The organism is Nocardia sp. NBC_01327 (assembly GCF_035958815.1).
Taxonomy (GTDB): Bacteria; Actinomycetota; Actinomycetes; order Mycobacteriales; family Mycobacteriaceae; genus Nocardia.
In genome coordinates, this window is sequence record NZ_CP108383.1 from 4,021,418 (window position 1) to 4,075,070 (window position 53,653).

General features: G+C 66.1%; 65 protein-coding genes and 1 pseudogene (2 of these 66 cut by a window edge). 31 read left to right on the forward strand and 35 right to left on the reverse strand.

The window, feature by feature from the left end; genetic code table 11:
* On the reverse strand, nucleotides 1-339 hold the 5' portion of the coding sequence (gene ku, locus OG326_RS18205) for a non-homologous end joining protein Ku (RefSeq protein WP_327145835.1). It extends 561 nt beyond the left edge of the window; the window shows 339 of its 900 coding nt (coding positions 1-339); its start codon is at nucleotides 337-339; the stop codon falls past the left edge of the window.
* Nucleotides 340-537: 198 nt separating this feature from the next.
* Here ku and OG326_RS18210 point away from each other — a divergent pair, with 198 nt between their 5' ends.
* Complete coding sequence (locus tag OG326_RS18210; RefSeq protein ID WP_327145836.1) at nucleotides 538-972, forward strand: VOC family protein; 435 nt, start codon at nucleotides 538-540, stop codon at nucleotides 970-972.
* Nucleotides 973-1,057: 85 nt separating this feature from the next.
* On the opposite strand, the gene OG326_RS18215 is transcribed toward OG326_RS18210, so the two are convergent.
* On the reverse strand, nucleotides 1,058-2,047 hold the full coding sequence (locus OG326_RS18215) for a DUF1214 domain-containing protein (RefSeq protein WP_327145837.1): 990 nt from the start codon (nucleotides 2,045-2,047) through the stop codon (nucleotides 1,058-1,060).
* Nucleotides 2,048-2,458: a DUF1254 domain-containing protein gene (locus OG326_RS18220; RefSeq protein ID WP_327145838.1), complete on the reverse strand. Its 411-nt coding sequence runs from the start codon at nucleotides 2,456-2,458 to the stop codon at nucleotides 2,048-2,050.
* 376 nt (nucleotides 2,459-2,834) lie between these two features.
* On the opposite strand from OG326_RS18220, the gene OG326_RS18225 reads away from it, so the two are divergent.
* Nucleotides 2,835-3,965, forward strand: coding sequence for an FAD-binding protein (locus tag OG326_RS18225; RefSeq protein WP_327145839.1), 1,131 nt, complete (start codon nucleotides 2,835-2,837; stop codon nucleotides 3,963-3,965).
* Between the two features lie 274 nt (nucleotides 3,966-4,239).
* Here the strand turns inward: OG326_RS18225 and OG326_RS18230 are convergent, their stop codons facing one another.
* Nucleotides 4,240-4,419: a hypothetical protein gene (locus OG326_RS18230; RefSeq protein ID WP_327145840.1), complete on the reverse strand. Its 180-nt coding sequence runs from the start codon at nucleotides 4,417-4,419 to the stop codon at nucleotides 4,240-4,242.
* Between the two features lie 42 nt (nucleotides 4,420-4,461).
* The gene (locus OG326_RS18235) at nucleotides 4,462-5,496 is read right to left on the reverse strand and encodes a TY-Chap domain-containing protein (RefSeq protein WP_327145841.1); all 1,035 of its coding nucleotides are present in this window, start codon (nucleotides 5,494-5,496) and stop codon (nucleotides 4,462-4,464) included.
* Between the two features lie 135 nt (nucleotides 5,497-5,631).
* Here OG326_RS18235 and OG326_RS18240 point away from each other — a divergent pair, with 135 nt between their 5' ends.
* Complete coding sequence (locus OG326_RS18240; protein ID WP_327145842.1) at nucleotides 5,632-5,844, forward strand: hypothetical protein; 213 nt, start codon at nucleotides 5,632-5,634, stop codon at nucleotides 5,842-5,844.
* A 45-nt stretch (nucleotides 5,845-5,889) separates the two neighbouring features.
* Here the strand turns inward: OG326_RS18240 and OG326_RS18245 are convergent, their stop codons facing one another.
* Complete coding sequence (locus OG326_RS18245; RefSeq protein WP_327145843.1) at nucleotides 5,890-6,153, reverse strand: DUF6959 family protein; 264 nt, start codon at nucleotides 6,151-6,153, stop codon at nucleotides 5,890-5,892.
* A gap of 172 nt (nucleotides 6,154-6,325) precedes the next feature.
* Here OG326_RS18245 and OG326_RS18250 point away from each other — a divergent pair, with 172 nt between their 5' ends.
* Both OG326_RS18250 and OG326_RS18255 read left to right on the forward strand, forming a co-directional pair.
* Nucleotides 6,326-6,652: a hypothetical protein gene (locus tag OG326_RS18250; RefSeq protein WP_327145844.1), complete on the forward strand. Its 327-nt coding sequence runs from the start codon at nucleotides 6,326-6,328 to the stop codon at nucleotides 6,650-6,652.
* Nucleotides 6,652-7,233: a carboxymuconolactone decarboxylase family protein gene (locus OG326_RS18255; protein WP_327145845.1), complete on the forward strand. Its 582-nt coding sequence runs from the start codon at nucleotides 6,652-6,654 to the stop codon at nucleotides 7,231-7,233. The genes OG326_RS18250 and OG326_RS18255 overlap by 1 nt, the downstream gene beginning before the upstream one ends.
* 212 nt (nucleotides 7,234-7,445) lie before the next feature.
* On the opposite strand, the gene OG326_RS18260 is transcribed toward OG326_RS18255, so the two are convergent.
* Nucleotides 7,446-7,865 (reverse strand): VOC family protein, encoded by a 420-nt coding sequence (locus OG326_RS18260; RefSeq protein WP_327145846.1) that lies wholly within the window; start codon nucleotides 7,863-7,865, stop codon nucleotides 7,446-7,448.
* Between the two features lie 335 nt (nucleotides 7,866-8,200).
* Here OG326_RS18260 and OG326_RS18265 point away from each other — a divergent pair, with 335 nt between their 5' ends.
* Nucleotides 8,201-8,536 (forward strand): histone-like nucleoid-structuring protein Lsr2, encoded by a 336-nt coding sequence (locus OG326_RS18265; RefSeq protein WP_327145847.1) that lies wholly within the window; start codon nucleotides 8,201-8,203, stop codon nucleotides 8,534-8,536.
* A gap of 113 nt (nucleotides 8,537-8,649) precedes the next feature.
* Here OG326_RS18265 and OG326_RS18270 read toward each other — a convergent pair whose 3' ends face one another.
* Entirely contained in the window at nucleotides 8,650-9,033 is a 384-nt protein-coding gene (locus OG326_RS18270) for a hypothetical protein (protein ID WP_327145848.1), read from the reverse strand.
* A 171-nt stretch (nucleotides 9,034-9,204) separates the two neighbouring features.
* Between OG326_RS18270 and OG326_RS18275 the strand changes: the two genes are divergently transcribed.
* Together OG326_RS18275 and OG326_RS18280 are read left to right on the forward strand one after the other, a co-directional pair.
* Nucleotides 9,205-10,104, forward strand: coding sequence for a hypothetical protein (locus OG326_RS18275; RefSeq protein ID WP_327145849.1), 900 nt, complete (start codon nucleotides 9,205-9,207; stop codon nucleotides 10,102-10,104).
* A gap of 153 nt (nucleotides 10,105-10,257) precedes the next feature.
* Entirely contained in the window at nucleotides 10,258-11,673 is a 1,416-nt protein-coding gene (locus OG326_RS18280) for a DoxX family protein (RefSeq protein WP_442791040.1), read from the forward strand.
* 3 nt (nucleotides 11,674-11,676) lie between these two features.
* Here the strand turns inward: OG326_RS18280 and OG326_RS18285 are convergent, their stop codons facing one another.
* From OG326_RS18285 to OG326_RS18310, 6 genes are all read right to left on the reverse strand, one after another.
* Nucleotides 11,677-13,242, reverse strand: a complete 1,566-nt coding sequence (locus OG326_RS18285) for an MFS transporter (protein WP_327145851.1) — start codon at nucleotides 13,240-13,242, stop codon at nucleotides 11,677-11,679.
* 1 nt (nucleotide 13,243) lies between these two features.
* Complete coding sequence (locus OG326_RS18290; RefSeq protein ID WP_327145852.1) at nucleotides 13,244-13,750, reverse strand: hypothetical protein; 507 nt, start codon at nucleotides 13,748-13,750, stop codon at nucleotides 13,244-13,246.
* 182 nt (nucleotides 13,751-13,932) lie between these two features.
* On the reverse strand, nucleotides 13,933-14,937 hold the full coding sequence (locus OG326_RS18295) for an LGFP repeat-containing protein (protein WP_327145853.1): 1,005 nt from the start codon (nucleotides 14,935-14,937) through the stop codon (nucleotides 13,933-13,935).
* Between the two features lie 31 nt (nucleotides 14,938-14,968).
* Entirely contained in the window at nucleotides 14,969-15,229 is a 261-nt protein-coding gene (locus OG326_RS18300) for a hypothetical protein (protein ID WP_297614267.1), read from the reverse strand.
* A 38-nt stretch (nucleotides 15,230-15,267) separates the two neighbouring features.
* Nucleotides 15,268-15,774 carry a PRC-barrel domain-containing protein gene (locus tag OG326_RS18305; protein WP_327145854.1) on the reverse strand — a complete coding sequence of 169 codons (507 nt, stop codon included), beginning with the start codon at nucleotides 15,772-15,774 and terminating at the stop codon, nucleotides 15,268-15,270.
* A gap of 74 nt (nucleotides 15,775-15,848) precedes the next feature.
* Nucleotides 15,849-16,859 carry an LLM class flavin-dependent oxidoreductase gene (locus OG326_RS18310; protein ID WP_327145855.1) on the reverse strand — a complete coding sequence of 337 codons (1,011 nt, stop codon included), beginning with the start codon at nucleotides 16,857-16,859 and terminating at the stop codon, nucleotides 15,849-15,851.
* 252 nt (nucleotides 16,860-17,111) lie between these two features.
* Here OG326_RS18310 and OG326_RS18315 point away from each other — a divergent pair, with 252 nt between their 5' ends.
* On the forward strand, nucleotides 17,112-18,347 hold the full coding sequence (locus OG326_RS18315) for an MFS transporter (RefSeq protein ID WP_327145856.1): 1,236 nt from the start codon (nucleotides 17,112-17,114) through the stop codon (nucleotides 18,345-18,347).
* 26 nt (nucleotides 18,348-18,373) lie between these two features.
* Here the strand turns inward: OG326_RS18315 and OG326_RS18320 are convergent, their stop codons facing one another.
* The 4 genes from OG326_RS18320 to OG326_RS18335 are packed head-to-tail and all read right to left on the reverse strand — an operon-like array spanning nucleotide 18,374 to nucleotide 22,786.
* A complete protein-coding gene (locus OG326_RS18320) occupies nucleotides 18,374-19,000 on the reverse strand; it encodes a TetR/AcrR family transcriptional regulator (RefSeq protein WP_327145857.1) in 627 nt (208 codons plus the stop codon).
* A gap of 22 nt (nucleotides 19,001-19,022) precedes the next feature.
* Nucleotides 19,023-20,537 carry a flavin-containing monooxygenase gene (locus OG326_RS18325; protein ID WP_327145858.1) on the reverse strand — a complete coding sequence of 505 codons (1,515 nt, stop codon included), beginning with the start codon at nucleotides 20,535-20,537 and terminating at the stop codon, nucleotides 19,023-19,025.
* Nucleotides 20,534-21,391 carry an SDR family NAD(P)-dependent oxidoreductase gene (locus tag OG326_RS18330; protein WP_327145859.1) on the reverse strand — a complete coding sequence of 286 codons (858 nt, stop codon included), beginning with the start codon at nucleotides 21,389-21,391 and terminating at the stop codon, nucleotides 20,534-20,536. Before OG326_RS18330 ends, OG326_RS18325 begins: the two co-directional genes overlap by 4 nt.
* A 48-nt stretch (nucleotides 21,392-21,439) precedes the next feature.
* The gene (locus tag OG326_RS18335) at nucleotides 21,440-22,786 is read right to left on the reverse strand and encodes a cytochrome P450 (protein ID WP_327145860.1); all 1,347 of its coding nucleotides are present in this window, start codon (nucleotides 22,784-22,786) and stop codon (nucleotides 21,440-21,442) included.
* A gap of 101 nt (nucleotides 22,787-22,887) precedes the next feature.
* Here OG326_RS18335 and OG326_RS18340 point away from each other — a divergent pair, with 101 nt between their 5' ends.
* Complete coding sequence (locus OG326_RS18340) at nucleotides 22,888-23,742, forward strand: SDR family oxidoreductase (protein ID WP_327145861.1); 855 nt, start codon at nucleotides 22,888-22,890, stop codon at nucleotides 23,740-23,742.
* A gap of 37 nt (nucleotides 23,743-23,779) precedes the next feature.
* The gene (locus OG326_RS18345; protein ID WP_327145862.1) at nucleotides 23,780-24,682 is read left to right on the forward strand and encodes a LysR family transcriptional regulator; all 903 of its coding nucleotides are present in this window, start codon (nucleotides 23,780-23,782) and stop codon (nucleotides 24,680-24,682) included.
* A gap of 37 nt (nucleotides 24,683-24,719) precedes the next feature.
* Here the strand turns inward: OG326_RS18345 and OG326_RS18350 are convergent, their stop codons facing one another.
* The 3 genes and pseudogenes from OG326_RS18350 to OG326_RS18360 form a co-directional block, all read right to left on the reverse strand.
* Complete coding sequence (locus OG326_RS18350) at nucleotides 24,720-24,890, reverse strand: DUF6374 family protein (protein ID WP_327145863.1); 171 nt, start codon at nucleotides 24,888-24,890, stop codon at nucleotides 24,720-24,722.
* A gap of 373 nt (nucleotides 24,891-25,263) precedes the next feature.
* Complete coding sequence (locus OG326_RS18355) at nucleotides 25,264-26,784, reverse strand: FAD-dependent oxidoreductase (RefSeq protein WP_327145864.1); 1,521 nt, start codon at nucleotides 26,782-26,784, stop codon at nucleotides 25,264-25,266.
* A 113-nt stretch (nucleotides 26,785-26,897) separates the two neighbouring features.
* A pseudogene (locus OG326_RS18360) lies at nucleotides 26,898-27,116 on the reverse strand (hypothetical protein); the annotation flags it as partial.
* Nucleotides 27,117-27,307: 191 nt separating this feature from the next.
* Here OG326_RS18360 and OG326_RS18365 point away from each other — a divergent pair.
* Both OG326_RS18365 and OG326_RS18370 read left to right on the forward strand, forming a co-directional pair.
* Nucleotides 27,308-27,778, forward strand: a complete 471-nt coding sequence (locus OG326_RS18365) for a hypothetical protein (RefSeq protein WP_327145865.1) — start codon at nucleotides 27,308-27,310, stop codon at nucleotides 27,776-27,778.
* A 76-nt stretch (nucleotides 27,779-27,854) separates the two neighbouring features.
* Nucleotides 27,855-28,421, forward strand: coding sequence for a type 1 glutamine amidotransferase domain-containing protein (locus tag OG326_RS18370; protein ID WP_327145866.1), 567 nt, complete (start codon nucleotides 27,855-27,857; stop codon nucleotides 28,419-28,421).
* Nucleotides 28,422-28,507: 86 nt separating this feature from the next.
* Here the strand turns inward: OG326_RS18370 and OG326_RS18375 are convergent, their stop codons facing one another.
* Complete coding sequence (locus OG326_RS18375; RefSeq protein ID WP_327145867.1) at nucleotides 28,508-28,990, reverse strand: Dps family protein; 483 nt, start codon at nucleotides 28,988-28,990, stop codon at nucleotides 28,508-28,510.
* Nucleotides 28,991-29,165: 175 nt separating this feature from the next.
* On the opposite strand from OG326_RS18375, the gene OG326_RS18380 reads away from it, so the two are divergent.
* The 4 genes from OG326_RS18380 (at nucleotide 29,166) to OG326_RS18395 (ending at nucleotide 32,023) form a co-directional block, all read left to right on the forward strand.
* Nucleotides 29,166-29,816 carry a PAS and ANTAR domain-containing protein gene (locus OG326_RS18380; RefSeq protein ID WP_327146516.1) on the forward strand — a complete coding sequence of 217 codons (651 nt, stop codon included), beginning with the start codon at nucleotides 29,166-29,168 and terminating at the stop codon, nucleotides 29,814-29,816.
* A gap of 104 nt (nucleotides 29,817-29,920) precedes the next feature.
* A complete protein-coding gene (locus tag OG326_RS18385) occupies nucleotides 29,921-30,163 on the forward strand; it encodes a hypothetical protein (RefSeq protein WP_327145868.1) in 243 nt (80 codons plus the stop codon).
* Between the two features lie 38 nt (nucleotides 30,164-30,201).
* Nucleotides 30,202-30,396 carry a hypothetical protein gene (locus OG326_RS18390; protein WP_327145869.1) on the forward strand — a complete coding sequence of 65 codons (195 nt, stop codon included), beginning with the start codon at nucleotides 30,202-30,204 and terminating at the stop codon, nucleotides 30,394-30,396.
* 142 nt (nucleotides 30,397-30,538) lie between these two features.
* On the forward strand, nucleotides 30,539-32,023 hold the full coding sequence (locus tag OG326_RS18395; RefSeq protein ID WP_327145870.1) for an MFS transporter: 1,485 nt from the start codon (nucleotides 30,539-30,541) through the stop codon (nucleotides 32,021-32,023).
* 29 nt (nucleotides 32,024-32,052) lie between these two features.
* Here OG326_RS18395 and OG326_RS18400 read toward each other — a convergent pair whose 3' ends face one another.
* Nucleotides 32,053-32,325, reverse strand: a complete 273-nt coding sequence (locus tag OG326_RS18400; protein ID WP_327146517.1) for a GlsB/YeaQ/YmgE family stress response membrane protein — start codon at nucleotides 32,323-32,325, stop codon at nucleotides 32,053-32,055.
* Nucleotides 32,326-32,574: 249 nt separating this feature from the next.
* Nucleotides 32,575-33,405 carry a helix-turn-helix transcriptional regulator gene (locus OG326_RS18405; RefSeq protein WP_327145871.1) on the reverse strand — a complete coding sequence of 277 codons (831 nt, stop codon included), beginning with the start codon at nucleotides 33,403-33,405 and terminating at the stop codon, nucleotides 32,575-32,577.
* A 103-nt stretch (nucleotides 33,406-33,508) separates the two neighbouring features.
* Here OG326_RS18405 and OG326_RS18410 point away from each other — a divergent pair, with 103 nt between their 5' ends.
* Complete coding sequence (locus tag OG326_RS18410) at nucleotides 33,509-34,177, forward strand: alpha/beta fold hydrolase (protein WP_327145872.1); 669 nt, start codon at nucleotides 33,509-33,511, stop codon at nucleotides 34,175-34,177.
* A gap of 27 nt (nucleotides 34,178-34,204) precedes the next feature.
* Here OG326_RS18410 and OG326_RS18415 read toward each other — a convergent pair whose 3' ends face one another.
* The gene (locus OG326_RS18415; RefSeq protein ID WP_327145873.1) at nucleotides 34,205-35,929 is read right to left on the reverse strand and encodes a thiamine pyrophosphate-dependent enzyme; all 1,725 of its coding nucleotides are present in this window, start codon (nucleotides 35,927-35,929) and stop codon (nucleotides 34,205-34,207) included.
* Between the two features lie 18 nt (nucleotides 35,930-35,947).
* On the reverse strand, nucleotides 35,948-36,778 hold the full coding sequence (locus OG326_RS18420; RefSeq protein ID WP_327145874.1) for an RNA polymerase sigma factor SigF: 831 nt from the start codon (nucleotides 36,776-36,778) through the stop codon (nucleotides 35,948-35,950).
* A 187-nt stretch (nucleotides 36,779-36,965) separates the two neighbouring features.
* On the opposite strand from OG326_RS18420, the gene OG326_RS18425 reads away from it, so the two are divergent.
* Complete coding sequence (locus OG326_RS18425; RefSeq protein ID WP_327145875.1) at nucleotides 36,966-37,373, forward strand: ATP-binding protein; 408 nt, start codon at nucleotides 36,966-36,968, stop codon at nucleotides 37,371-37,373.
* A 10-nt stretch (nucleotides 37,374-37,383) separates the two neighbouring features.
* On the opposite strand, the gene OG326_RS18430 is transcribed toward OG326_RS18425, so the two are convergent.
* The 3 genes from OG326_RS18430 to OG326_RS18440 form a co-directional block, all read right to left on the reverse strand.
* Complete coding sequence (locus OG326_RS18430) at nucleotides 37,384-37,731, reverse strand: STAS domain-containing protein (protein WP_327145876.1); 348 nt, start codon at nucleotides 37,729-37,731, stop codon at nucleotides 37,384-37,386.
* Between the two features lie 157 nt (nucleotides 37,732-37,888).
* Entirely contained in the window at nucleotides 37,889-38,824 is a 936-nt protein-coding gene (locus OG326_RS18435; protein WP_327145877.1) for a sensor histidine kinase, read from the reverse strand.
* A complete protein-coding gene (locus tag OG326_RS18440; RefSeq protein WP_327145878.1) occupies nucleotides 38,821-39,111 on the reverse strand; it encodes an STAS domain-containing protein in 291 nt (96 codons plus the stop codon). Before OG326_RS18440 ends, OG326_RS18435 begins: the two co-directional genes overlap by 4 nt.
* Before the next feature lie 301 nt (nucleotides 39,112-39,412).
* Between OG326_RS18440 and OG326_RS18445 the strand changes: the two genes are divergently transcribed.
* The 4 genes from OG326_RS18445 (at nucleotide 39,413) to OG326_RS18460 (ending at nucleotide 43,780) form a co-directional block, all read left to right on the forward strand.
* The gene (locus OG326_RS18445; RefSeq protein WP_327146518.1) at nucleotides 39,413-40,624 is read left to right on the forward strand and encodes an AI-2E family transporter; all 1,212 of its coding nucleotides are present in this window, start codon (nucleotides 39,413-39,415) and stop codon (nucleotides 40,622-40,624) included.
* Between the two features lie 79 nt (nucleotides 40,625-40,703).
* On the forward strand, nucleotides 40,704-41,648 hold the full coding sequence (locus OG326_RS18450) for a YihY/virulence factor BrkB family protein (RefSeq protein WP_327145879.1): 945 nt from the start codon (nucleotides 40,704-40,706) through the stop codon (nucleotides 41,646-41,648).
* Nucleotides 41,649-41,751: 103 nt separating this feature from the next.
* Entirely contained in the window at nucleotides 41,752-42,177 is a 426-nt protein-coding gene (locus tag OG326_RS18455) for an anti-sigma factor (RefSeq protein WP_327145880.1), read from the forward strand.
* A 58-nt stretch (nucleotides 42,178-42,235) separates the two neighbouring features.
* Nucleotides 42,236-43,780, forward strand: coding sequence for a bifunctional phosphatase PAP2/diacylglycerol kinase family protein (locus OG326_RS18460; RefSeq protein WP_327145881.1), 1,545 nt, complete (start codon nucleotides 42,236-42,238; stop codon nucleotides 43,778-43,780).
* Here the strand turns inward: OG326_RS18460 and OG326_RS18465 are convergent.
* The 3 genes from OG326_RS18465 to OG326_RS18475 are packed head-to-tail and all read right to left on the reverse strand — an operon-like array spanning nucleotide 43,769 to nucleotide 45,413.
* The gene (locus OG326_RS18465; protein ID WP_327145882.1) at nucleotides 43,769-44,539 is read right to left on the reverse strand and encodes an RNA polymerase sigma factor SigF; all 771 of its coding nucleotides are present in this window, start codon (nucleotides 44,537-44,539) and stop codon (nucleotides 43,769-43,771) included. The genes OG326_RS18460 and OG326_RS18465 overlap by 12 nt on opposite strands.
* The gene (locus tag OG326_RS18470; protein WP_327145883.1) at nucleotides 44,532-45,059 is read right to left on the reverse strand and encodes an ATP-binding protein; all 528 of its coding nucleotides are present in this window, start codon (nucleotides 45,057-45,059) and stop codon (nucleotides 44,532-44,534) included. The genes OG326_RS18465 and OG326_RS18470 overlap by 8 nt, the downstream gene beginning before the upstream one ends.
* A 48-nt stretch (nucleotides 45,060-45,107) precedes the next feature.
* On the reverse strand, nucleotides 45,108-45,413 hold the full coding sequence (locus tag OG326_RS18475) for a hypothetical protein (RefSeq protein ID WP_327145884.1): 306 nt from the start codon (nucleotides 45,411-45,413) through the stop codon (nucleotides 45,108-45,110).
* A gap of 214 nt (nucleotides 45,414-45,627) precedes the next feature.
* Between OG326_RS18475 and OG326_RS18480 the strand changes: the two genes are divergently transcribed.
* Nucleotides 45,628-46,431, forward strand: a complete 804-nt coding sequence (locus OG326_RS18480; protein WP_327145885.1) for a DoxX family membrane protein — start codon at nucleotides 45,628-45,630, stop codon at nucleotides 46,429-46,431.
* 4 nt (nucleotides 46,432-46,435) lie between these two features.
* A complete protein-coding gene (locus OG326_RS18485) occupies nucleotides 46,436-46,684 on the forward strand; it encodes a hypothetical protein (protein ID WP_327145886.1) in 249 nt (82 codons plus the stop codon).
* On the opposite strand, the gene OG326_RS18490 is transcribed toward OG326_RS18485, so the two are convergent.
* On the reverse strand, nucleotides 46,681-47,178 hold the full coding sequence (locus OG326_RS18490) for a flavin reductase family protein (RefSeq protein WP_327145887.1): 498 nt from the start codon (nucleotides 47,176-47,178) through the stop codon (nucleotides 46,681-46,683). The genes OG326_RS18485 and OG326_RS18490 overlap by 4 nt on opposite strands.
* A gap of 120 nt (nucleotides 47,179-47,298) precedes the next feature.
* Between OG326_RS18490 and mbp1 the strand changes: the two genes are divergently transcribed.
* The 4 genes from mbp1 to OG326_RS18510 all read left to right on the forward strand — a co-directional run bounded on the left by mbp1 (nucleotide 47,299) and on the right by OG326_RS18510 (nucleotide 51,024).
* On the forward strand, nucleotides 47,299-47,544 hold the full coding sequence (gene mbp1, locus OG326_RS18495) for a microaggregate-binding protein 1 (protein WP_327145888.1): 246 nt from the start codon (nucleotides 47,299-47,301) through the stop codon (nucleotides 47,542-47,544).
* A 143-nt stretch (nucleotides 47,545-47,687) separates the two neighbouring features.
* Nucleotides 47,688-48,983, forward strand: coding sequence for a PP2C family protein-serine/threonine phosphatase (locus OG326_RS18500; RefSeq protein WP_327145889.1), 1,296 nt, complete (start codon nucleotides 47,688-47,690; stop codon nucleotides 48,981-48,983).
* A complete protein-coding gene (locus tag OG326_RS18505; protein WP_327145890.1) occupies nucleotides 48,980-50,590 on the forward strand; it encodes a sensor histidine kinase in 1,611 nt (536 codons plus the stop codon). Before OG326_RS18500 ends, OG326_RS18505 begins: the two co-directional genes overlap by 4 nt.
* On the forward strand, nucleotides 50,587-51,024 hold the full coding sequence (locus OG326_RS18510) for a response regulator (RefSeq protein WP_327145891.1): 438 nt from the start codon (nucleotides 50,587-50,589) through the stop codon (nucleotides 51,022-51,024). The genes OG326_RS18505 and OG326_RS18510 overlap by 4 nt, the downstream gene beginning before the upstream one ends.
* A gap of 45 nt (nucleotides 51,025-51,069) precedes the next feature.
* Here OG326_RS18510 and OG326_RS18515 read toward each other — a convergent pair whose 3' ends face one another.
* Entirely contained in the window at nucleotides 51,070-51,915 is an 846-nt protein-coding gene (locus tag OG326_RS18515) for an RNA polymerase sigma factor SigF (protein ID WP_327145892.1), read from the reverse strand.
* A 171-nt stretch (nucleotides 51,916-52,086) separates the two neighbouring features.
* Between OG326_RS18515 and OG326_RS18520 the strand changes: the two genes are divergently transcribed.
* Together OG326_RS18520 and OG326_RS18525 are read left to right on the forward strand one after the other, a co-directional pair.
* Nucleotides 52,087-52,524, forward strand: coding sequence for an anti-sigma factor (locus tag OG326_RS18520; protein WP_327145893.1), 438 nt, complete (start codon nucleotides 52,087-52,089; stop codon nucleotides 52,522-52,524).
* A gap of 36 nt (nucleotides 52,525-52,560) precedes the next feature.
* On the forward strand, nucleotides 52,561-53,502 hold the full coding sequence (locus OG326_RS18525) for a sensor histidine kinase (RefSeq protein WP_327145894.1): 942 nt from the start codon (nucleotides 52,561-52,563) through the stop codon (nucleotides 53,500-53,502).
* Nucleotides 53,503-53,530: 28 nt separating this feature from the next.
* Here OG326_RS18525 and OG326_RS18530 read toward each other — a convergent pair whose 3' ends face one another.
* Nucleotides 53,531-53,653: the 3' end of an STAS domain-containing protein gene (locus OG326_RS18530; RefSeq protein ID WP_327145895.1), read on the reverse strand. It continues 225 nt past the right edge of the window; the window shows 123 of its 348 coding nt (coding positions 226-348); its start codon lies off the right edge, out of view; the stop codon is at nucleotides 53,531-53,533.

The window sequence follows — 53,653 nt, forward strand, 5'->3', positions numbered from 1 at the left end:
TTCCAGGAAGTAACTCTTATCGAAGAAGATCGGATCGATCTGTTCGGCGGGCACGAATTGCAACACTGGGATTTCATGCTTTTCCGCCGCGGGCAGCTTCGCGAAATCCTCATCGGTGAGGATCACCCGATCCCCCTCCGGCGATTCGTACGCCTTATCGATATCCGCGAATTGCACCGGCTGCCCATCCACCGTGCACACCCGCTCGTACCGAATTCGCCCCCCATCGGCGGCATGCACCTGATGGAACTTGATGTCGTGGTCCTCCGTGGCCGTATAAACCTTCACGGGAACATTGACCAACCCGAACGCGATGGAGCCCTTCCAAATGGACCGCATGGTCCGATCGTACTTCGGACCGCGGTTTCCGGCGGGTAACACGCTGTCGACCTGGGGGTTCGGGTGGCTGTGGGTTGCCGTGGGTTGTGTAGAACCGGTAGCTCATCGCGCGGTGCCCACGTAAGGGGTTGACCTCGAGTGGGGTTGAGGGGTGAAGCTGGAGAAGAATACTGTGCTGTCGAACCGAAGGAGTCGGTCATGGCCGATATCTCCCCGCATCTGGTTGTCTCCGACCCTGAGCAGGCCCTCAACTGGTATCGAGCGGTGTTCGGAGCGGAGGAGTTGAGCCGAATCCCGCTGCCGGACGGAACGGCCTTCGCCATCGAGTTCGGCATCGGTGACACTCACCTGCATCTGGCGGGGGAGTACCCGGACATGGGCATCGTGTCACCGGCCACGCTGGGCGGCACCTATCTGGCGTTGCAGGTGGAAACCGACGACGTCGACGCCACCTTCGAACGCGCGATCGCCGCCGGCGCCAAGATCTTTCACCCCCTCGACGACGTGTTCTACGGCGAGCGCACCGGCCAGTTCATCGACCCCTTCGGCCACCGCTGGGGTGTGCGCAAACAGATCCGCGATGTCCCAGCCGATGAGGTAGCGCGTGAGGTAGCGCGAATCTTCGGTGGCTGACTGCTCGGCGGAAGAGCAACCGGCCGTGCCGATTCGCGGCCGGCGGAACAGATCATCATGCCGATGACCGGGCATCGGTTGCCGTTCAGTTGATGCGTTCGAGGTCGGGCAGGCCGTGCCAGGAGCGGTCCAGGATGGACTTCTGGGGACCGTAGAAGCGGAAGAAGAGGAAGAAGTCCCGGCCCGAGGTGGGGATCCAGTTTGCTTCCAAACCGGTCGGGGCGGTGGCCGAGAGGTACAGATCGACGCTGCCGTCCTCGTTGACCGTCATCGAGGGAAGTTCGAAGCTCGACAGGCCACCGCGGTCGAGGTCGTTGAAGATGTAGGACTTGGTATCGAGGTCGTAGGCAACGACAGCCCAGAAGTCTTCTGCGGGAACATCATTGGGTACCCGCAGCCGGTAGGTGCTCGTCCCGTGGAACAACTCGCCGTTCGAGTCGCGTAGCGCGCACAGGTAGAAGGTGCCGCCGCCCTGCAGGCTTTTGGGCAGGAAAGTAGCGCCGTAGAACATGCCGCCGGCTCGGTCTTCGTAGTACAGGGCAGTGTCGGTTTCGTAGCTGAAGCCTTGTATGCGATCGGGGTCGATGGCCAGGAAACCCCATTGGCTGCCCGGCCAGTACGGGCTCATCGCCCGGTCCGGGGTCTCGAAGAACTCCTCCAAGATGGCGCGGGCGTCCAGGACTGCCTGCTCGAGGATTTCCCTCGTGCGGGCGTCGGGGGTGAACGGTTCACCGGGTTCGATGCCGAGGGTGGGCAGCATGCCCATCATGACCTTGTCCCGGACCCGGACCGGTTCCGCCGAGACCAGGTCGGCGAGATGCTCGTAGTAGCGAAGATCGTAGTGCGGCAGGCTGTCCCACGCCCTGGGGTAGCCGTCCACGAACCGGGTCGGCGCCGGGTCGGCGGCGTCGGCGAGTGGGTAGATGCGCAACCGGTGTGAGTAGGCCTCGGCTTGTGCGTCGGTGGTATCGCCGCGTTTGACCGAGCGCAACATCATGTTCAGCCGGTAGCTCTGTGACTGGACGAGCAGGTAGCCGTCCGGCAGTGGTTGGTCCCAGCCCGGAGGTACGAACAACTACGTGCCGCCCTCGCCGCGATCGAGGCCCGAGGGGCCGACGTCGGCGATGCTGACCTGCCATGCGTCGACGACCTGCCCATAGAGCAGCGAGTGCTCATCAGCGGGTGGTACCTCCATCGCGACCGGGCCCTCGCGCAGGTCGAAGAAGGTGAAGATGTAGGGCACCTGGGCGTTGGAGGTCAGCAGTTCGTGCCGTGGCAGCGCGGGATGGGAGAACGCGATCACATCGTGGTAGTCGGTCCCGTAAGCGGCGAACGCGCTGTCGCGGAAGAAGGCCATACTCACCGCGGGCATTGCCCAGATCACCGCTTCGACGGCCCGCCCGTAGACCCGTTGTTCGTCCCAATTGCGGGCGGGCGAGGGCCGGAACTGCCGAAATGCCATGCTGTCGCTCGCGTCTGTGGACATCGCAGCTCCTCACGTTGACGTGGCCGACCGGCCCCGGTGCCGGATGAACTCATCGGACCGAGCTTTCATCAGCATCGCGGCAATGGCCGGCTCTGGCATCACCCGATACGGGTGAAGTCCGGCCTGCTCAGCGAGGTAACCGAGATGGTCTGGGTATCCGCCAGACCTGCACGGCAGGTCCACGTCGGAACTTCACCCCTGCCGCGACCCGCGCGTTCGAACCGGCCGGCGCGGCACTTCGGAAGATCAACGGGCAGAATCCGTCTGGCGTCGGCCGACTCTTCGAGCAGACTGGCCCACTGGTGGCGAGGCATTGGTGGACGCTGAAATGAATTCGGGCGCCCTGCATGTTCACAGATTTCGATACAGTCTGGCAATGCCGAATGTGCAGCGAGACAACGCGAGTTGCGATTTCGGCCGTCTTTCAACCCGTCCACCGCGTTCGGTGGTGCGCCCGAGTTCCGTTGCTGAGATTTCCGCTCTCTTCCGGGAACCAGCGCCGCAGGGCGCGTTGGATGCGCTCCCGCTCCCACGTGGTTGCGGGCATTCGTCACGGGGGGAGTCGCTGACCGATGGCATTGCGATTGACATGCGGGGATTGGCCACCATTCACGAGGTGACCGACGACCGCGTCGTCGTGGATGCTGGAGCGACCTGGCGGGAGGTGCTGGCGGCTACGTTGGCATATCAGCGGATGCCGCCAGTTCTCACTGACTACCTGGACCTGACTGTCGGTGGCACCCTTTCCGCCGCCGGGATCGGCGGGGCATCCCATATCCATGGCACGCAGGCGGCGAACGTAATGGAACTCGAAGCCGTCACGCATGCGGGGCAGATCGTCACCTGTTCGCCGACTCGACGAAGTCGGCTTTTCGATGCGCTGCGTTCGGGAATGGGCCGACAGGGAGTCATCACGAAGGCATCACTGCGCCTGATCGAGGCTCCGGAGCGCGTGCTCTCGTATCGCGCGTTGTACGACTCAGCGGCCGAATTGATTGCCGCACAGGGTCGGTTGGTTGCTGACCACATCTCCGGTCAGGCGAAGTCCTCCGACTTCGAGCTCAAAGCTGTTTTGTACGACGCCGGCGGTGCTCCGCCGGAAGGCCTGTCGCCCATCGACGTCGAGGAGCTCACGTTCACCGACTTCGCCGACAGGTTGAGCCCTGACGTGGAGAAGTTGATAGAACTTGGCGAGTGGGGCCTTCCTCATCCGTGGGGGCAGGTCATCCTTCCCGCCGCGCGCGCCGCCGCAGTCATTGAGCAGACGATGGCCGAAACTACTTCAGCAGACCTAGGTTTCGGTGGGGTTGTCCTGGTCAAACGCTTCACCCCAGGCTCGGTTCCCATGCTGGGCGCGCCGTCGGATGCAGTCTTGTTCGCGCTTCTGCGTACAGCCTCGCCTGGTTGTCGCGCAGTCTCGGAGATGTTGCTCGCCAATGACCGGCTCTACCAGCGGGCTGCTGCCGTCGGCGGTGTCCCATACCCGCCGCGCCCCCTGTCGAATTGACCCAGGAATCCGAGCCCCTGGGAGCCGGGATGCGCTTGGTCGAGATCCAGGGATTCTCGCCGGACAGTGGCAGTGCCGTGATCAACATCCTCAACCTTCTCACCGGCAGTGCTGATCGACCGTGCACCACCCCCTCGCCTGCGGCTGACCTGATCTCGCGCCGGGACCCTCCGTCCTCGAACGAGCCCAGACAAGGCCGGCGGCGAAATCCTTTGCGGCCTCTCGCAATTCAGAACAGCGGATCGTTCGAAGGTGGTGACGGGGTCGCAGTCCGCTAGTGTGCGGGCTCGTCGTTCCCGATGACATCCTGGATCGCGTCGATCTGGTCCTGGACCACCTCGGCGCGGGCCACCAGCTCGACGCGGTCGGGCTCGGTAAGGCTCTCGGCGTCGAGCTTCTGGTAAACGCACGAGAGCACGGACCGTAAGTCCTCGAGCTTGGCACCTGACTCCATGGGACCTCACCTTACGGACCGAACTCTGCGGCGCGCGACCGATCAGGTATGGGGCACGCCGAGCTCGGCAGCCACGTAAGACATATCGTCGGCCCCTGCCAAGTTCGAAAACGCCTCGAACGCGAGATCGCTCGGCCGCTCAGCTCCGCCGATGGTGTGCAGCGTCGTGACGATCTGAGTTACCAGCCGACTCAGAGTTGGGGCCGCTGTTCCGGTCCCGGCCGGCAGGGTGATCCATTGTTCGAACTCGTCCATGCCTTCGAGCCCGTAGGGCGTGCCCCAGCGCCATCCCAAGTCGCTCATTCCATCCTGCGGTTCTCGGGAGCTCGCGTCATCGTCGGTCGAGCACACTCCCCGGATCGCGTCGTCCATTTCTTTGCTGAGCTGCATGGACAATGATCGCCCGGGGATCGATAGGTTCAGGTAGCCCACGTTGGGCAATGTGGCCAACACCCACTCGAGGCGGCTGGCGAATTCGTCCCAATCCGAGCAGTCCGGGGGCAAACCGCGCGAGGTGGGTTGATCCGGCGCTACATTTCCGACGCGAGGGGCTTGATCGGGCCCGTAGTTGCTGTACGCGCTCACGCGCAGATGTGCTGGCGTGGTGCGCAATCCGTCACGAAGGACCGCGATGATCGCGGTTGCGACCTCGTCCCGATATCCGGCGTTATGGCGCCAGCCGGTCCACCACTCGCGCGCGTACTCCTCGATCCGCTGCCCGCCGCCCTCCGCGGCTTCATCACGACCGGCGCGAAGCTCGACAGGTCGCCACAGCGGTTGATCGTTGGGCACCATCCGACCAGATTCATAGTCACGGACCATCGAAAACGACGTTGTCCGCTGCGATTCGAGCACCGACCGCATTCGAACAGCGTCGGTCGGATCGTCCGGCATCGTCACCCTGATCGTGATGCCTTTGTCCTCAGCCCAGAACAGCACCCGCTGTCCGGTCAGCGTGTCGCGAAGCTGGACGCTGTCGCCATCCTCCGGCGAGGTCATCCGCTCGTCATTGTCCCAATCCGGGTACAAGACCCACGCAATGCCCTTCGCTAGACCCGCCCAATCATGCTCGGCCACAACCACTCCTGTCTTCACCGCCGACAACCTACCAACACCAACCGACAACCATCGCGGAGCTCCAAGGCCAAACACCCGCGGTTACCCGACCCGTACGGATCGGCCGGCGCCGCTGGCGGAATCTCAACCAACGCGATGCAGCGTCGTCTGGCCGAATGGATCGACCGGGTTGGGCGGGCATGGTCTGTCAGCGATCGAGGCGACGAGCGTGAGAACGCGCAGGGACTGCATGGCTACCGTCATTACTTGGACGACGGGCTCGAAATGTATCTGCGGGAGTACGGTTTCTGGCTCGAGCACCGGCGGGCGATCACTCTTGTTGAAACCCTGCCTGATCTGGATTCTTGACCCGGGCAGTCCGACCGTCAGGTGTGAGCCCGTCAGCCGGAAGGCTCAGTAGGGCAGTCTCAGGCCCCGTTTCTCCATCATTTCCCGGTATGAGAGATCCATGCTGATAACCGTGTCCAACGCTTCCCTGACGGCGAACAGCGCATCAACGAGGCTTCCGGTAGTTAGCTCTGATTCGGCTTCCTCCAAGACTTGCCGCAGGATATGCAGACTATCGCCCTGAATGCTCAGACCCGGGAACTTTCTTCCCTCCCATTTGACCAAGGAATAATTCCCCTGCATGCCCAGTATCTGAGCCTGATCTTCCACGATTATCTCATTTCGGTTCGATGGATGAAGTCGTTCGGTCGCTCGCGCGTCAGACGTGCGTAGCGGTGCAGTAGGCCCAGCCGAATCTAGCTGCGGCACAGGCCGCACCACCGCGCGACTTCGAGGTTTATGGTGTGCAGGGAAGAGCAGACCCGCCGAGGTGGAGGCTGTTGTGTCAGACGAGGACAAGAAGAAGGCGGCGCATCGCGCTCTGGTGGAGCGCGTTTTGAGCGGGAAGGGGAGCGCATCGCCGGACGAGCGCGTATGCGCGTTTCATAACGCCGATGTGCCACTGCCCTTGCGCGCGTTGATAGATAAGGTTGCCACGAATCCGACGCAGGTCACCGATGCGGATTTCGCCTCGGCCAAGGCTGCGGGTTTCAGTGAGAACCAACTGTTCGAGTTGGTGGTGTCTGCTGCGGTCGGCCGGTCCGCCCGGCTGTATGACGCGGGACTGGCAACCCTGGCGGAGGCAACCGGCGGCGAGGCGACCGAATAATGCGACTCGATATCCTCAACCACGGCTACAAGCCCGGAACAAAGGTGCTGTTCAGGCTCATTGAGCTGTTCTCCGGGCAGTCGTTACCCGACGCCGCCAAGCTGGTGTTCTATCGGCCGGACTTCTACGGCGCCTTCTCGAAGAAGTTCACCCACGAGGCGATGCGCGGACCGTCGGCCTGGTCGGTCGCGGACCGAGAGTTGATGGCGGCCTTCGTGTCCAAAGCCAATGACTGCGCCTTCTGCATCAGCGCCCACACTGCGACCGCAAGCCAGGCTTACGCGGACGAGGCGAAGGTTCGAGCCGTGTTGACCGACGTGAACTCGGCCCCGATCGAGGACGGGCTGCGGGCAACGTTGACGATGCTCGGCAAGTTGACGCGGACAGGAGCGGTAGACGTCGAGGATATGCGAGAAGTGCTCGCCGCCGGTGTGACCCGCGAGCAGATCGAGGACGCGCTGGCGGTCTGCGCGGCATTCAACACAACCAACCGGCTTGCCGACGCGTTCGGCTTCGAGCAGCTCAGCCCTGCAGGATTCGACGCGGGCGCCAAGTACTTGCTCAAACGGGGCTACCGATAGTGAAGGGCTGTGCGTAATTCGATGAACGCGATCGATGAGCTGAAGGACGAGATTGTTCGGCGTGGCTGCTTACCGCACCGCAATCCGGCGACGGATTCGTCCACGGAACCGCTCGGATGCGTGCTGCCGGAATCGATATCACGGTGAACGTCGATCCCGAACTCGATGACCGCTCCGATACCGACATCGACACGTAATGCCGCAGTGGCGTTCTAGCTGTCCGTTCCCTCTGGCCAGTCGGCGGCGGTCATGCCGTCGGTGTGGCCTGCGGGCCACTGGACGAGTTCGATGCGGCGGCCGTCGGGGTCGGCGGTGAATGCCGTCTTCATGCCGTTGGCGTGTTCGCGGATCGGGGCGATCGGCTCGATCCCGTGGCCGGCCAGCATGTCGAGTGTGTCGGCCATCGATTCGACCTGTACGACAAGGTGACTCAGGTCGGTGCCGTGGTCGACGGGGTTGCCGTCGTGGACCAGTTCGACGGTGACGAACTCATCGCCGGGGAGAGCGAGCATGGTCAGGTGTCCGATCGGGGTCTCGGGCACGCTGCCGATGATCTTGTAGCCGAGAGCCGTGTAGAACGCCAGTGACCGCCCCAGATCGGTCACTCGCAATCCGACGTGCAACGTTCTCATCCCACTTCCTTCCTACGTCGATCCTGCTGCGGCCAAGGTATTCGTAGCCCAGGGGAGTGAGGGTACGTTGACGTGATTCGGGACCGGTCGAGACATACGTCCTCGGCGTCGGGAATGGCTCCCGCCTCGTCGATACCATTGGGCACCAATGGAACTGGCGCGTGTGACGATTCGGCGGGTCGCCGCCGGCATCCCTTCCGGTGTAACGATCGCCGTTGGCGCACAGGGTGCGCCGCATCCCGGAGTTCGCCAATGAACTCACCGTGACGAACCGTGAACACGGGGGTTAGTAGCATTCACCTGACGTCTTCACATACCCGAAGGGAATGCTGCCCATGGCACGCAAGGTCGTTGTTACTCTCGTTGATGATTCCGATGGAAAGTCGGAGGCGGAGCAGACAGTGGTGTTCGCGCTCGACGGCGTCGAATACGAGATGGATTTGTCGGGGCTGAACGCCGATCGGCTGCGCAGTGAGCTCGAGCAGTGGACTGCGCACGCGCGCAAGGTGGGACGGGCACCGCGCGGCAAGAGCGATAAGGCCCGCCCGGCCGTCGACCGTGAGCAGAGCGCCGCGATCCGCGAGTGGGCCCGCAGGAACGGTCATGAGGTGTCCAGCCGAGGGCGGATCCAGGCCGGCATCGTTTCGGCGTATCACGACGCCAGCAAGTAGATAAGCTTCCGCCCGCTTCTCGTGCGGCCGGGCGTTCGGCCAGTGCCGAGGGGATTCGTTGTGTGCGTGGAGCGATCGGACGGTGCTGCCGGCTAGAGCGATGTGCGGCACCGTCAGGTCGCGTCCAGCACGCTTGCGGGGACGCCGTAGGGCAGGAAGCGGACGTGGCGGCGTGTGTCGGTGTTGTCGCGATGCGCGCGCAAAGCCTCGAGCTCGTTCGGGAAGACCTGGTCGACTCTGGCCTCGCCGTCCTCACCGAGGGTGAAGATCGCCCACACCCCACTGCCGGTCTCACCGGTGGTGGGGCCCTCCGGTTTCGGCGGCCGCGTGCGTTCGGGCTGGATGAACTGACCGAGCAGCGACGCCAGGGGATTGCTGCCCGCCCGGTCGATGTACTCCCCGGCTTTTCCGATGAGGTCCCGGACATCGATCCCCGCCTCCCGCAGCGCACGTTCGAATTCTTCCGGGTCGATCCCGAAAGGCCCATTGGTTGCCATCGCATCTGCTCCTGAAGAAGAATCGAGCGTTACGTCCCCAGTCTCCTCGCGCAACCCCGACTCCGCCACGTCGGTTCGCGCGGTAGCGAACCAGCCTCCGATGAGGTCGGAGGGCACGTCGATTCGCGCCGCGGCGAACCGCTGTCCGATGAGGTCGTAGGGTTGGGCGGTATGACGCTCGACGAGGTTGCGGCGGAGCTCTACGGTGTGCCGCCCGCGGAATTCGTGGTGGTGCGCACCGAGCGGGCGCGGCAGGCGCGCGACGGTGGGGACCGGGCGCTGGCGACCGCGATCGGTAAGTTGCGGCGGCCGACCGTGGCAGCCTGGACGGTGAATCTACTGGTCCGCGCGGCGCCCGAGGATATTCGTGCGCTCCTGGACCTCGGTGACGCACTGCGCGAGGCCCAGCGCCGGTTGTCGAGTGAGCAGCTGCGCACGCTCACCACTCAGCGGCAGCAGCTGCTCAGCACTCTCACGCGCAAGGCCGCCGACCTGGCTGCCGCGCACGGCCCGCGTCCCGGCGAAGCCGTGCTCCGCGAGGTCGGCAGCACACTGCAGGCGGCTCTCGCCGATCCTGACGTCGCCGACCTGGTCCGCACCGGAACCCTCAGCGCCGCCGCCAGTTACGACGGTTTCGGCCCCGCCGCCCTCGTCGCGGTCCCGGCTGCCCGGCCCAGCGCATCCGGCGACGCTGAATCGGAAAAGTCCGAAGGGCGGCGAACAGCAGCCGACTCCCGCCGCACCGGCGACTCCCCGCGCCCCGCGAAGCCCGCCCGCGACCCGCATGCCGAAGCACGCCGCGAACTCGAACAGACTCTCACCGATATCGAATCCGCCCGCGCCGCACTGACTTCCGCCGAGTCCGGCCACAACACCGCCGCCGCCGACCTGACCGAGCGCGAATCCCGCATCACCACCCTGCGCGCCGAGCTGGCCCACGCCGAGGATCAGCGCCGTTTTACGGCCGCCACCGAACGTGCCACCCGCGAAGCCCTGCGCCGCGCCCGCCAGCACCTGGAAAGTCTGGAACGTCGCGCGGAGCAGACCCGAAAGCGGTTGCCCGCCAACTGAGTCCACATCGACGCGGCCGTTTCCAGACCGGGCTGTCTTTTAAGCGAACCACCCGGTCCCTGTTAAGCGGCCACCCCTACTATCGGGAAGCTGTGTTCCCGAAGGGGGAAGGTTCCGGTGGTAGATATCGATGCGCTCGGCGCGTCTGTCGCGATGCGACGTCCACGGACCGCGGACGACGCGTCCGAGTTGCCATCGGTACCTGCGGAAGAAGAACCGGAGTCGTCGGGGGAAGAACCAGCTCCGCAACGGGACCCTGAGGCGGAGCACTGGCACCTGTCGACTCGCATCGGATTCCGCTTCGGCGTCGTCTACTTCGGCCTGTTCGGCCTGGCGGGCGTGCTCGGCCTGCTGCCGATACTCTTGGCAGGCTTGGGTATTCGGTCGGGCTGGACGTCGGTGCTGAATGCCCTGCGCCTCGCGCGCCCGCCGATCGAATGGACCGCCGCCCACGTGCTGGGCCTGCACGTGGTCAGCGTGCAGGTGGGCAGTGACAGCGCATTCCAGTGGACCGCACTGTTTCTCCTGGTGATGATCGCCGCGGCGGCCACGGTGGTGTGGTCGGTGCTAGATCGGCGGCGGACGCACTACACCCGCCTGTTCGCGTGGGCGCAGGTGTATCTGCGGTTCGTCCTCGCCATCGCGATGTTCTATTTCGGGATGGCCAAGGCGATTCCGACGCAGATGCCGTTCGTGCTGAACCGGCTGGTGGAGCCCTTCGGCAATTTCAGCCCCGAGGGTGTGCTGTGGTCGCAGGTCAGTGTGTCGCAGCCGTATGAAATCCTGCTCGGCGCAGCGGAATTGCTGGCCGGTGTGCTGCTGCTGGTGCCGCGCGCGACGGCGGCGGGTGCGCTGCTGTGCGCGGTGGATATGACCCAGGTATTCCTGCTGAACATGACCTACGACGTCCGCCTGAAGACGGTGTCGTCACAGTTCCTGCTCCTGAGCCTGTTCCTGCTCGCCCCGCGCGCTCGCCGGGTGCTGGCGGTGCTGTTCTCCGATCGAGCCGCGCCCGCGCTCCGATCGGTGCCGCTGTTCGGCTCCGCGCGCGCGAATCGCCTCGCGCTGGTGGCCCAGCTGGTGGTGGGTCTAAGCGTGCTGGCCGTGACCGGAGCGCAGAATCTGCGGCAGTGGGCGCACCCCACCCCGGAGCTGTACGGCATCTACCAGGTGGTCGGCTTCTCCTCGGAGGGTTATGCCCGCGATCCGCTGCTCACCGACGAATTGCGCTGGCGCCGAATCGTTGTCGACCGCCCCTTCCACGTTTCCGATCCGGTGGTGCTCACCATCCAGCACATGGATGACTCCTTCGAGGAGTACGGCGGCGCCATCGATCCGAAGCGCCACTTCATCGACCTGCACAACCGCATCGCCCTGGGGACCTACGCGGAAACCCCCGTCCGAGTTCGTCTCACCTACTGGTGGCCCGGCCCCGGCCAGCTGATCATCGACGCCGACGACTATGCGGGCCATCGCATCCACGCTCGCTTCACCCAGCTGGACCCGAAATCCTTCCCGCTGGTGGACCGCGGCTTCAGCTGGATCCAGGAGCAGCCGTACAACCGTTGAGCACTAGGTCTCGTACTCGTATCCGGAGCGGTCACCGCGCGAGGACACCGCGGTGATGACCGCCGCGACCAGAATCATGATCGCCGAAACCAGCAGGGCCACTTCGAGACCCCGGTGGAACGCGGAGTAGGTCGCGGTGATGACCTGATCGACGATCGGCCCGTAGGCCGCCGACGCGGAGGAATCCCCACCCGCGGGTACCTGGCCGGTCTTGATGGCATCGATCACGATCGATTGGAAGTTCGCGGGAATGCCCAGCTGGTTCAGGCGAGACACCAGATCGGCATTGAGGAACGAATTCACCAGGGAGCCCAGGGCGGCCACGCCCACCACCGCGCCGACCTGGCGCATGGTGTTGGTGGCGGCCGCCGCCATCCCCGAGTGCTCGGGCGGCACCCCGGACAGCACCGCCGACGTCAACGGCACCACCGCAATGCCGAAACCCACCCCCGCGAGCGTGAGTGACAGCATCAGCGGAACGAATTCCGGTGTCACACCGAGTACTTGGCGGGTGAGCAGAATGCCGGCCGCGCCGAGTACGCAGCCGGTGATCATCGGTGTGCGCGAACCGCGCAGCGCCACCCAGAATCCCGCGAACAGCGCGCCCACGATAATGGCTATCGCCATGGGCGCGAAGACCGCCGCCGTGCGCCAGCCCGAATACCCGGACACCTCTTGGAGATACAGCGCCGTGAAGAAGAATATGGAGAAGATCCCGAAGTAGACGGCGAAGGCCACGATCAGCGCGCTGCGCACCATCGGGCGCTTCAGATAGTGGAAATCGAACATGGGATTGCGCGCTCGTATCTCGGCGAATATGAACACCGCCAATGCGATACCGCCGATCACGAACAGCGTCACCACCGACGCCGCGCCGTATCCGACCTCCTCGCCGGAGATGCCCGCGTAGATCACTGTCCCGAGAAAGACTGTGCCCGAGAGGAATCCGGCGATATCGACCGGACCTGGTTGCGGATCGGCCGATTCCGGCACGTACCGCAGCGCGGCGACCAGCACCACCACGCCGACGGCGAGATTGAACCAGAACACCGATCGCCAGCCGTACGCCCCGACCAGCACGCCGCCGATCACCGGTCCCAGCGCCAGCGCGAGACCGGAGACCGCCGCCCACGCACCCAGCGCCCGGGCGCGTTCACGCCGCTCGGGAAAGACGTGCCGGATCACCGACAGCGTGCCGGGTTCCGACGCCGCCGCGCCCAATCCCATGACCGCGCGGCCCACAATGAGCATCGTGACTCCGGTCGCGAGGGCCGAAAGCACCGATCCCGCAGCGAAAACCGCCAATCCCGCGATCATCACCCGCTTCCGTCCCCAGCGGTCGCCCAGCGATCCGGCGGTGAGCATCAGGCTCGCGAACACCAGGGTGTACGCATTGACCACCCACTGCAGCGACACCACCCCCGCGTGCAGATCCGATTGGATATCGCCGAGCGTGACACTGACAACGGTGGTATCGAGAAAGGTCACGAACAGCACCGCGGTGACGGTGGCCAGCGCGATGCCCGGCCGCTGCGCCACACCGGCCGCCATTGTCCCGGTGGCGCGCATATCAGCTGGTCGGCGTGGTCGACGCGCTACACGGCGCGGGTGGTTTGCCCTGCGTCTCGAGCGTCAGCAGCGCGCAGAACGTCGAAGCCGAAACCTTCCAGGTGCCGTCGGTCCGCACCGCATTGCCTGGCTGATCCTGCAGCGCGGGCGTGCCGTTCAACGAGACGGTGTACACCACATTCGCCTTGTCGGCCCCGGCGGCGGTCACGCTGGACACGGTCGCCTTGGTGCCCTTGGCGATCGGTGAATCCACCTGTGCCCGAATGGTATCGGCGAAACTCTGGCCGTTCTCCAGCACCGCGATCTTCTGGTCGGCGGGTGTGGAGCCGTCGAAGAAGCGCTGGTAGGCATCGGTCACGGCCTGCGTCAGCGTGGCGTCGGTACCCGCGGCGGTGACTGTGGGGTGGGCCGTCTCCGGTTCCTTGGCCGATACGCCGCATCCGGTGAGCACCGCCGCGATAAGCGCACATCCCACAAGGGATTTCGATACGAGCATTCGATTCGACATGCCTTGTCCTCCTAAGCGACAGACCGGCATGGATATCAGAAATCAAGATTACGCGCCCGGACCGACCGGCGGGCACGTAATCGACGGCACTCGCGTTCGGTGCAACTCCGTCAGGATTGCGGGCCCGAACATGCCGAGGGCGGAGCACCCGTTACCGAGTACTCCGCCCTCGAGGGAACTGATCAGGCGCCGCTGAAACCGCGCTCACGTTCACGCGGTGTCGCGAGATGCGAGCCGTGCGCGGTGCCCATCATTCCGGCGCCCGCGCCCATCGCGCCCGCGCCGGCCATGGCCGGCGCCTTCGCCGCGGGCATACCGGTCGAGGCGGGCCTCGGCGTCCCGCTGCCGCCGCCGCGTCCGCCGCGTGTGACCATGGCGGCGAGACCGCCTGCCGCAGCGGCGATTACGAGACCGATGGGCAGTGCCCACCACTTCTTATTGGAGCTGCCGCTCGAGCTGGTATCCGCCGCGGTCCCGGAGGACTGCTCCGGAGTGGCCACCGATGCTCCGGGAGGCGCACCGGGCGCCGAGACATCGAGACCGCTCAGCTGCGTGGCGATATCGGGCGGGACGGTGACGAACCCATCGGCCTGGCTCCAGCGAATATCGACCGGAGTGCCGTTCTGCCCGCGGAACGTCTGGCTGTAGACACCGTTCGCCAGTGTGGTGTCACTCGCCGGAGCGCCGAGCGCCCCGTCGGTCGCGTGCAGATGCGACCACGCGGTCCGAATCGGTCCCCGGACCAGCCAGGCGCCGTTCTGTGGACTCCACTCGATGGTGGCTCCGTCGGCGGCCGAGAACTCGCTGAAGCGGGCGGTGCCCGCCACCGGCGCGTCCGATTCGTCATTCGTCGGATAGCCGATGCCCGCGTCCGCGCCGCCGAGGGCGAGATACTTGTCGAGAATCGCGCCGTACATCACCTTCGCACCGGTCTCCGGTGAGTAGACGATCTTTCCGCCGCTGTAGTCCTGCGCCGCGCCGTCCGATCCGAATGCGTATACGGCGCCGACCTTTTCGCCGAGCGGCGAGGATGCGCCGCCCTTTTCGCTGTAATGCGCGCTGATCGCCGCGTCCGCACCGGCCGGCTGCGCCGAGGCCGTCGGGGCGAGCAGGACACCGGTGCACGAGGCGGCGAACAAGCCGAGCGCCGCCGCGGTCCTGGTGATCGATCCTTTCCAGCGTTTCATCGAAGAGCTCCTCACGAGAGTCGTCCGAGAATCAGCGGATATTGCTCGCCTTGGGCTTTGTCGCGAATCCGATCACCGCGGCGACCACGGCGCCGACCACGCCGCCACCGCCGACCTGCGCGAGGATCTGACCGAAGTCCAATCCACTACCGGTGGCAGCCTGGATGATCGCGCCGGTGATGCCGCCGCCGATCGCCCCGGCGCCACCGCTGACAGCGGGACCGAACGGGCTCTTGGCGCCGCCGATCCCACCTCCGATCACGCCGCCGAGCAGACCCAGTAGCCATTCCATGATTCCTCCTGATGCATGAAGGGGATGTGCCTACCGTGCTATGAATTCGCGCCTGTCCCAGGCATTCCGGTGCCGAACCGGTCGGTGCGAACGGTGTCCGAGACCGCCTGCTCATTGCCTCTCATCAGCCGCTCCTGCTCGCGCAGTACGGCATTCGGATCGGAGCGTCCAGTGGTCATGGGCGCATCGGGTCCGGGCTGGATCCGCCCGGTCCTGTCCGCGCCCGACCGCCGGCGGTCGGCGCCGTAGTGCGCGAGCAATTCCTGTTCGGCACGCGGCTCGATACGGCCGTCGTGATCCAGGTGGGGCGCGGAATCGACCTGCGATTTCGTGGCCGGTACCCGCAGTGTGGCGTCGGTGGCTCGATATTCGGCGCCCATGAGCGGCACCAGCGAATGCTCACCGAACATCCCGGTGGAGACCACCGCCCAGGTCGGTTCACCCGAATCATCGTCCACGTAGAAATTCTCGACCCGGCCGATCTGCTCGCCGGCCGTGTCGTACATCGTGCAACCGATCAATGAATCCAGCGTTGTTTTCGCCACGATCTCTCCTCGGTGTCGGGAAATGATCTGCTCAAAACTTGCTGCGACTTAGCTGATACCCAACCCGATGTTGTTCAAACTGGCAAGCCCAAGGCCGGAGCGATCAGCTCGCGGGCATCGTGCAGGATCTGTTCGTAATCCTCGCGATGGAACTCGTAGGGCAGCTCGAGGCGCAGCTCAGTGGTGTGGGCCAGTACCGGATCGGCCCGCAGCCGCTCGACGATCTGCGCCGCGGTGCCGACCAGATCCGGGGCGAACAGGACGCGCCGTTCGCCCTGGGGCGCGAGGGTTCGCTCGTGGCGGGAGGCCGCGTATCGGCGGTAGCGCTCGCGGGTGGCGCGGTCCGCGCTGTCGAACGGCACGATCACCCGTCCCACCGCGACCCGGGCCGGGCGGGCCGGATCGACGAGTCGGCGGTACTCCTCGATCAGGGTCAGCTGCGCGGTGCCGAAGTCGTCGGTGTGCTCGCCGGTCACGATATTGCCGCTGAGCAGGTTGAGCCCGTTCTTCCCGGCCCAGCGCACCGAGCGGCCGCTGCCGCCGCCGTACCAGAGCCGGTCGACCAGACCGGGATTGTGCGGCTGCAATCGGGGCCGCTGCGTATTGCCGGGGGAGTGGATCACCGCCTCCGCATCGCCCAGATAGTCGCCGCGCAGATTGTCGATCAGTCGTTCGATCCGCCCGTGCGACAGGTCGTAGCTGCGCCAGTCACCGTCGAAGACCAGGCTCCCGATGAGTTCGGCATGCGGCGGCGTGCCCGCGCTGAAGCCCGGTTGCAACCGGCCCCGGGACAGCACATCGGCCATCGACAGATCCTCGGCCAGCCGGAACGGGCTCTCGTAGCCGATCGGAATCACGGCCGTGCCCAATTCGATTCGACTGGTGCGCTGCGCGGCCGCGGCCAGGAAGACCGCCGCCGATCCGACACCGTGTTCGAGATGCCGCTGCCGGATCCAGGCGCCGCCGAAGCCGAGCCGCTCGCCGTATTCGAACAGCTGCAGTGTGTCCTCGAGCCCGCTGTACGGATCGTCGTCGGGATAGTTTCCCGGGGTCAGAAACGACAGATTGCTGATCTGCACCGTCACGAGATCTGCTCGCCCGCTTGGATTTCGGCCCGCCGCTGCGTCGTCATATCAGACACCCAACCGGATCGAGCTGCGGCCGAACAGGATTGCGATCACCGCGAACCCAATCGGCCGCCGGAATTGCGATCACGGCGATTTCCACGGTGTGGAAACGATCTTGCCCGGCGTCTCCGGCATTCGCACAGTGGGTCGACAGTGATCACCGATCAGGGAAAGGCGTGCACTCGTGCCGGCGAATATTCGAGTTGCCCGATGATCGCTCGCCCGCAGGAGGCGGCCGCACCGGGCTCGCTGCGGCCGCTGCTGTTCACCGTCTATGTCCCCGCCTCGGCATACGGCGTGGGGATGGGAGCCGCCGCGCCGGTCATGACCCTGACCGCGCTCGATCTGGGTGCCTCACCGGCCGTCGCCGGCTTGACCGTCGCGCTGGTCGGACTCGGGCAGGTGCTCGGCGATATTCCCGCGGGCCAGGTGGTGTCGAGGCTCGGCGAGCGGATGTCGATCGTCGCCGCGTGCACCGCCGGGGTGATCGGGGTACTGCTGTGCCTGTTCGCCCCGACCGTGCCGATCCTGTGCGCGGGACTGACGATCGTCGGATTGTCCAATGCGATATGGGGACTCGCGCGCATGAGCTACCTGTCGGAGGTGGTGCCCTTCGAGCGCAGAGCACGGGCGATGGCGCTGTTCGGCGGCGCCATGCGGCTGGGTTTCTTCCTCGGCCCGATCCTCGGCGCGGCCGCGATCACCGGATTCGGCGCCCGGGGCGGATTCATCGTCCAGTTGATCGCCATCGTGCTCGCGGGCTATCTGATGGCCCGCCTGCCGGATCCGCAGAGCGCGCCGCCCGGTGCGGTGCCGCAGACGCCGCTGTCACTGGTCGCCATCGGCCGGGCCCATCACACCCTGCTGCTCACCCTGGGCGCCGGATCGCTGCTCATGGGCGCCGCGCGTGCCTCCCGTGATGCGGTGCTGCCGCTGTGGGCCGATCACCTGGGCGTCAGTGCCGCGACCGCGAGCCTCATCTACGGCCTCGGCGCCGGGCTGGATGTCGTGTGTTCGTACCCGGCGGGGCATGTGATGGATCGCTACGGCAGGCGGTTCATCGCCGTGCCGTCGCTGATCATTCTGGCTCTCGGCTATTTCGCTGTGCCACTGACCTATTCGGCCTGCACGCTCGGCATCGCCGCGGTGATCATGGGTATCGGCAATGGCATCGGCAACGGTGTCATCATGACGATCGGCGCCGATATCGCCCCGGCCGCCACGCGTGCCGAATTCCTCGCGGCGTGGCGGCTGACGCACGACGGCGGCTACTTCGTCGGACCGCTGGCGGTCAGCGGGCTGGCGGCGGTCGGACCGCTGGCCGGTGCGGTCCTGACCATCGGTGCGGTCTCGGTCCTGGGCGCCGTCGCGATGGGCCGCTACATTCCGGTGTACATCCCCTGGCCCAGGCCGGTCGAGAGAACAACTGTGAAAGATGCGGTCTGAGAACGGTTCTCAACTACCGAATGCTCTCAACTACCGGGTGCGTAGCGGGGTCCGACGAGAGCCAGCGCGGTGTCCACCGCGATATCGATGATCTCGGTGATATCGCGGCCTTCCTCGACGGTGGAGGCGATGAGTTCCCGGAAGCCGCCGTAGAGGATGGTCGCCATCTGCCGGGATGGCGGGTGCAGCTGCGGATCCTCGAATCCCGGTGTGGTGGTGAGGGTCTGGATGAGTTCGATGAAGGCCTCGGCGGCGGCGCGATGCAGTTCGCGTGCGCTTTCGCCGAGGGACGGGGTATCGCGAATCCAGGCGAGGGTGATGGTGGTATCGGCCTGCGAGGCGTGGATCCAGGCCTCGATGGCTTGGCGCACCTGGGTACGCCACGACGCATTCGGGTCGACCGCCTCGTAGATCTGCTGGATCGTCTCGTTGTTCCGCTCGGTCAGCAGGGCGATGAAGCAGTCCTGCTTACTGGTGAAGTGCTCGTAGAAGGTGCGGCGGGAGGTGCGGGCATTGCGGACCACATCGGCCACCGTCGCATCCCGGTAGCCGCGGGCGCGGACGGCATCGGCCATCGCGTCGAGCAGCCGCCGGCGGAATCCGGATTCCGGCGTGGCCTCGGCGGCGGTGGGTGCGAGCTCGGCGCGTGTCACAAGTGTCAGATTAGCGACCTCCTCAGGCCGTCACCTGTTCCGGATCGCGATCATCGGGTGCGAAGTCGGTGATCGGCGGCGCGGCCGCGGTGGACCGGGCCGTGAAACGGAGAACACCGTCCTCGATCCGGCCGTGCCGGAGGGTGAGCACGTCCTGGGCGTAATTCATGCCCAGCCGCCACGGCGCCCTGGACCCGGCTTTGGGGAAGTGGTCGAGGGCTCGCAGTACGTACCCCGCCTGGAAGTCCAGCAGCGGTGTTTCGGTGACCGACGGGTCCGGCCACGGTGTGCACCGGTCGTAGCCGTGGGCGTCCATATGCCGCAGCAGGCGGCAGACGAATTCGCCGACCAGGTCGGCCTTCAAGGTCCACGAGGCATTGGTATAGCCGATGGTGAAGGCGAAATTGGGCACGCCGCCGAGCATCATTCCCTTGTAGGCCATGGTTTCCGGCGGTGTGACGGTGCGCCCGTCGACCTCGAGCTCGATCGCGCCGAGGGCGAGCAGCCGCAGACCGGTCGCGGTCACCACGATGTCCGCCGGTAGTTCGGCGCCGGAGCGCAGGCGAATGCCGTCCGGGGTGAAGCGGTCGATATGGTCGGTCACCACCGAGGCGTCGCCCGCGCGCAGCGATCGGAACAGATCCGCGTCGGGAACCAGGCACAGCCGCTGATCCCACGGCCCGTAGGCGGGATTGAAATGCGTGTCGACGTCATAACCCTCGGGCAGCTGTTTGACCGTCTGGGTGCGGATGAACTTTCGCATCATCTCCGGTCGTCGCTGACTGAGCTGATAGATCAGCGTGCTGATCGCGACGTTCTTCCACCGGGTGATCGCATAGGCGCGCCGCGGCCCGAGCAATGCCCGAAGCTTGGTTGCCACAACGTCTTCGGTGGGCGCGGACAGGATGTAGGTCGGCGACCGCTGCAGCATGGTGACGTGCGCCGCGGTCTCGGCCATGGCCGGAACCATGGTGACCGCGGTGGCGCCGCTGCCGATCACGACGACGCGCTTATCGGCGTAGTCCAGGTCGGCAGGCCACTGCTGCGGATGCACGATCCGTCCCCGGAACTCTTCCGTGCCTGCGAAATCGGGGGTGTATCCCTGGTCGTAGCGGTAGTAGCCGCTGCACAGGTACAGGAAGTGGCAGGTCAGTACCGAGGTGGTGCCGTCATGCTCGACCTGTACCGTCCAGCGTGCCTCGGACGAGGACCAGGACGCGCGAATCACCCTATGCCCGAACCGGATTCGTCGATCGATACCGGTCTCGGCGGCGGTATCGCGGATATAGCGCAGGATCGACGGCCCGTCGGCGATCGCCTCGGCCGCGGTCCACGGCCGGAAACGGTAACCGAGCGTGGCCATATCGGAGTCCGACCGCACGCCGGGATAGCGGAACAGATCCCAGGTGCCGCCGATCCGCTCGCGCGCCTCCAGGATCGCGTAGGTCCGGTCGGGAAACGCGGACTGCAGATGGTGGGCCGCGCCGATGCCGGACAGCCCGGCCCCGACGATCAGCACATCGACATGGTCGGTCATGCGTTCACCTCCGCCTTGCCACGGGTGCGCAGTCGCCGCTCCAGCACCGAGATAATGTCGTAGTAGTGGGTGGGGGACACCCGCGCGAGCGCGTCGAACGCGTAGGCGTCCGGGCCGACGAGAATGCGTGCCTTACCGCGTTCGACTCCGCGACAGATGATTTCGGCCGCCTTCTCCGGTGAGGTGAGGGTGATGGCCTCGAATTCCGCGGCCATCTGCTCCCTGCTGCGCCCGCGACCTTCCGGATCCTTGCGGACCCGCGCATTGCGGGCGATATTCGTGGTGATGCCGCCCGGGTGCACATTCACCGCGGAGACGCCGGTGCCCCGAAGTTCCTGGCGCAGTGCGTCGGTGAAGCCGCGCACCGCGAATTTCGCCGCGCAGTAGGCGCTTTGGTAGGGCATGCCGACGAGCCCGAACACACTGGAGGTATTGACGATGACGCCGCGATCCTGCTCGACGAGCAGCGGCAGGAACGCGCGCGTGCCATTGACGACACCGTCGAAGTTGATGCGCCGCAACCATTCATCGTCCTCGGGGACCGAGTCGAGCACCGAAGAGGACACCGCCACCCCGGCATTGTTGAACACCGCCGCCAGCGGTGCGGTCAGCCATTCGCGGACCTCGTCGGCGAAGGCGAGCTGATCGCCGGCATCGCGCACATCGAGCACCCGCAGCAGCACCGGACCCTGCAATCCGGCGGCGGTCTGCTTCAGCCCCGTCTCGTCGATATCGGCGATCGCCACGGGAGATCCACGGCGGGAAAGCAATTGGGCGAGGCCCCGGCCGATGCCCGAGGCGGCGCCGGTGATCATGACGGGGTGGCCGGACAGTGGTCTAGCTGCTCGGGGCATCAAAGCTCCTGAATTCGTACGGGCGGTTTCGGTCGTGGCGCAGTTCGGTCACACCGTCACCTCGGTGGCCTGTGCCGCCGCGGGTGTGCTGGGCGCGGGAGTACGGCGGTGCACTACGGCGCGACCCTTCTTCGCCGGTACCAGCGCGACACCGCGAAAGTGGGTGCGTTCATCGGGCGCATCGGTCGGCTCGAGGGTGAAATCCCTGAGCAGCGTGCGCAAGACGATGTTCAGCTCCATGGTGGCGAAGGCCGCGCCGATGCACCGGCGGGCGCCGCCGCCGAAGGGAATCCAGCTGAAGGTCCCCGGCCGCACCCCGGCGAAGCGGTCCGGATCGAAGGCCCGTGCATTCGGGAAGAGCTCCTCGTTATCGTGCATCAGCCGAATGCTGACCACGATGTTCTGCCCCTTCGGCAGCGTCCACCGGCCCAGCTGCAGCGTCTCCGCGCGCACCTTGCGCCCGGTCGAGTCGATGACCGGACGTACCCGCTGGACCTCCAGCAGGGTGGCTTCACGCAGTTCGGAGCCACCGGCGTCGATCTCGGATACCAAGCGGCGCAATAACTCCGGATGCCGGCGCAGCCGCTCGACCGTCCAGGCCAGGGTCGTCGCCGTGGTCTCGTGACCGGCGGTGAGCAGCGTCAGCAGTTCATCGGCGATATCGCTGTGACTCATGGCGGAGCCGTCGTCGTAGCGGGCCTGCAGCAGCATGGCGAGCACGTCATCGCGCTCGGCGAGATCCTCGGCCGCCGCCGCACGCTCGATCAGACGACCGACGATCTCGTCGTAATTGCGGCGGTGCGCCGCGAATCGAGCCCAGGGACCGTACTGCCCGAGGAATTTCTGCGGTACCGGCAGCGCCGCCAGCGCCGAACCGACGAGCACCAATTTCGGTAGCAGCTCACGCAATTGGTCGAATTCCGCGCCCTCGGCGCCGAACACCGCGCGCAGGATCACATTCAGCGTGATCCGCATCATCGGCTCCATGGTCGCGAATTCGCGACCCGACGGCCACGAGGCCATCTCGCGCACCGCCTCCTCCTCGATGAGCGACTCGTACACCGCCAGGCGGCGGCCGTGGAACGGCGGCGCGAGCAGCTTGCGCTGTTTGCGGTGCTCCTCGCCGACGAGGGAGAACAGCGATCCGGGACCGAGGAACTGCCCGAGGTTGACATCGATATTGTCGACCAGCTCCGTGCTCGCGGTGAACAGCGCCTTCACCTCGGCCGGTTCCGAAAGCACCACTGTCCGGCCGAATCTGGGCAGCTGCACGGTGAACGCGGAGCCGTAGCGCTCATGCATGCCCCGCCATGCACGGGTGCGCCCGGTCAAGATCTTCAAGCCCTGTACGAAGCCCGGCGTGGTCGGTCCCTCGGGCAATCTGACGGTGGTCATACGCCACTCCCTGCGTTGGTACTTCGATGTACCACCATGACGGTACATTCACGTACCAGCAGTGGCAAGGGTCACGTTCGCGCCGGGCACAGGCATTGCCTGTGGGTGCCATCGATTCTTTCTGTTTCCGCTCGATCGGCGCGGCGGCCACGATGGTGACGGGCCCGATTCCGGCCCGAAACCCGTGGAAGGACAAGACGATTACTGCTCTCACGACTCGTGATCTCGAAGGCAAGGTGGCCCTGGTGATCGGCGGCACCCGCAATCAGGGCGCGGCCTTCGCCGACAATATCGCCGCCCGCGGCGCCACCACGGTGATCAGCTACACCAATGACGATGCCGCGGCCAAGGAGACGCTCGCGGCATTGGAGAAGCACGGCGTGGCCGTGGAGGCCGTGCGTTCGGACGCGCGCCGCTCCGATGATGTGAACGCCCTGTTCGAAGGTGTGGTGGCGCGCCACGGCCACCTCGATATCGTGGTGCACACGCCCGGGGCCGTGATCAAGAAGCCGCTCGCGGATTTCACCGACGCGGACTTCGATCACCTCATCGATCTCAATACCCGCAGCGCGTTCAACACCCTGCGCGCCACCGCGCGCCACATTGCGGACAATGGCCGCTACGTCGTGCTGTCCACGACGCTGACCTCCGTGATGACCGGGCCGTACGGCCTCTACTCCGGTTCCAAGGCCGCCGTCGAGCGCATGGTGCTCGCGCTCGCCAAGGAGATCGGCGGCCGCGGCGTCACCGTCAATGCCGTTGCGCCCGGACCGGTCGACGACTCCTTCTATCGCGGCGCCGAAACACCCGAGTCGATGGCCGCGGCATCGCAGCACAGCCCGCGCGGGCGGCTCGGCCTGCCCGAAGATATTGCGCCGGTGGTCGGTTGGCTGATCAGCGCGGAGGCCGGGTGGGTGTCCGGGCAGACGGTGCGCGCGAACGGCGCCATGTTCTGACGCGGCTCGACGGCGCGCGGATCGATATTGTCGGCGGGTGATCGACACTATCGACCTGCGGCACCTGCGTTCGTTCCTGGCGGTGGCCCGGGCCTCCAGTATCACCGAAGCCGCTGCCACCCAGCACATTACGCAGCAGAGCCTGTCGGCACACATTCAGCAGCTCGAACGTGCGCTCGGCGTGATGCTGCTGGTGCGGACCTCGCGGGGTATCAGCCTGACGGCGGCCGGCGTCGAATTGGCTTCGGGCGCACCCGCTCTGCTGGCGGATCTCGGTGAGCTGGCGCGCCGGGTCCGCGCCACCGTCGCCGGTTCGGTGCGGCGGCTGCGCGTGGTGTCGGCCGCCTACACGATCACACTGTTCGCGGTGGAGGTCGCCAAGGCGATGGAAGCCGCCGATCCCGGCATCGAAATCGAGGTGGCCACCGCACTGCGCCCGATCGAGGCCATGCAGCGCCTGCACGCGGGCGCCTCGGACGCGGCGATCCTCTGGTTGCCGACCGGAGACCCCGGCTTGCTGAGTGAGCCGATTCGAGACGACCCCCGTGTCGTCCTGCTGGCGGAAGATCATCGCCTGGCGGATCGGGAATCGGTCACCCTGGCCGATCTCGCCGACGATCCGGTGATCATCGTCGACGCCTTCGCCTCGCCCGAGGCATTGAGCCACCGCATTGTCGATCCGCGACCCGACGGCCGCCCGGCCGTCCGCGGTCCCGTGGTGCCCACGCTGGAGGACTGCCAGGCCCAACTGCGCCGCGGCCGCGGCGTCTGGTTCGCACCGCGGCAGATGGCCGAATGGGCACTGTGCCCGGGCGTGGCCCTGGTCCCCATCGTCGATATAGCGCCGACTCCGCTCGCGGTGGTGTGGCCGCAATCCACCCCCGGGGACCTCATCGACGCGCTGATCGCCGCCGCGCGGGCATCGGCGAACGGGCGCTAGACGCGGCAGCGTCCAGTGCTCGGTGCGGGTGGGACTGTCAATGCGTGTCCGTCGGGGCGTAGAGCCGCAATCCCTCCGCGAGCTGTTCGGCCATGTATTCCAGCTGGTCGGGGGTGAGGTGCTTGCCGAACATCGCAGCCTTGAGCAGTCGCCGGCGCACCTCGCTGATCTGCAGGTGAGCGACGACGATCGGGTCGAGTTCTGGCACGGTCCGGCAGACTACCTCGAGTCGAACAAAGTTTCGATCCAAGCGCCCGGCGGGGCCGCGCTATCCGATTTCCGGCAGTGGTTTCGGCTCGCCCGGATCCGGGAGGGGGTGTGGCGGGTCCACGGGGCCCGGCGACGGCGGGGTCGGCGGGATCGGCGTGGGATCCGGCTGGGGCACAACAGGGTCCGGGGTCGAGGGGATCGGGTCCGGCGGCGGGATCGGCGGAACCGATTCGGCGATACCGGCAGGCTGAGGCCGCGCGGAATGCTGCGGGCTGCGGGGGAGCTCTGTATCGGTCATGAGATTCGGGTACCCGCGGATCGCGGGCTGAACCGGTCTAGATCAACTTTCGCCGGAGAGCGGCTGCCCGCGCTCACAGCTGGGTGAACTGTGAGCTGGGGTAAGGCTGCAGGAACTGCTGGAGCGGGCGGGTTGCGGGGCCCTCGATGGGGGTGCCGTCCGGACCGAAGCGGGAGCCGTGCAGCGGGCAGTCCCAGGAGCGTTCGGCGTCGTTCCAGGTCAGGATGCCGCCCAGATGGGGGCAGATCGCCGATACCTCGGTGGTCTGCCCGTCCACCGTGCAGACCGCGGTGGGAACCAGGCCGTGGCGCTCGACCCGGCCGCAGCCTTCCGCGGGCAAGGCGGCCGGAGCGGAACCGGCCGCTCGACGCCAGCCGGACAGTAGCCGGTGTGCGACAGTCACATTGGAGGTGACGGCGGCGGGAAGTGACCGCAGCTCAGAAGGTCGCCAACTGGCGAAGGTTCTGGCCCAGGCGGGCGGTTTGCCGGTCACCCGGCCCGCGATGGCCAGTGCGGCGGCCACGCCGTTGGTCAGTCCCCATTTGGCGTATCCGGTGGCGACCAGAATATTGTCGCGGCCCGGCAGCAGCGGTCCCACATAGGGCAGTTCGTCGACGGGCAGATAGTCCTGGGCGGACCAGGAGTGCAGTGGTTCGGCTGTGGGACACCAGGTTCGGGTCCATTCGATCAGTTCCTGGGCGCGCAGCCGCGGCGAGGATTCCCGGCCCACGGTATGACCGTTGCCGCCGACGAGCAGCACGTCACCGTCCGGCGACGGCGTGTACCGCAGCGACCGGGTGGGGGAGCCCGCGCTGAGGAACATCTCGTGCGGAACCGGTTCGGTCACCGCGAAGGCGGTCAGATACGAACGCTGCGCGGTGAGCCGGGTGAAGAACCCGCCGCGATCGAGTATCGGTGTGCCCGTGGCGATGACGACCGTGCGAGCGATCAGATCGCCGTGCTCGGTCTCGATGATCAGGTCGTTGTCCTTGCCCGAGCGCACATTTCGGGCGAGGGTGGATTCGAAGATGGAGGCGGTATGCCCCTCGATATCGACCGCGAGGGCCGCCAGCAGCGCCATCGGGTCCAGCTGCGCCTGATCCTCGAGCCGCACCGCACCGTAGGACGGAAACGGGGCGTCTATCTCGCCGAGCAGTTCGACCGGCATTCCCACGGCCTGTGCTGCCTTGAATTCCGCACGCACAGCGGACGTTTCGGCCTTGCTCTGCGCATAGGTGAGTGCCGCTTCGTGCTGCACCGGCACCGTCCGCTCCTCGCAGTACCGCATCAGCCATTGCTGCCCAGCACGATTGGCGTCGATATAGGCGCGCAGGGTGTCCTCACCGTGCCGCCGGCGAATCCGCTGGGCGCGGGTTCCCTGCAGCAGACTGACTTTTCCGGTCGACGCGCCGGTGGTGCCCGCCCCGACCCGCCGGCCTTCCAGGACCGCGACCTCCACACCGTTCTCGGCCAGCAGCAGGGCCGTCGCCAATCCGGTGATACCGCCGCCTATTACGACGGTATCGAACCGGGAGCCGGGTGTGAGCCGTAGCCGGGCCGGGACTTGGGCGTCATCCAGCCATAGCGAAGTCATGGTTCGGGTATAGCCCGTCACAGTCTTGCGAAACAGTGCGGTGTCGCGAAACAGTCGCGGGGCCGGGCAGCAATGCTGCCCGGCCCCGTTGCGAACCGTGAGGGAAATCAGGCTCAGTAGTAGTGGCTCCGACCACCTACCGCGCGCCCCGTCGAACCCAGCACCATGAGCACGGCGCCTGCGACGAGCAGTACAACTCCGATGGTCGTCAAAAGCGGTATGCCGAGCAGAATGCCGGCAAGGAGCAGGACCAGACCGAGAATGATCATGACACTTCCTTGAGATGGACGGCGCGCCGGGCGACCCGGCGCTTGTGTTGCTATAGCCGGATCATTCGGGTCTAAACGGGGCGATGCGAAGAAGTTTCGTGCGGCATCACGGTTTCATAACAACGGGTATGGGTAGTCAAAGGATGTGGCTGTGATGCTGATCCCGCCGTACCAGTAGCCGATACCGTTGTGGCGCAGGCATCTTTCGACCTTTTTCGTGACAACCATTCGGACCCGACCGATGGGAGCAGAAGATGCAGTGCGATGAGATAGTGCTACCGGTATCCGGGCTGCGGGTGGAGTGGCGGCCGACCGATCAGCACTTCCGCATTCGCCCCGCCGGCGCCGCGGACTCCGGCGCCGCGGCGCCACCGTGGCGAACATGGCAGGGCCACAACGATATGGCGGTCGGCGCCTCGGGACCGATCCCGCAGGAACCACAGGCGATGTGGTGGGCGATCTGGGGCGAGTACAGCGGTAATGATGTGCAGGTCACCCTGGACGATCAGAGTCGTCCGGGCGTGGTGGTGTTCAATCGGCTGTGGATCTGCGAATGGCGCGGACCCGAGCGCGAGGCCACCGTGGTCACCGCGGGCCGCCAGGCCGAAATCCAGTTCGCCCCACCCGTTTACGCGGCACCGCATGCGAGGCACAACCGCCCCGGCGGCGGCTCGAGCCATATCGAGACACCCGCCGGGTTCCACGAGATCCCCCGGCGGCGGTGACCGGAGCGACGTTTGCGAGGCGACTGTCCGGGTACGACCGCAGATATCGCGTTCGAACAGCGGAAGGAGCTCGTGGATGACCGATCAGCTCAGTGATATGCGTGTTCTGTTCATCACCTCGAATACCGGTGTGGAGCGAGACGAGTTATTGACACCACTTGCCTGGCTGCGCGATTCCGGTGCGAGGGTGACGCATGCGGCGCCGAAGCTCGAGGATGTGCAGACCTTCGTGCACGATGTCGACAAGGATGTCGTCGTCCAGCCGGACAAGGCGCTCGATGATATCGAAGCCGACGACTTCGACCTCCTCGTCATTCCCGGCGGCACGGTGAATGCGGACAAACTCCGATTGTCGGATCGGGCAGTGGAATTGGCCCAGCAGTTCGCCGGCGCGGGCAAGACCATCGCGGCGATCTGTCATGGCCCCTGGCTGCTCGTGGAAGCCAATCTGCTTCCGGGTAAAACACTGACCTCGTATCCGTCGCTGCGCACCGACATCGTCAATGCCGAGGGCTCCTGGGTCGATCGACCGGTGGTGCTCTCGCCCGAAGACGGCTGGATACTCATCACCTCGCGTAATCCGGGAGATCTGCCGGACTTCACCGACGCCATCGACCGGACCATCAATCCGAACATCGATTAATGGCGGCCCTCCGCCTGTATTCGCCTGTGACACAGCGCAATAGTGGTCCCGCCCGTCGAACGGGCGGGACCATCGCGCGTCCTGCCTCAGGCCGCCATGGCCAGCTGCGCCTGCCACATCCACCGCAGCTGCTCCAGCCGTGCGGCAATGCCCACGAGTAGATCCCGGGTCGCCGGATCGCTCGTCCTCGTCGCCTGAGTTCGTCCGCGCAGTCGCGCGATCACGATGGTGAGATTGTCGACGATGGCCTCCACGACGGCATTGCCGAGTTGCCAGCCGTCGGGCAGTGCCAGCGCCCCGGAATCCTCGACGACCGTCACCACCTGCCCGTCATTGCTGAATCCCAGCGCGGCGGCGCGTCCGGTCGCGGCGTCGGTGAATCGGCGCACCACGGAAACCAATTCGTCGAGCGCGGCCTGAATGGGGTCCAGGTCGCGGTCGATGACGTTCCAGCGTGCCTGCTTCGCGATGAGTGACAGGTCGATCAGGTCGATCACGGTGGCGCGCAACACGTCTTCGGAAATCTGCTGCTGCTTCGCATCGAAGGTACTCGTTCTGGGTTCCGGCACTGCCGAATCCTTTCGTAGTGGGACGGTCGATCGAGTACCCCGGGAACCGCCGGCTCAATCAGACCAAGATCGAAAGACCGCCGTGCGCCGCACCCGAATACCGGTGCGACCAGGCGGTTGGACACCTCATACTGTGCTGATGGCAGAGGGTGACGGCCGCTCGGACAGGGCCGATATGGCGGCGGTCGAGGCAGTGATCGCGGCAGGTGAAGCACAGGGGATCGGCTCGTTCCGATTCCGCTTCGCCGATCAGAGCTGGGAATGGTCCGACGAGGTGGCGCGCCTGCACGGCTATGAGCCGGGTGAGGTCACGCCTACAACGAAACTGCTGCTGTCGCACAAACATCCGGACGATCGCGAGCGGGTGGAGGAGGTGCTCGTCACCTCGCTGCACGATCACGCGCCCTTCTCGAGTCAGCATCGCATCATCGATACCGCGGGGAAGGAACATCAGGTCCTGGTGGTGTCCGACGCGGTCGCCGACGAGTCCGGTGAGGTGTTCGCCACGGAGGGCTATTACGTCGATCTGACCGATAAACTGGCCGATCAGCGCAATGAGGTCCTCGACGAGCTGCTTCCCGAGCTGCTGGAACACCGGGCGGTGATCGAGCAGGCCAAGGGCGCGCTCATGGTGGTCTACGGCCTGACCGCGGATCAGGCGTTCCGGGTGCTGAAATGGCGTTCCCAGGAGACGAATACCAAGCTGCGAGCCCTGGCGGTTCAGCTCATGGAAGAGTTGCCGATGCTGCCGCCGGTCGGTGCGCGGACGCGCACCGCGGCCGACCACATCCTTTTGACGATTCACCTGCGGATACCCGCGGCGTAGCACCGTCGGCCGTCGGTCCCGCAGATACCGATGGTGCAGAAGCGGTTTCGATGCTGTCCGTATTGGCAACCCTCCGGGAAGACACGCAATCCGAGGAGGGTGAGATGCAACAGCTGAGATTGCGGCTGAAGTCCGCAGTTGCCACCGCGAAACGACCGCTCGATTTCGAGAGCGCCACTCGCCTGCGCCGGCGCGTACGAGCCCTGTCCGTCGAATGCGACACCACCCGCTACCCCGACACCGAACGAGTGCAGCTGAACAAGCTTCGCAACCAGGCGGTTCGGACCGTCGAACTGGCTGTTCAGCGCGCCGACGAATCCTCCAGGCTGGCCGGCATTCCTCGATAGTAACGTTTTGATAACAAGCGGATGGGTATCTCATGGTTATGGCAACGACACGAGGAAGTTCCACCCGTATCGTCGGAATCGACTGGGGAACTGCCCTTTTGGCGCTCGCGGCCTGTCTGTTCTTCATCGGCGGCATTGCCGTCATGACGCAGTCCTGGACCACCTCCGCGGTGGCGGGGGGCAGTCTGCTGATCGGCCTGACCGCAATTCTCAATGTTCTTCGCGAGCACTGAGCGTCCTTCGCGAGCACTGAGCCCGTGGATTTCCTTCGACGCGGCGGTGTCGCTGCGCGCCGCTGAGCGAACTGCTGGGCAGACTGTTTGACGGTGGTACGTCCGGGTAGACGAAACCTACGGTTCGGACTCGGGAGTCGTCATGGCGGAAGTGTCCGGCGCAGCCGGAAACAGTGTGGTGCGGACGTTGATTCCGGCGCGGATCGATCGGCTGCCGTGGTCGAGGTTCCATACGCGGATGGTGCTCGCGCTCGGTGTGGCGTGGATTCTCGACGGACTCGAGATCACGGTGGCCAGCTCGGTCGCCGATACGCTGACCAAACCCGAGACGCTGCATATGTCCTCGACCGCGGTCGGGCTGGTGGCGACCGTCTATCTGGCCGGCGAGGTGGTCGGCGCGCTGCTGTTCGGCAACCTCTCCGATCGGCTCGGGCGGCGGAAACTGTTCCTGGTCACCCTGGCCGTCTACCTCATCGGCAGTGGACTCACCGCACTCACGCTCGGCAGCGGCGCCGGCTGGGTGCTTTTCCTGTATCTCACGCGCTTCATCGCCGGCATGGGCATCGGCGGCGAGTACGCGGCGATCAATTCCGCTATCGACGAACTGATTCCGGCGCGCTACCGCGGGCGCGTGGATATCGCCGTCAACGGAACCTATTGGGCCGGTGCGATTATCGGCACGATCGGCACCTACATCCTGCTCAATCATATGAGCCTGTCGGTGGGCTGGCGGCTCGGATTCCTGATCGGCCCGGTGCTGGGCGTGGGGATTCTGTTCGTCCGCCGCCATCTTCCGGAGAGCCCGCGCTGGCAGATCATGCACGGGCATGCGGAGGCGGCCGAGGAATCGATCACCGAGATCGAGCGGGAAGTGGCCGCGACCGGGGTGACCGTGCCGCCGGTCGACGAGTCCCGGGCCATGGAGATCAAGCCCACCCGGCAGATCGGCTATGTGGCGCTGACGCGCGTGCTGTTCCGCGAGTATCCGTCGCGGGCGATCCTCGGTGCGAGTCTGATGATCAGCCAATCGTTCCTGTACAACGCGATCTTCTTCACCTACACGCTGGTGCTCGGGAAGTTCTACGATGTGCCGTCCTCGGCCACGCCCATCTATCTGATCGCCTTCGCGGTCGGAAATCTGATCGGGCCGTTCGCGATCGGGCACCTCTTCGACACCCTCGGCCGGCGCACGATGATCTCCGGTACCTACATCCTTTCCGGTGTGCTGCTGGCGATTTCGGCGGGGCTGTTCTATGCCGGCGTGCTCAATGCGATCACCCAGACCCTGTGCTGGTGCGTCATCTTCTTCTTCGCCTCCGCGGGCGCCAGTTCCGCCTATCTCACGGTGAGCGAGATCTTCCCGCTGGAGGTGCGCGCGAAGGCGATCGCCGTATTCTTCGCCATCGCACAGTGTTTCGGTGCGCTCGGCCCGGCAATCTACGGTGCGCTGATCGGTGACGGTTCGCAACCGGTCCGGCTGTTCCTCGGATACCTGTTCGCCGCGTTGATCATGATCGCCGGTGGTGTGATCGCCCGGGTGCTCGCGGTCGACGCCGAGGGGAAATCGCTCGAGGATGTCGCACTGCCGCTGGCGGCAACGCAGCGGGGTGCGGCCATCGAAGGATGACCGCACCCCGCCGGTGCAGTGGCCGAGCGTCAGCGCACTGCGCGACGTCCGGTCACGAGATTGACCAGGAACAGCAGGATCACCGCACCGCCGAGGCAGGTGAAGAAGCTGAACCACAGACCGCCGCCTTCGACGTCCACTCCGAAGAGCTTCAGCAGGAAACCGCCGATCAGGCCGCCGATCACGCCCACGACGATATTGAGCAGAATGCCCTGCTGAGCATCGGTCTTCATGAACTTGCTGGCGATCCATCCGGCCAGCCCGCCGATAATGATCCATCCGAGAATGCCGAGACCGAGCATGTCCTTCTCCTTCTGTAGACGGCGCCGAAACAACCGGCGTCCTGTCCAGCACATACCCGGCCCCGCCGAAAGGATGCGGTCTTCGCCCGAAAATTTTCGGCAGCGGTGTCCGGTCCTGGCGTGACCGATTTGTCCGGTGCAGGCGGGGTATGCCGGAAATAGCGGCCAGGAGCTGCCGGCACCGTCAATGGCGACGGGAATCTCGATGGCGAGGGGCACGCCCGGTAGCAGCTCTGCTCTCCCGCCCGATTACGGGCGGGGGAGGGCCGGAGCATTCGCCGTGGTCCGGCCACCGGTTCGGTAGCGGCCCGGGGTCGTGCCGATGATATTGGTGAACGCCGTGATGAAGCTGCTGGGATTGGCCCAGCCGCAGGCGTACGCGGTTCGGGTGGTGTCGTGGCCGTCGGCGAGCAGGACCAGCGCGTGGTAGACGCGCAACTGTGTGCGCCACTCGTAGAACGTCATGCCGAGTTCGGTGCGGAACAGCCGGCTCAGGGTGCGGGTGCTGGCTCCGATCGTCCTCCCGAGTTCGGCCAATGTTGCGTTGTCCGAGGGGTTTTCGTGCAGCACCCGGGCAATGGCCTGCAGTCGGTCGTCCCGTGGCTCCGGCAGGTGCAGGGGCTGTTCGTGTGCTTCACGGAGTTCGTCGACCAGTACTCGCAGCAGGCGGGCGTGCGCGGCACGGCTGTAGCCGGGCGCGGCGGGGTCGTAGTTGCGGGGGCCGGTCAGGGCGAGCAGCACCTCGCGGGCGAGGTCTGAGGTCAGGAATACGGCGGGATGGTCCGGGATGAGCCGGGCGAGCGATGGTGCGAGGAAGACGATGCGCATATCGGTATCGCCGTGGGCGCGGTGATGGTGCGTGAATCCGGCGGGGGTCCAGGCGACCCGGTTGGCGGGAACGATCGACGTGCCGCGCTCGGTGTGCACGGCCAGCACACCGCTGGCCGCGTACACCAGATGTCCGCGTGCGTGCGACTGCAGCTCACTCTTTTCCTCGGACGGCCACAGGTGGCGGCCGCCGGAGGGCCACATATGTGACGTCACCGCGGCGGCGGGGCGAGGTTGGCGGGGAACGGGCATCACTTGGCATTCTATCGGTAGTAGGCCACCCCTCTGATCTGGTGATATTGCCTGTGTGCGGCGGGCATGCCCCGCCATCGCCGCTCTACAGAGGGAGAAACTCATGACGACATTCGTTCTTGTGCCCGGCGCGTGGAAGGGCTCCTGGGCATACGAGGCGGTGACTCCGCTGCTCGAGCGTGCCGGTCACACCGTGCACGCCCTGACCCTGACCGGGCTGCGGCCGGAGGACGACGAGGCGACGATCGCGACCGCCAACCTCGACACGCACGCCGACGACGTGCTGCGGCTCCTCGATCGCCACGGGATCTCCGACGCGACGCTGGTCGGCCACAGTTACGCCGGGATGGTGGTCGCCGCGGCCGCCGACCGCGCGGACGGCCGGATTTCCCGACTGGTGCATCTCGACGCCTACGTGCCGAGCGATGGCGAATCGTGCTGGTCCTCGACCAACGACCACTTCCGCGCGGTTTTTGCCACCGGTGCCGTGGACACCGGCTACAGCGTCCGGCCGCCACACGGTGGCGATCCCCGCCGCCGATCCCATCCGCTCGCCGCATTCCTGCAAAAGATCCGTCTCACAGGCGGTTTCGCCGAGGTACCCCGCCGGGAGTTCGTCTACTGCTCGGGATGGGAGGACCGGACCCCGTTCACCGACCTCCGGACCCGGCTGCACGCCGATCCCGAGTGGCGGGTCCACGATGTCCCCACCGGACACGACGCAATGCATGAGGCTCCGGAGGCGGTCGCCGCGATACTGCTCGGCGAATGAGCCGTGCGGACTCGCGGGGGCCCGCGATCACTCCCGGCTGTCGAGCGTTTCCTTGACCTTCGCGATCGCGAAGCCCCAGGCCTGATCCACCGTAGGCTTCGGCGGTATGGAGATTTCGTCGGGATTGGTCAGCACATCGAGCAGTATCGGCCGCCGCAGCGAAAGTGCTTCGGCGAGAACACTGTTCAGTGCTTCGGGGTCGGTCACCCGGCGCGACTCGAGCCCCATTGCCGCGGCCACGGCCGCCAGATCCGGATTGTCCAGGACCGTGCCGAATTCCGGCAGCCCGCCCTGTTCCTGCTCGAGCTTCACCATCCCGAGCCGGCCATTGTTGAATACGACGAACGTGACCGGCAGGTTGTAGCTCACGGCGGTGCGCAGATCGCCCAGCAGCACCATCAGCCCGCCGTCACCGCAGCAGGCAATCACCTGCCGATCGCGGTCCAGGGCCTGAGCGCCCAGGGCCTGCGGCAGCGCATTGGCCATGGATCCGAAGTTGTAGGAACCCAGCAGCCGCCGGTTTCCGCGCAGCGTGAGGAATCGGGAGATCCAGACGGTGGACATGCCCGTATCCGAGGTGAAGATGGCATCGTCGGCGGCGTGCGTGTCCAGCGCCGCGGCCACGGCTTCCGGCCGGATCAACTCGTCCGGATTGTCGAGGTGACGGCGCAGGCGGCCCAGCAGTTTTCGATCGTGACCGGCATCCGCCAAACGCTGCTGGCGTTCCACCCAGGTCTGATAGTGGTGCTGCGCGGACTTCAGATGCCCGTCAGAGGTGGTGTTCTCGAGCAGGGGCAGCAGTTCACTCAGTGCCGGCCGGGAGTGCCCGACCAGCGAGACGTCCACGGCCGTGCGGCGGCCGATGTGCTCGAGCCGCCGATCGAGCTGAATGACCGTCTTCCCGGTCGGATACCAGTCGGTATAGGGAAAGTCGGTGCCCACCATGAACAGCACGTCGCACTCGGCCAGCGCGGCATGGGCGGCCGGGTTGCCGATCAGCCCGGTCTGGCCGACGGCGAACGGATTGTCTTGTTCGAGACCCTCTTTCGCCTTGAGCGTGAGCACCATCGGCGCGCTCAGGCGTTCGGCGATCTGCAGTATCTCCGCCCGCGCCTCCCGTGCGCCCACCCCGACCAGCAGGGTCACCTTCTCGGCGCCGTTCAAAACGCCGGCGGCCTCGGCGAGCTCGGCGCCGCCGGGTACGACGGTGCGGCTGCGCGAGACGAATCGTGGAGTGGGCGAACCACTCTCGACCTTCGCGCCCGCGATATCGCCGGGAACGGTCAGGACCGCCACGCCCGGGCGCGACATCGCGGCATTCACAGCCTGTTCGAACATGCGCGGCAGCTGGGCGACATTGGTCACCGTGGCGGTGAACTCGGCGACGTCGCGGAAGACCGCGTCATTGTCGACTTCCTGGAAGTACTCGCTGCCGATATCCGCGGTCGGTACCTGACCGCAGATCGCCAGCACCGGCGCATGCGATTTCTTGGCGTCGTAGAGACCACCGAGCAGATGGATCGAACCGGGGCCGACGGTGCCCATGCAGACACCGAGGGTCCCGTTCAATTGTGCTTGTGCCCCAGCGGCATACGCGGCGACCTCTTCGTGCCGGACGCCGATCCACTCGATCCGATCCTCCCGGCGGATGGCATCGGTGATGGGATTGAGGGCATCGCCCACGACTCCCCAGATCTGGGTCACGCCTTCGTCGGCGAGGGCGGTGACGATCATTTCGGCAACCGTGGTCATCTGCTCACTCCTGAATGCTCATGCGATCCGGGCGATATCGACAGGGCCGAGGGCTTGCTCGCGCAATGTGGACAGGGTCTTGGTCAATATGCGTGATACCTGCATCTGCGAGACGCCCAGTCGCTCGGCGATCTGCGCCTGGGTGCGATTGTCGAAGAAGCGCCAGACCAGAATCTGCCGTTCCCGGGCGGGCAGCGCCGCCAGCAGCGGGCGCACCGCCATCGCATCCTCGAGCAATCGATAGCTGGGCTCCTCGGCGCCGAGCGTGTCCGCGATCGCGGCCGGGCCCGAATCGTCGTCGCCGCGAGGCGTATCCAGCGAGCTGGCCTGATAGGCATTGCGGGCCACCATGGCCTGGGTGACCTCACTGAGCTCCACGTCGAGTTCGGCGGCGATCTCGCGGGCGGTGGGCATCCGGCCCAGACGATGCGACAGAGTCTCGGTCACCGGGCCCAGCTGCTGCTGCAGCTCCTTGGCGCGGCGCGGTACCCGCACGGCCCAGGTGTGATCGCGGAAATGCCGGCGCACCTCGCCCATGATCGTGGGGATGGCGAAGGACAGGAAGGTGCTGCCGCGCGAGACATCGAAGCGATCCACGGCCTGCACCAACCCCAGCCGGGCGATCTGGTGTAGATCGTCGAACTGTTCGCCGCGTCCGGTGAAGCGCCGGGCGATGTGCTCGGCCAGCGGCAGACACGCCTGGATGATCTGCTCCCGCATCGGCGCATGCTGGGGATCAGCAGCCGTCAGCGCGGCCAGTTTCTCGAACCAGGGCTCGATATTGTCGTAGCTGTCGCCGGTGCCACGCGACTGCCGGGGTGCTTCGGTTGGAAGTATCGCCTCGGACATGACGGTTCCTCACTGCAGATCGAATCCGACTCTTCGTGAGCTACCCGGGCATTTGTTATTCAAACAACCCTGATTATGACGCTGTCGTCACAGTGGCCCGCGTGCGACGCGCGCGCCGGACGGTTCACACCGACCGGGTAGTCTGCCCGAACCGGGCGATCGGCAGCAGGCGGGAACGGAGAGTGCCATGGGTACGACGGTAGGACTACGGGTACCCGCGGTGCCGGAGCAGCTGACCATCCTGCGCGCCCTCAGCGAAACCGTCACCATGCTGGCCGATTTCGACCTCGGCGAGGTCAATGACATTCGGCTCGCCCTCGATGAGGTCGCGATGGTGCTGATCCGCGACGCGGCGCCGGGTTCGACGCTCGACTGCGATCTGACCTATGACGAGGACGAGCTGACCGTCCGGGTCTCGGCGATCACCTCGTCGGAGGGCGCCCTGGAGGATCGTGGTCTGAGCTGGCATATCGTGCGCTCTCTGACCGATTCACTCGATGCCACCCAGGGCGCCTATGCCCGCGCGGCGGCCGGGTTTCCGACCGTCGTCGAATTCCGCCGGCATCGTGATGCGCAACAGCGCAGCCGGGGCTGACGGGCAACGATCACTCGCTGCCGGCCAGCGCCTCCTCCAGAGTGCCGTAGATATCGAGCAACTCGTCGAGCCCGGTCAATTCGACCGGGCGGCGCACCGGCGCCGTGGCGACCACCCGCAGTTTCCGTCCGGCGCTCGCCTCCAGCGCCTCCACCAGCACACTCAACCCGGCCGAGCCGAAGAATCCCACCTCGGACAGGTCGATGACGAGCACCGGCGCACCGGTGCCCAACGCTTCGGCCACCGCCGAGGACAGCTTCGGCGCCGAGACCATATCGACCTCGCCGACCGCGGACAGCACCACCGCGGCGTCGGCCGATCGCGTCCGAAGGACCAGCTCTCTCACTTCATTGCTCACTTCTTTGCTACCTCCGGACACAGGGCATCGCACGAGCCAACTGCTCTTGCTTGGCAAGTCACCCTACTGGTGAGACTTCGGTGCTGCTGTCCCAACCCTTTTCGCCGAGCTGGAACACGATGAGGTTAGAGCAGCGCGCGGCTGGACGAGTAGGTGACTAGTCGAGCGGCAGTCGGATGTACAGGGTGGTCCCCTGCGTACCGGTGTGCATGCGCACCAGGTCGGCGAGTTGGTTGACGATCAGCAGGCCGCGGCCGCCGGGAACGCGCGCGGGTGCGGGCAGCCGCCCGGCGAGCGGGTTGGTGATATGCCCCGAGTCGGAAATCTGGCAGCACAGCTGTCCCTGCGATACCCACAGCGCGAGGGTGCCGCTCCCGCCGCCGTGTACCACCGAGTTCGTGGTGGTTTCGGCGATGACCAGTTCCAGATCCACGATTCGTTCCGCGGCCATCCCCGCGTCGCGGGCGTAGTCCACCGCGAGGTGCCGGATGCCGGACAGCGCCGCACCGTCGAACGCGAGCAGCATGGCCGCGGCGGGCGGTTCGGCCAGCGGCTGGTTGTACATTGCCACGATCTTGTCCGGATCGTATGCGCCACTGGCACTTTCGCCGCTGCTGTCGATCAGCGTCGGGTGCGTCGCGCGGGCGTCGGCCAGGATATCGGGCGGGAGTGCCGTGGTGTCGTACGGGCACAGAATGGTGACCTCGCGCCCGGCGAACGCCGCATTGATCAGCGCTTCGTGCTGAACACAGGCGGGGTACTCCGTCGCTGAGCGACTCGCCCAGATCGGTTCGCCGATAATGCGCACGCGTCCCGCCTGCTGCGCGTCCGTGAACGCCCGCAGCACACCGGGAATGATCCGGCCGGGATTGCGGCCCTCGACCGTCATATCCATCAATCGCACCGAATCGGCATCCGAACCCAGTTCGGCGCGCAGCAGCGCTAGATTGCCGGTCGGCACCGACACCGCGACGGGTTCGCCGAGGGCCAGTCCTTCCCGAATGAAACCGAGTGTGCCGGAAAGATATTCATCGCTGTCGCGGTAGAAGAGCGCGGGGTGGACGAAGAGATCGGTGGTGCCGGCCGTGCTCATGAGCGCGCTACTTCGATAGCGGCCTCGGCAGGCCAGAATTGCCCCAGCAGGAGCAGCATGGCCATCGGCGGGCGGTGCAGGACCAGCCGCCGGTCCGAGGTGGCGCCCTGGGATGCCTCCACCAGGATCAGCGTTCCGTGGGTATCGATGAACCGCAGCTCCGACAGATCCAAGTGGACCTCATCGGCGGTGGGCAGTGTGCCCAGCGCTGCCTGCCAGTCGCCGTGGTTGGTGAAATCGACTTCGCCGACACAGCGCAGGCCGGGCGGGCGGCCGGTCGAATACACGCGCAAAGCGCCTCGGCCAGGGGATAGTGCTACGGAATTCCCAGGAACTCGCCCGGGCTGTGTGATCACCGTCTGTCACTCTTTCTGCCGGACACCGGCATAGGAAGCTGCCCACATGCTACGCGCCGCCCCGGTGGTGGACCCGGACGCGCCTTACGGATGGGCGAATACCCAGCGCCCGGCGATTTACCCGCCGTTGTTTGCGACGCGAGTCCCGGGGTATCCGCGCTGAGCCGGAAGTCGGCAGGTCAGCAGACCGGCCGGTGAACCGGAGAGAGTGGGGCGAATCATTTCCGAGCACATTCGAAGCGACCATCCGGAGGCCGCGGACCCACCCCCGGACGAGGAGGTCCGATCCGCGGAGCACGGGCACAGTGATGCTGTCGCGCAACCGCATACGGAAGCCGAGGGCGGCGCCATCATCGACGCCGAAGCCCGGGCCGCCGAGGCGAGCAGTTCCGAGTATCCGTTCGGCAGGCCCGGGCGGCGCTTCGACCGGCGTTCGCCCTTCATGGTCGGCTTGGCGGGCGCCGCCGGCGTCGCGGTCACCTATGCGGGAATCCAGATCCTGCTGGCCGCGGGGCAGGTCCTGATATTGATCACGGTGGCCCTGTTCCTGGCGATCGGCATGGAGCCGGCGGTGTCCTGGCTGGTGCGGCCGTGGTTTCCGCGCTGGGCCGCCGTCACCACGGTCTTCCTGATCGGCATCGGCCTGTTCGCGGGTTTTCTCGCCGCGGCGATTCCACCGCTGGTGACGCAGGGCGGCGCGCTCATCCACAATGCGCCCGATTACGTCAGCCATCTCTCGCAGCGCTATCCGTTCATCCACAATCTCAATGACCGCTATCACCTGCAGGATCGAGTGCAGCAGACCCTCGGCACCGATCCCTCACACGTGCTCGGCGGGGTGCTGGACGCCGGGCGGGAGGCGTTCAGCGTCCTGAGTTCCACGCTGATCGTGGCGGTCCTCACCGCGTATTTCATGGCCAATTTCACACAGATCCGGTCGTCGATCTACCGGTTGTTCCCGAATGACCGCAGACCCCGCGCGATCCTCATCGGCGATGAGATCTTCACCAAGGTCGGTGGTTACATCCTCGGCAATCTGCTGATCTCCGTCATCACCGCGGTGTTGACGTTCATCTGGTTGCTCATCTTCGACGTTCCGTATCCGCTGCTGCTCGCGGTGCTGGTCGCGGTGCTCGATCTGATTCCCATTGTGGGGTCCACGATCGCCGGTGTTGTCGTTGCCCTTGTCGCACTGACGGTTTCGGTGCCCATCACCATTGCCACGATCGTCTTCTTCATTGTGCTGCGGCTGCTCGAGGACTATCTGCTCGTGCCCAGGATCATCGGTCGCACGGTGCAGGTTCCGGCACTGGTCACCGTCGTCTCGGTACTTCTCGGCGGTGCGCTGCTCGGCATTATCGGTGCGCTGCTGGCCATTCCGGTCGCGGCGGCGGGTCTGCTGATCGTGCGCGAAACGCTGCTGCCCTCGCTGGACAAGCGCTGACAGATGCTGAACTACCCGGGGCGCGCAGCGTTTGCGGTCACTCGGGCGGGGTAGTCGGACCTCGTCTGGAGGTCGTGAAATGTCCGAAGTTTTATCGGCCACCGAGACTCCGCCGGTAACGCCGACGGATCTGGGTGGGCAGTCGTGGCGGTGGGTGCTGATGCGCCTGGGTCGACGGCTCTGGGACGACGAACTCACGGATTGGGCTGCCGCGCTTACCTATTACAGCGTGTTGTCGATCTTTCCCGGTCTGCTCGTCATCACCTCGGTGCTCGGCTTGCTCGGCCCCGGGGCTACCGCATCGTTGATCGACACCCTCCGCGATATCGGCCCGGGCAGCGGAACAGCGATGCTGGTGGATGGGATCAAGGAACTCGACGGTGCGCGATCGGCGGCGGGTCCGCTGGCCATCGTGGGTCTGGTCACGGCCTTCTGGACGGCTTCCACCTATATCGGCGCCTTCATCCGTGCGGTCAATTCGATCTACGGGACTGCGGAGGGCCGCCCGATATGGAAGACTCTTCCGCTCCGGCTGGGATTGACCACGGCGATGATGGTGCTGGTGTCGTTGTGCGGCATCGGGGTTGTGGCCAGCGGCGCCGTGGCCGACCGGATCGGGCACTGGCTCGGGGTCGGATCGGCGGGCGTGACGGTCTGGAATATCGCGAAATGGCCGGTGCTGGCGCTGTTGGTGAGCGTGGTGCTGGCGATGCTGTACTGGCTGGCGCCCAACGCCCGCCAGCTGGGCTGGCGGTGGCTGACGCCCGGCAGTGTGCTCGCGGTGCTGCTCTGGATTGCCGCGTCGGCCGGATTCGCCTGCTACGTCACGAATTTCGGTAACTACAACAAGGTCTACGGGTCGCTCGCCGGTGCGATGGTGTTCTTGATCTGGTTGTGGCTCACCAATGTTGCGGTACTGCTCGGCGCGCAGTTCGATGCGGAACTGGCCCGTGGCCGGCATATGGAACAGGGCGGTTCGCCCGATGAGGAACCGATTCTGCCACCGCGCGACCCACCGGAATGAGGGGCCGGTTTCGCCTCCGTCCGTATGAGGTAATCCGCGTGTTGACAGCTTTAGGCGCAGGTGCCCGCCCGAGAACGCTAAACATGCGAGAACGGAGGACGGCATGAATGATGGCGTCGCACAGGACCATTCGATTCCGACGACGGTGGGGCTGCAGGTGCCGGCGGCGCCGCAGCAGCTGTCCCTGCTGCGTGCGCTCGCCGAAACGGTGACCCTGCTGGCCGATTTCGATATCGGTGAGGTCAACGATATTCGGCTCGTCCTGGACGAGGTGGCCATGCTCCTGGTCCGCGACGCCGTGCCCGGCACGGCGCTGGACTGCGATCTGACCTATGACTCCGACGGTGTGACCGTCCGGGTCGCCGCGGTCGCATCCTCCGCGACGGCCTTGGACGACCACAGCTTGAGCTGGCATATCGTGCGCACACTGACCGATTCGGTGCGCACCGTCAAGGGTCTCGCCGCGGTCCCGGCCGCCGGATATCCGACGGTCGTCGAATTCCGGTGGCTGCGGAATTCTCGCGGTTGACTGCGTTTCCTTGCGGCGTGACGGTTTGGATCGGCGCCGGGGCGGTAGTTTCAATCGGGTGACTGGATGGTTGAGCCGCAAGTTCTATCGGGTCGGCACTGTCGACAGGGCGATCAGTGGTGCGGTGGCGCGGATTCCGGCGTCACCCGTCGATATCGGGATGCTCCGGCTGACCCGGAGTGCGGATCACGGGCTGCTCTGGGCGGGCGTCGCGGTGGTGCTGGCCGCCCAGCCGGGCGCCACCCGGCGGGCCGCCCTTCGCGGTGTGGTGTCGGTCGGCGGGGCGAGCCTGACCGCCAATCTGGTGCTGAAGACACTGTTCGCGCGCCGGCGTCCGGCGGCGGATCTGCTGCCGCCGTTCCGGCGGTTGATCAATGCCCCGACGTCCTCGTCGTTTCCCTCCGGTCACAGCGCCACGGCGGTGGCCTTCGCGACGGCCGTGGCCATGGAGAGTCCGCGCGCCGCACTGGTCGTCGCCCCACTGGCCGCGACGGTCGCCTACTCGCGCGTGCACACGGGAGTGCACTGGGCATCGGATGTGGTGGCCGGCGCTGCGGTGGGTTCCGCGGTGGCCTGGGCGACGCGCCGGTGGTGGCCGGTGCGCGGGATCGACGAAGCCGCCGCCCGCGAGGTACGTGACGCACCGGCGCTGAACGATGGTGCGGGACTGGTGATCCTGGTGAACCCGGGGTCCGGTGATGCCAACCATGACCCCACCGGTGATGTCGTATCAGCACTGCCGGCGGCCACCGTGCTGCGTGGGGAGCCGGGGCGTGATGCGGCCGCGCAATTGGAGACCGCGCTCGAGGTGGGCGCCGAACACCAGCGCGCGGCGGGCGCGGAAGGCTCATTCCTCGCCGGCGCCGAGCGGGTGCTGGCGGTGGGCGCCGTGGGCGGCGACGGAACGATCACCGCGGCCGCCGATATCGCGCTGCGGCACGGGCTTCCGCTGGTTGTCGTCCCCGGCGGCACCCTGAACCACTTCGCCCGTGATCTTGGGGTGAGCGACCTGGCTGCGGCGGTCGAGGCGGTGAATTCGGGTGCGGCGGTCGAGGTCTCCATCGGCAGCCTGCAGATGCGGTCCGAGAGTGGTTCGCGCACCACCTCTTTCATCAATACCGCCAGTATCGGCGGCTATCCGGACCTGGTGCGGCTGCGGGAGAAGTGGCAGGGGCGATGGGGCAAATGGCCGGCCTTCGCGGCCGCGCTCACGGTAATGCTGCGCCGCGCCCAGCCGATCCGGGTGCGCCTGGACGATCGCTGGCACGAGGTGTGGTTCCTGTTCGTCGGCAACGGCCCGTATCTGCCGCACGGTGCGGTGCCCGCATTCCGGTCCCATATGGACACGGGGCTTCTGGATGTGCGGTGGCTTCGCGCCGATCTGCGTTTCTCCCGGACCCGTGCGGTCGTGGCGCTCTCGCTCGCCGCCATCGCGCACAGCCGGGTGTACGGCGAGCGGCAGGTTCCCGAGCTGACCGTCCATCTCAGTGATCCGGTGGCGGTGGCGGCCGACGGTGAAGTCCTCGGCGAGGCAACGGAATTGCATTTCTCGGTGGCGGGCCGGGTGGTGGCGTACCGCGGCTCCCGCGGATCAGTCCTCTAGCGCGCCTTCGCGTAGCTGCGCCAGCGTCTTGGACAGGATTCGGGAGATCTGCATCTGGGAGACCCCGAGGTGATCCGCGATCTGCTTCTGGGTCTGGCATTCGAAGAAGCGCATGATGAGCACCCGCCGTTCGCGCTCGGGCAATTGGTCGAGCTGCGGACGGAGGGTCATCGCCTGCTCGATCAATTCGTAATCCGGCTCGGCCGCGCCCAGGGTCTCGCGCAGGGGCAGCGGTGAGCTTTCGCCGTCGTCGCCGGCGACCGCGTCGAGTGAGGAGGCCTGATACGCATTGGCCGCGATCAGGGCCTGGGTGATCTCCAGCAGGTCGACGCCGAGCTCGTCCGCGATTTCCCGGGCCTTGGGCAGGCGGCCCAGGCGCTGGGCGAGGATTTCGATGGTGCCGCCGATGCGCAGCTGGATTTCCTTGGTGCGCCGTGGAACTCGCACCGCCCAGGTGTAGTCGCGGAAGTGCCGGCGCACCTCGCCCATAATGGTCGGGATGGCGAAGGACAGGAACGGCGCGCCGTAGGAGACGTCGAACCGGTCGATCGCGTGCAGCAGCCCGATACGCGCGGTCTGCTGCAGATCCTCGAAAGATTCACCGCGCCCGGAGAACCGGCGGGCGATATGATCGGCGAGCGGTAGGCAGCGCTCGATCACCTTGTTGCGCAGTACATCTCGCTGCGGGTCCTGTGTTTCGATCGCGCGCGCCAGCTCCTGCAGAGCCGGCTCGATATTGTCGTAGCCATTGTCATCCATGAAGGCCGTCCTGGCTGCGGTGAAAGGTCACCTCTATCGGGAATCCGGGTGCGCCGGTGTCGCAGGGCTGGGTGATGGTCCGGACCGAATCGGTCAGCGCGTGCAGCATGTTCCAGCCGAATTCGCGCTCGTCGAAGGGGGTCGCGGTATGCGAGACCGACGCGACGCGCACGGTCATGGCGCGTTCGTCGTAGGTGAACTCGCATTCGATCTCGGCCCCCGGCACCGCCGTCAGCATCAGCGTGGTGGCGACCTCGTCGAGCGCGACCCGGATATCGGTGGCCGCGTCGATGGTGAAATCCGCGATGAGACAGACAGTTTCGGCGAGCGCCCGCAGCATGGTCAACTGTGTCAGTCCGGCGGGCACCCGAATTCCGATCGAGGTGGCCGGAGAGGTGAATTCCGGCAGTGCGGGACTGCTGCGCTGAGTATCCGAATGGACAAGCCGCAGCGCGGCAGTAGCCGAACGGGCCGAAGACTTCCCGTTTCGTGTGTGCTGTGCTGGTGGTAGCTCGGTCACAATGAATCGCCCCTGGGTACTGGTAGGCAGTCGATCTCTTTCGATCTCTTATTCCTCCTGTTGGTGGACGTACCCGATGCGGTCGAGCGGAAACGCCGCCCGGCTCAGCGACAGCACCCGATCGACCTCGTACCTGCCCGTGACCACCTGGAAGTCGATTCCGGCGCGTGCGGCGTCCTCCTCCGCGCACAGCACCGCGAACGCGCTGCGGGCGCTGAGGAATCGGGTGTGGCGAAGATCGACGAGGACGGCCGGCGGCCGACCGCTCAGCGCCTTGTCGAGCGATTGCTGGAATTCGGGGAGGACGAGTGCGTCCTGGTCGAGATGACCGGACCGCACAACGACTGGCGACATGACAAAACCTCCCGAAGGGCACGTTTCGGCTGTCGTCTCAACCAGCTCGCAGATTACCCCTCTACGGGCCGTTATGGGCCGAGGTACCCGGGAGGCGGCGATATATGCGTGTTTGAACCCGGTGATTGCGGCTATTGCGGTGACTGCAGCGCCTCGTTCGGAAGCCCTGATCACCGGTCGTCGCGATACACCAGAGCGGAAGGAAGTATCCGTAATGTTGATGAGAAGGCTTGCCCGGCCCTTGCTGGCGACCGCATTCGTAGTCGAGGGGGTGGATGCCCTCACCCATCCGCAGGCCCGCAGTAAGGCCGCCTCCGCCCGTGTCCAGCAGCTGCAGCGTGTGCTGCCCGACCAGTATGCCTCGAAGCTGTCGAATCCCGAGCGTTTGGTGCAGGTCAATGCCGCGGTGCAGGTCGGCAGCGCGCTGATGCTCGCCACCGGCCGGTTCCCGCGCCTCGCCGCGGCTCTGCTCGCGGCCACGGTCATTCCGGCCACCGTCACCGAACAGGATTTCTGGGTCGAGGACGATCCGGATCGGCGGGCGGCCAAGCGCACGGCGTTCCTCAAGGATGTGAGCCTGCTCGGCGGTCTGATGATCGCCGCGGGCGATACCGGTGGTCATTCCCGGCGTCCCCTGCACAACCTGGCGGAAGGCATTGCCGCGCAGGGCACCGGGCTGGTGGCAGCCGCCCAACTGCACGGGGCGCAGCTGACGGAGTTCGCCAAGGACCACGGCGCGGACGTCGCCGATGTGGTCAAGGAGCGCGGCGCCGAGTTGGGCGACGTGGTCAAGGTGCGCGGTGCGGAGCTCGGCGAGGTCGTCCGGGACCGCGGTGCGGATCTGGGTGAGGTGCTCAAGGAGCGCGGGGGAGAGCTGGGCGAGGTCGCCAGGAAGCGGGGCGCCGAATTGGCCGAGGTCGTCCGTGACCATGGCGCACAACTGGTTTCGACCACACAGGATCGAGGTGCGCAGCTCGCCACCGCGATTCGCGATCGAGCCGCAGAGCATCGGGAGTGAGCCGATGAGTCTTCCCGCCGACGTCCAGAACACCCGTGCGCAGACCACGGAGTCTCTGCTGGACCGCCTCAACTGGCAGGGTCTGGCACTACTGCTGCTGGGCATTATCGCGCTCGGGCCCACCCTCACCGCCTCCGGCAACGGCCTGGGCGGCTGGGAGGCCTTCGGAATCGCCGCCAGCGCAACAGGTCTCGTCGGCGGAGTGCTGGGCGTGGTGGTCGAGATCCACCGGGAGCGGATTCGGCGGCGTTAGGCCGGATGCCCCGGCGGCAGATCCGCGACGGCCCGGTATCGCAGCGGCCGGACCGGCTTCGCCGGGGCCGCTGCACCTTCCGGCGCGAGGATCATGGCGATGTGGTCACCCACATCGTGCCGTTCCACGATCCGGCCGCAGAACCAGCCGGCGGCCGCATCCAGAATGGGCAGGTTCGCCGGGCCCGGATGCCATTCGCAGTGCGTGAACTTGTCGATCTCGTCGCCGGTCTCCGAACCGAACAGGGTCGCGAGCGGCAGCTGCCGCTCGTCGAGCAGATGAACCGCGAGATGTCCGGCACGCATGGCGATTCGGTAGGTGTGGTTCTGCTTCGAGATACCGACCATGAACCGGCGCGGCTCGATGCTGACCTGTGCGGCGAAGCCCACCAGACAGCCGGTTCGCTGCGCACCCACCCGGGTCGTCACCACGACGAGCGAATTATCCAATGCCGCTACGAATGCGTCGAACGCGGCGGACTGCTGAGCGGTCATCGATTCCTCCTCGTCGAAGAGAATATGGCCCGAAGAGAATTCGGCCACCGCGATTGAGATCGTGTCGCCCGGGTATCACGGCCTTTGTCCATTGCGACACACCAAGTTGGAGGAGAACTCGTGTCCGAGCACAAGAGCGGTCCCAGCGAAGGCATCGAAGGCGTCGTCGAAGGCGTCAAGGGCAAACTGAAGGAAGCCGCCGGCGCTATTTTCGGAAACGACGATCTGCGGGGCGAGGGAAAGGCCCAGCAGGACAAGGCCGAAGCGCAGCGTGGGGCAGCGCAGAATGAGGCCGCCGCCGAGAAGGAGCGTGCCGAGGCCGCTCTCGAGGAGCAGCGTCAGCGCGCGTTCCAGCAGGGGCAGTAACACCCCGCTGTTATAGCGAAATCAGTGGATCGGCGTGCCGGGCGTACTGCCCGGCGCGCCGGTCTGTTTCTGTTCGAGACAGGGCCGGTTCCCGCCCGGCCGTGGATATGAGAAGGTGGGCGTCCGGAAGGAGGCCGAGATCGATGTCCAGCTGGCAATACGGCCGACCCGGCCATATCGGCGAACACCCAGCCCCGGCTGCCACAGTGGGTAATTCGACCGTCCCCGCAGGCCGCCCGCAGGAGGGGAGAAGAGTGGATCGCCGTCCGACGGTGCTCCTGGTGGAGGACGACCGCGCCGACGCGCTGCTGGTGGAGGAGCTGGTCGCGGACGCCGCGCCCGGCCTGCATCTGAGGTGGGCGCGGACGCTGGCCGAGGCCTGTGCGAGTCTCGCCGCGGATCCCCCCGACTGCATACTGCTGGACCTGCATCTTCCCGATGCGCGCGGTCTCGAGGCGCTGGAGCGGATCCGCGCGGTGACCGATGAGGTGGCGGTGGTCGTCCTGACCGGACTCGACCAGGAGCGAACGGGCTTGGCCGCGATGTCCGCGGGCGCCCAGGACTACCTCGTCAAGGGTCGTGTCGAGCCCGAATTGTTCGGTCGCGCAGTGCGATACGCGATCCAGCGCAAGGAGGCCGAGCGGGCGGCGGTCGCGCTGCGCGCCGGGCAGATGCGCGCCCAGGAGAACGCCCGGCTCGAACGCGGTCTGCTGCCGACCCCGCTGCTGCAGAGCGATCAGGTCGTCGATGTGGTCTCGCGCTATCGGCCGGGCCGGGCACACTCGCTGCTGGGCGGCGATTTCTACGATGTGGTGCAGGACGCCGACGGTACGGTGCACGTGCTGATCGGTGATGTCTCCGGCCACGGGCCCGATGAGGCGGCAACCGGTGTCGCGCTGCGATTGGCTTGGCGCACTTTGGTTCTCAGTGAGATCACCGGGACCCGGCAGTTGCAGCTGCTGGAGCAGATGCTGCTCGCCGAACGTACCGGCCGGCATACCTTCGCCACCGTGACCACGCTGGTCCTGCGCCCTCGCCGGCATGTGGTGCAGGTGATGCGCGCGGGGCACCCCGGCATGCTGACCCACACCGATCGCGGCGTCGAATGGCTCGAGGTGCCGGGCGGACCGGCTCTGGGATTCATTCCAGGACAGGCGGATTGGCCGATCCACGAATTGCCGCTGCCGCCGGGCACCGGTCTGGTGCTGTTCACCGACGGTCTGTTCGAGGGGCATACCGGTCCCGGGGACGAGCGTTTGGGCGAAGAGGGACTACTGGCCCTGGCGCGCGAGGTCACCGCCCAGCGGCCCGACGATTTCCTGGACCAGCTCATCGGGCGGGCGGAGGAATTGGCCGAGCAGCAGGGCGGTCTGGCCGACGATATCGCGGCGCTCTACCTGAAGTGGACCGATGAGCCACAAGATCAGGGCGGATCATGAGCCTTCCCGACCGCAAGATCAGCCGGGCCGGGCGCATGACCGTGCAAGCCTGGTTTCATCTTGTTCTCGCGCTGATGGTGGTGGTCGAACTCGCAGGCGCCGGTCTGCTGACGGTCGCCACCGCACACGCCGCCACCGTCTCGGACCGTCTCTCCCGGCAGATACAGCCCGCCGCCACCGAGGCCTACCGTCTGCAGGGTGCGCTCGCGAACGAGGAGACCGGCGTTCGCGGGTACACGCTCACCGCCGATCCGCAGTTTCTCGACCCGTACACGCAGGGCAATCAAGATGAGGCGCGTGCCGCGAGCCGGATGCGCGAGCTGCTGCACGATCGTCCGGAACTGGTGGCGGATATCGATGCCCTGGAGCAGTCCGCGCAGGCCTGGCGTCACGATTTCGCCGATCCACTACTGGCCACGGTCACTCCCGGTGTCATCCACCCCGTCGATCCTCTCGTCACGGCGCGCGGCAAAACGCTGTTCGATGATCTCCGTACGCATTTCGCCGCCCAGAACACGAACCTGGCCGCCGCCGTCGTGCGGGACAAGGCCGACCTCGATCGAAAGCGCACGGTACGCGATGTCGCGCTGACGGGTATGGTCGCCTCCTTTCTGCTGACGGCCGTGGCGCTCACAATTCTGGTGCGGCGCTTGATCGTTCGTCCGCTCAGTGCGCTGGAGAACGCGTCCCGGGATGTCGCCAATGGTGACTTCGGCCGGCGAATCACCGCGGGCGGACCCGCTGACCTGATGACGGTGGGGGAGGCGGTGGAGGGCATGCGCCGCCGGATTGTCGCCGAACTCGACGCTTCGCGGATCAAGGAGACCCTGTTGGCCGCGCAGGCCGCCGATCTGGACACCCAGGCCATGGAATTGCGCCGATCCAATGCCGAGCTGGAGCAGTTCGCCTACGTCGCCTCGCACGATCTGCAGGAGCCGCTGCGCAAGGTGGCCTCGTTCTGCCAGCTGCTCGAGAAGCGGTACGGCGATCAACTCGACGAGCGCGCAACGCAATACATCGAATTCGCGGTGGACGGCGCGAAGCGGATGCAGGTGCTGATCAACGATCTGCTCACCTTCTCGCGGGTGGGGCGGGTCAGCGACCATATCGCCCCGGTGGAGGTCGACCAGACGCTGGACAAGGCGATCGCCAACCTGGCCGCCGTGGTGGAGGACACCGGCGTGCGGATCGAGCGCCCCGAGCGACTTCCCGAAATCATCGGCGATCCCACGCTTTTGATCATGCTGTGGCAGAACCTCATCGCCAATGCGATCAAGTTCCGGGAGCCGGTGCGGACGCCGACCGTGCGGATCGACTGTGAACCGGAGCCCGGTGAGGTGCCCGGGTGGCGGTTTTCGTTGGCCGACAACGGGATCGGCATCGCCCCCGAGTTCGCGGAGAAGGTGTTCGTGATCTTCCAGCGGTTGCACAGTCGCGACGAATACAGCGGCACCGGCATAGGATTGGCCCTCTGTAAGAAAATCGTGGAGTTCCACGGTGGCCACATCCGGATCGATCCGGAGTACACCGGCGGCACCCGATTCGTCTTCACACTCTTCGATGCCGAGCAGCGGTCCGAAGCACTCGACAAGGAGATTCCGGCGTGACACCACTCGGCAGGCCCATCGATATCCTGCTCGTCGAGGATGATCCGGGGGATGAGCTCATGACCCTGGAGGCGTTCGAGCACAATAGGATCGGCAATACGGTGCATGTCGCCCGCGACGGCGAGGAAGCGCTGGACTTCCTGTATCGCCGTGGCGCTCACGCGCAGGCCCCGCGCCCGGATCTGATCCTGCTCGACCTCAATCTGCCGAAGTACGACGGCCACGAGGTGCTGAGCCGAATCAAGACCGATCCGGATCTGTCGCTCATCCCGGTGGTCGTGCTCACCACGTCGGCGGCCGAGGAGGACATCCTGCGGAGCTACAAACTGCATGCCAACGCGTATGTCACCAAGCCGGTCGATCTCGAGCAATTCGTCTCTGCGATAAAGCATATCGACGACTTCTTCGTGCAGATCGTCCAATTGCCGCGCTAGTTCCGGCCGAGCCGGTTCGGGCGCGGTGAAGACCGGTCGCTTGCCTCAGGCGACCCGAATCCGGTCCAGCGCGGTGCTGCCCTGATCGAGGGCCTGCTCCCGCAACACCGACAGCACCCGAGCGAGCTTGCGCGACACCTGCATCTGCGAAACCCCCAGTCGCTCCGCGATCTGCGACTGGGTCAGGTTCTCGAAGAATCGCCACACCAGCAGCTGGCGATCGGCCGGGGGCAGCGCGGCGAGCAGTGGCCGCACCGACATCGAATCCTCGAGCAGCCGATAGCACGGCTCCTCGCTCCCGAGCGTTTCGGCGACGGGCCGCAGCGTGGAATCGTCGCTACCGGTGCGCGGGGTGTCGAGGGAGCCGGCCTGGTAGGCATTGCGCGCCACCATGGCCTGGGTGACCTCCATCACATCGACGTCCAGTTCGGCCGCGATCTCGCGCGCGGTGGGGAATCGGCCGAGCCGGTGCGCCAGTACCTCTGTCACCGGCCCGAGCTGCTGCTGCAGCTCCTTGGCGCGGCGCGGTACCCGCAGCGCCCAGGTGCGGTCGCGGAAGTGCCGGCGCACCTCGCCCATGATCGTCGGGATCGCGAACGACAGGAACGTGCTGCCACGGGAGGCGTCGAAGCGGTCCACGGCCTGCACCAACCCCACACAGGCGATTTGGTGCAGATCGTCGTACGCTTCGCCGCGCCCGTCGTAGCGGCGTGCGATATGTGCGGCCAGCGGCAGGCACAGCTCGATGATGTGCTCCCGCACGGAGTCCCGATTCGGGTCGGCCGCGGGAAGTGCGGCCAGCTTCTCGAACCAGGGCTCGATATTGTCGTAGCTGTCTCCGTTGCTGCGGGTCTGGCGGGGTTCTCCGGGCTGAAACGTCGCCGTGCTCATGAAGTTTCCTCACTCCCAATCGAATCCGTACTCGTACTTCATACCCCATCATCCGTTATTCAAACGTGACCTGATCTCTCTGGCTGGATTCACGACCCTCCACGCACGATCGAGGGCGGGGTAATCTGCCCGCGCCGGAGGATCGCGTAATATGCAACAGCGGAGGGTGACATGGATGGTGGCGCCGCACAGCCATATTCGGGCCCGACAACGATCGGGCTGCAGGTGCCCGCGTTGCCGGAACAGCTGATGATGCTGCGTGCGCTCGCTGAAACCGTCCTGCATATGGCCGACTTCGGAATCGGCGAGGTCAATGACATTCGTCTCGCTCTCGACGAAGTAGCCACAATTCTGATACAGGATGCGATTCCGGGCTCCATACTCGACTGTGATCTGACCTACGATCAAAGCGGATTGGGCGTCCGTCTCGCCGCTGTCGCCTCCTCGGAGGCGGTCCTGGAGGACGGCAGCCTGAGCTGGCATATCGTGCGCACGCTCACCGATGGTCTCAGCGCCACCCAGGGCTCGTATTCCGCATTGATCGCCGGTTATCCCACCGTGGTCGAGTTCCGGTGGCTCAACCGCGCGAGCGAGGGCGGTCAGGCCTGAGCCGGTGCGGCAGCGCAATATCGAGGTAAGGATTTGATGACAACTGACATCGGCGAACTACCTTCGGACCCGTTCCTGCATTGCGCCTTTTTCTATCGTGGCAGTGATGAATATCTTGCGGGCACAATGGATTTCATTCGCACCGGACTCGCGAACGGCGAGCCGGTAGCGGTAGCGGTACCCGGAGCGAATCTGACGCTGGTGCGTGATGCGCTCGGCGCCGACGCCGGAGCGGTACTGCTGCTGGATATGGCTGTGGCGGGCCGCAATCCGGGTCGGATCATCCCGTCGGTGAAGCGGGCCTTCGCCGATGCGCATCCGCAGCGCAGTGTGCGGATCATCGGTGAGCCGATCTGGGCCGGGCGGTCGGAGCTGGAATATCCCGCGTGTGCGCAGCACGAGGCGCTCATCAATGCCGCGTTCACCGGGCGGGAAGCGACGATACTGTGCCCGTACGATACGGCGGGGCTCGACAAGGTGGTGCTCGACGACGCGCTGCGTACCCACCCGGTTGTCATCGACAGCCATGGTGAGGGTGCCAGCACGGTGTACGACCCCGGCCGAGTCCTGGATTCCTACAACGAAATCCTGCCCGACGCGCCACCGGACAGCACCGTGATCGCCTTCGACGAAGCCTCACTCGCGAACACCCGGCATACAGCCACCGGGTTCGCCCGGAGCGCCGGTATGACCGCCGACCGCGCCATCGATCTCGAACTTGTTGTGGCAGAGGCGACAACGAACTCGGTGGTGCACGGCGGCGGCTCCGGCGCCCTCACCCTGTGGGTGGAGGAGGCCCAGATCGTGTGCCGGGTGCAGGACAACGGCTGCATCGCCGACCCGCTCGCAGGTCGTATCCCCGTGCCGCCGAACCGAATCGGCGGGCGCGGACTATTGCTGATCAACCAGCTGAGCGATCTGGTTCGCCTGCACACGACACCGGCGGGCAACACACTGCAGATGCATTTCGCGCTGTGAGTGCCTGCGGTGCGGGTGTTTACTCGAGCTAGGGCTTGCCGGCCAGGGCCGCATCGAGGGTGTCGTACACCTCGAGCATTTCGTCGAGCCCCGTGAGTTCGATGGGACGCCGCACCGGCACGGAACCGACCACGCGCAACTCCCGGCCTCC

Coding starts and splice junctions, on each gene's coding strand:
- OG326_RS18210 (WP_327145836.1), top strand. CDS start 538: ATGGCCGATATCTCCCCGCATCTGGTTGTCTCCGACCCTGAGCAGGCC.
- OG326_RS18220 (WP_327145838.1), bottom strand. CDS start 2,458: ATGTCCACAGACGCGAGCGACAGCATGGCATTTCGGCAGTTCCGGCCC.
- OG326_RS18225 (WP_327145839.1), top strand. CDS start 2,835: ATGCCGAATGTGCAGCGAGACAACGCGAGTTGCGATTTCGGCCGTCTT.
- OG326_RS18230 (WP_327145840.1), bottom strand. CDS start 4,419: ATGGAGTCAGGTGCCAAGCTCGAGGACTTACGGTCCGTGCTCTCGTGC.
- OG326_RS18240 (WP_327145842.1), top strand. CDS start 5,632: ATGCAGCGTCGTCTGGCCGAATGGATCGACCGGGTTGGGCGGGCATGG.
- OG326_RS18255 (WP_327145845.1), top strand. CDS start 6,652: ATGCGACTCGATATCCTCAACCACGGCTACAAGCCCGGAACAAAGGTG.
- OG326_RS18260 (WP_327145846.1), bottom strand. CDS start 7,865: ATGAGAACGTTGCACGTCGGATTGCGAGTGACCGATCTGGGGCGGTCA.
- OG326_RS18265 (WP_327145847.1), top strand. CDS start 8,201: ATGGCACGCAAGGTCGTTGTTACTCTCGTTGATGATTCCGATGGAAAG.
- OG326_RS18270 (WP_327145848.1), bottom strand. CDS start 9,033: ATGGCAACCAATGGGCCTTTCGGGATCGACCCGGAAGAATTCGAACGT.
- OG326_RS18275 (WP_327145849.1), top strand. CDS start 9,205: ATGACGCTCGACGAGGTTGCGGCGGAGCTCTACGGTGTGCCGCCCGCG.
- OG326_RS18280 (WP_442791040.1), top strand. CDS start 10,258: ATGCGACGTCCACGGACCGCGGACGACGCGTCCGAGTTGCCATCGGTA.
- OG326_RS18285 (WP_327145851.1), bottom strand. CDS start 13,242: ATGCGCGCCACCGGGACAATGGCGGCCGGTGTGGCGCAGCGGCCGGGC.
- OG326_RS18290 (WP_327145852.1), bottom strand. CDS start 13,750: ATGTCGAATCGAATGCTCGTATCGAAATCCCTTGTGGGATGTGCGCTT.
- OG326_RS18295 (WP_327145853.1), bottom strand. CDS start 14,937: ATGAAACGCTGGAAAGGATCGATCACCAGGACCGCGGCGGCGCTCGGC.
- OG326_RS18300 (WP_297614267.1), bottom strand. CDS start 15,229: ATGGAATGGCTACTGGGTCTGCTCGGCGGCGTGATCGGAGGTGGGATC.
- OG326_RS18315 (WP_327145856.1), top strand. CDS start 17,112: ATGATCGCTCGCCCGCAGGAGGCGGCCGCACCGGGCTCGCTGCGGCCG.
- OG326_RS18325 (WP_327145858.1), bottom strand. CDS start 20,537: ATGACCGACCATGTCGATGTGCTGATCGTCGGGGCCGGGCTGTCCGGC.
- OG326_RS18330 (WP_327145859.1), bottom strand. CDS start 21,391: ATGCCCCGAGCAGCTAGACCACTGTCCGGCCACCCCGTCATGATCACC.
- OG326_RS18335 (WP_327145860.1), bottom strand. CDS start 22,786: ATGACCACCGTCAGATTGCCCGAGGGACCGACCACGCCGGGCTTCGTA.
- OG326_RS18355 (WP_327145864.1), bottom strand. CDS start 26,784: ATGACTTCGCTATGGCTGGATGACGCCCAAGTCCCGGCCCGGCTACGG.
- OG326_RS18365 (WP_327145865.1), top strand. CDS start 27,308: ATGCAGTGCGATGAGATAGTGCTACCGGTATCCGGGCTGCGGGTGGAG.
- OG326_RS18370 (WP_327145866.1), top strand. CDS start 27,855: ATGACCGATCAGCTCAGTGATATGCGTGTTCTGTTCATCACCTCGAAT.
- OG326_RS18380 (WP_327146516.1), top strand. CDS start 29,166: ATGGCGGCGGTCGAGGCAGTGATCGCGGCAGGTGAAGCACAGGGGATC.
- OG326_RS18385 (WP_327145868.1), top strand. CDS start 29,921: ATGCAACAGCTGAGATTGCGGCTGAAGTCCGCAGTTGCCACCGCGAAA.
- OG326_RS18390 (WP_327145869.1), top strand. CDS start 30,202: ATGGCAACGACACGAGGAAGTTCCACCCGTATCGTCGGAATCGACTGG.
- OG326_RS18395 (WP_327145870.1), top strand. CDS start 30,539: ATGGCGGAAGTGTCCGGCGCAGCCGGAAACAGTGTGGTGCGGACGTTG.
- OG326_RS18400 (WP_327146517.1), bottom strand. CDS start 32,325: ATGCTCGGTCTCGGCATTCTCGGATGGATCATTATCGGCGGGCTGGCC.
- OG326_RS18405 (WP_327145871.1), bottom strand. CDS start 33,405: ATGCCCGTTCCCCGCCAACCTCGCCCCGCCGCCGCGGTGACGTCACAT.
- OG326_RS18410 (WP_327145872.1), top strand. CDS start 33,509: ATGACGACATTCGTTCTTGTGCCCGGCGCGTGGAAGGGCTCCTGGGCA.
- OG326_RS18415 (WP_327145873.1), bottom strand. CDS start 35,929: ATGACCACGGTTGCCGAAATGATCGTCACCGCCCTCGCCGACGAAGGC.
- OG326_RS18420 (WP_327145874.1), bottom strand. CDS start 36,778: ATGTCCGAGGCGATACTTCCAACCGAAGCACCCCGGCAGTCGCGTGGC.
- OG326_RS18425 (WP_327145875.1), top strand. CDS start 36,966: ATGGGTACGACGGTAGGACTACGGGTACCCGCGGTGCCGGAGCAGCTG.
- OG326_RS18435 (WP_327145877.1), bottom strand. CDS start 38,824: ATGAGCACGGCCGGCACCACCGATCTCTTCGTCCACCCCGCGCTCTTC.
- OG326_RS18450 (WP_327145879.1), top strand. CDS start 40,704: ATGTCCGAAGTTTTATCGGCCACCGAGACTCCGCCGGTAACGCCGACG.
- OG326_RS18455 (WP_327145880.1), top strand. CDS start 41,752: ATGAATGATGGCGTCGCACAGGACCATTCGATTCCGACGACGGTGGGG.
- OG326_RS18465 (WP_327145882.1), bottom strand. CDS start 44,539: ATGGATGACAATGGCTACGACAATATCGAGCCGGCTCTGCAGGAGCTG.
- OG326_RS18475 (WP_327145884.1), bottom strand. CDS start 45,413: ATGTCGCCAGTCGTTGTGCGGTCCGGTCATCTCGACCAGGACGCACTC.
- OG326_RS18480 (WP_327145885.1), top strand. CDS start 45,628: ATGTTGATGAGAAGGCTTGCCCGGCCCTTGCTGGCGACCGCATTCGTA.
- OG326_RS18485 (WP_327145886.1), top strand. CDS start 46,436: ATGAGTCTTCCCGCCGACGTCCAGAACACCCGTGCGCAGACCACGGAG.
- OG326_RS18490 (WP_327145887.1), bottom strand. CDS start 47,178: ATGACCGCTCAGCAGTCCGCCGCGTTCGACGCATTCGTAGCGGCATTG.
- OG326_RS18500 (WP_327145889.1), top strand. CDS start 47,688: ATGTCCAGCTGGCAATACGGCCGACCCGGCCATATCGGCGAACACCCA.
- OG326_RS18505 (WP_327145890.1), top strand. CDS start 48,980: ATGAGCCTTCCCGACCGCAAGATCAGCCGGGCCGGGCGCATGACCGTG.
- OG326_RS18515 (WP_327145892.1), bottom strand. CDS start 51,915: ATGAGCACGGCGACGTTTCAGCCCGGAGAACCCCGCCAGACCCGCAGC.
- OG326_RS18520 (WP_327145893.1), top strand. CDS start 52,087: ATGGATGGTGGCGCCGCACAGCCATATTCGGGCCCGACAACGATCGGG.
- OG326_RS18525 (WP_327145894.1), top strand. CDS start 52,561: ATGACAACTGACATCGGCGAACTACCTTCGGACCCGTTCCTGCATTGC.